The organism is Prevotella sp. AM23-5 (assembly GCF_003473645.1).
Classification (GTDB): Bacteria; Bacteroidota; Bacteroidia; order Bacteroidales; family Bacteroidaceae; genus Prevotella; species Prevotella copri_A.
Genome location: NZ_QUCG01000010.1, coordinates 810 through 56,170, shown reverse-complemented (window position 1 = coordinate 56,170; position 55,361 = coordinate 810). Strand labels below are relative to the sequence as shown.

Genomic DNA, 55,361 nt, shown 5'->3' with positions numbered 1-55,361 from the left:
GATATTTTCGAGCATTTTGGCATCAACACCGACGTACTCCGCTCCACGCTTTACGATTCGCAGGAACAGGCGATAGACAAAATCTCTGCTGAGGAAATTGCGGAAACAGAAGAAGGACGAGCCTTGAAGTACGACAAGGAGACCAGCGAAGTGATCAGCGAAGCCATTATCGAAGCTCGTCTCTGTGAGGGAAAGGCTGCTTTGGTACAACCGGAGCACCTGCTGCTCGCCATCCTGAAGAAGGATGAGTGCGACCCTGCCAAACTGCTCATCACACAAGGTCTGACCTATAAGAAACTGTTCGACTATATCAATGGTATCAACCTGGACATTGACAACAAACTCAATAAGTTGAACCAAGAAGTAGAGAACTATAAGCGCAACCAGATTGACGGAGATTCAGAACAGGAAGCTGTTGATGAAAAGCCAGAAACGGAGACTGCGCCAGAGCAGGAACAAGAATCTGCCGAAGGCGACATCAACATGATTGACCTGCGAGATAAGCAACAGCTTCCCGAAAATCAGGAAGAAGCCGATACTTCTACCCTTCCTGACGGTGCAGCTTCAGCCCAGGACAACCAGGGTGATCTGCTGGATCCAGAGGAGGAACCTCTTGACTTCAGTGAAAATCAAAATTCCAACAACGGAAAGCAGGATGGTAACAACGGCAAGCGTACACGCAATGTAGTGGGCGCCAAGCCAACCAAGTCGAATACTCCATTTCTGGACAAATTCAGCTACGATCTGACCAGGGCTGCCAAGAGCGGAATGCTGGATCCTGTAGTAGGAAGAGACAAGGAGATTACCCGTCTGATGGAAATTCTGGGAAGAAGAAAGAAAAACAACCCAGTATTAATAGGTGAACCTGGAGTGGGCAAAAGTGCGATCGTAGAAGGATTGGCACAGATGATTGCCAAGGGCGACCAGAGTTCCCTCTTCTTCAACAAGCGAGTATTGAGCCTCGACATAACAGGCATTGTTGCCGGCACCAAGTATAGAGGTCAGTTTGAGGAGCGCATCAAGGGCGTTATCACGGAACTTGAAAGAAACCCGAACATCATCGTCTTCATCGATGAAATCCACACTCTGATTGGTGCGGGTGGCGCAGAAGGAAGCATGGATGCTGCTAACATCATGAAACCAGCTCTGGCACGTGGCCTCATCCAGTGCATCGGAGCCACCACCCTCAACGAATATCGCAAGAGTATAGAAAAGGATGGTGCTTTGGAACGTAGATTCCAGAAGATCATCGTAGAACCTACAACCGCCGAAGAGACGCTGGAGATCCTGCATAACATCAAGGAGCAATACGAAATGCATCATAATGTGAGTTACACAGACGAAGCACTGAAAGCATGTGTAAAGCTTGCAGATAGATACATGCACGACCGTTCCTTCCCAGACAAGGCCATTGACGTGATGGACGAGGCTGGTGCTCACATTCACATCAACAGCGCAACCGTCCCTGACGAACTCATAGAGGCAGAAAAGAAACTCAATGCAACCATCGCCAAAAAACAGGCTGCCGTGGCAAGCCAGAACTTCGAGATGGCTGCAACATTGAGAGACTACCAGACAAAGCAGGAACGCGACATTGAGATGATGCGCAAGCAATGGGAACATGGCGATCCGAACCACCGTGTCACCCTAGACGAAACGGAAATCGCCAAGGTAGTAAGCAACATGACAGGCATCCCTGTCCAGCAAATGGCAGAGAGTGAGAATATCCGTCTGAGAAATATGGGCAAGGTACTCAAGGAAAAAGTGATTGCCCAGGACGCTGCCATCGACAAGGTTGTGAAATCCATCCAGCGCAATCGCATGGGACTGAAAGACCCTAACCACCCTATCGGCGTGTTTATGTTCCTAGGTCCTACAGGTGTCGGAAAGACCTACCTCGCCAAGAAACTGGCAGAAGAGATGTTCGGTTCGGCAGATGCACTCTTCCGCATCGATATGAGCGAGTATGCTGAAGGATTCAACACTTCACGACTCATCGGTTCGCCTCCAGGATACGTTGGCTATGATGAAGGTGGACAGTTGACAGAGAAGGTACGCCGCAAGCCTTACAGCATCGTTTTGCTGGATGAGATAGAGAAGGCAAACACCCAGGTGTTCAATCTTCTGCTGCAGGTAATGGATGAAGGAAGACTGACTGATGGAAACGGCCGCTTGATTGACTTCCGTAACACCATCATCATCATGACCTCCAACGCCGGCACCCGACAGCTCAAGGAATTCGGCAGAGGCGTAGGTTTCAATGCAGGCGGAATCGGCAGCAACGGAATGCCTATCGACGAAAAGGATAAGGAGTATGCTCGCAGCGTCATTCAGAAGCATCTGTCCAAGCAGTTTGCTCCGGAATTCCTCAACCGTCTCGATGAGATTATCACCTTCGACCAGCTCGATTTGCCTGCTATCACCAGCATCGTAGATCTGGAGCTGAAATCTCTCGTAAAGCGAATTGAAAATCTGGGCTATCATTTCCAGATGACCGACAAGGCAAAGGAATTTGTAGCCAGCAAGGGATACGATGTGCAGTTTGGTGCCCGCCCACTGAAGCGAGCTATTCAGAACTACGTGGAGGACGGACTCTGCGAGCTGCTGATGGAAGGTAACCTGAAGCCAGGAGCCACCATCAGCATCGGAAAGAATCCGAAGAAAGACGAATTGACTTTCAAAAATATGATAAAAGATTAATTTGGTATATAAAATCTTACATCGGGGAGTTTGCCTGTGAAGGTAGGCTCCCTCCCATTTTGTTAATGATAGTTAACGCAAAGAAAACTCTTCACAAATTATTTTCTCAATTAGAAAATTTTGGTTACCTTTGCATTCACGTAAAGAGAAAAGCCATGATGGCTCAGTTGGTAGAGCAACGCATTCGTAATGCGTGGGTCGCGGGTTCGAGTCCCGCTCGTGGCTCTCTTTTCTTTCGCAAGCCGTGCTTGCATCTCCCTCCAAAAGTTTTTTGTCTGCGAGATTAGCACATCGGTAGTGCACGGGCTTCCCAAGCCTGTGAGGCGGGTTCGACTCCCGTATCTCGCTCAAATACTGATAATCAGCCACTTACATCGTTTTTCACTATAAAAACATAATCAAAAACCATCATTTTCACCCACAAAATAGGTACAAAAACGTGCATAATGTACGCCAATGTGAGTAGTTTTGTGAGTAGTATGTGAGTAAAATTGAGTTGTGAGTAAAATTGTGAGTAAAATCTGTGAGTAAGTATGAATAGCATCAAGACATACGTTGAAGGAAAGTCACTGAAGGTTTTCTTCATCATAAGTTACAACGGAAAGAGATTCCAGGTCTATACCGGAATCACGAGTACGGTCAAGTTCAGCGGGATGATCTTCCCGAAGAGTGTTCCGAACGCAAGAGCCAAGACGGCAATGCTTGCAAGGCTATTTGCGTCCGTGGAGGAATATATCTATATGAACGGCGAGCTTCCGGCAGCAAGGATGAAGGACGAGATCAAGGCTATCATCAACGGAAGGGCAGCATCGGCAGAGAAGAATATCCTCTACTACATCGATGAGTTCATCAAGACCAAGGCTAAGGATAGTACCAAGGAGATATTTCTAAGAACGAGGAAGAGAATTGAAGTTTTCGATGAGCATGCGGATTTCGACAACATCGACAGGGACTGGCTCGAAAGATTCCAGGCACACGAGCTTCTGAAAGGCCGAATGAGCGGAGGAATAGCCATCGACCTCAGAAATATACGCACAGTATTCAACTGGGCCATAGATAACGAGATTACCACCAAATATCCTTTCCGTAAGTTTTCCATCAAGACAGAGCGTCAGCAGTACCTTTATCTGAGCGCCGAGGAGTTGAGGGAGTATCGTGACTTCCCGGTAGAGCCTTTCATGGAGAAGTACCGTGACTTGTTTATGCTTGGATTTTACCTGATCGGCATCAACCTCTCTGACCTGCTCGAACTTCCTGCTGACTGCATCAAGAGAGGGCGCATCCAGTACAAGCGCAACAAGACCGGCAGGCTCTACGACATCAAGGTTGAGCCGGAAGCGATGGAGATCATCAGGAAGTATAAGGGAAAGAAGCACCTTCTGTGTATCCTGGATGATGGAACGATAGAATCAAGCTTCCGAAGAACGTTAGGCGATTACCTGAAGAGAATCGGACCTACCGAGATGAAGAAGAACAAGCGTGGCGCATTGGTCAAGAAGGAAATCAAGCCGCTTCACAAGGATATAATATGGTATACGGCCAGAAGAAGCTGGGCTACCATAGCGGCGAGCATTGATATTCCGAAGGAAGTTATCGGCAAGGCTCTGGGCCATAGTGAGTGGGATAGCGACACGACTTCGCTCTATATTCAGTTCGACAATAAGAAGATAGACGAGGCGAACCGAAAAGTCATCGACTATCTGAACGGGTAACAAGGAAAATCCCCACGCCATCGGGAAATGACGTGGGGATGCGGTGATTTACTTGGTTGTCATCATCATCTGAGGAACGTTCCCGTAAACCGGGAGCTTGCCATCCCATTTCTCAATCCACATCTTTTTCAAGATAGCAGGAGTAAGGGAAGCTGTCTTGAGCTCATTGGCCTCACGTTCTGCACGTGCCTGCACGAGCATCTTTTCCGCCTCTGCCTTCTTGACCGCAACCTCGTTGAGTGCTCTCTGTGCCTCCTGGATAGCCTTGTTTTTCTGATTGACGGCCTCCACGATGGAACTCGGATACTTCAAGCCTGACGTCAACTGCTCTAGATGAAAGTGCTCCCTGGCGAGAGCCTTGCTGAGCTGCGCCTCGATGGCACGTTCAACCAAATCTCTGTTGCTGACAATCTGATCAGTTGTGTACTTGTTGAGCTGAATACGGAACGCATCCTTGACGTAGTTGAAGAGCGTACCTTCAATGATGTCATTCAGCCCCTTGCGGTACTTCTTGAACACTCTCGGCGCATTGCCGTCAACCATCTTCAGTGACACGGTAGGGTCCACGGTGAACTCTGAGCCGTCCTTGGCGTTGATGGTGAACGCAGGGTAGTCGATGGTCTGGACGAATGTCGGGTACTCATAGACCTCCTCAGTGAATGGATTGTACCACACGCGGCCGGTAACGAGGCTAACGTCATCAACGCCCTTGTCAGAGCCATAGAGGTTCACCAGGATACCCTCAGAACCTGCGTCGATACGCTCGCTGCAAGAAGTTAAACACAACGCTGAAAGAATCAGCGACAACATGAACACGAATTTAATCTTTTTCATCTTTTTTATTTTTGAATGTTAAACAATCCGTTGCGATGGAAGCGAGAATCCATAACAGGAGGATGGCCACGCTTACAATATTCGTTGTCGTGTCTGCCTTGCTCACTCCTCTGAGTCCGACATCTACGACCATGAGGGTTATTACAACCCACGCCACGAATGCGGCGATTTTCCATTTGATTTTCTTCATTGTATCTATTTTTTAATTATAGTCTAGAACAACTCTTTGATTCTTCGGAAGTCCTCACCCTCTGGAACCGGACAATCCTTCACCCACTCCATGTCCTTCACCTTCCACATAGACAGGTCGATGTCCTTAGGGAGAAGAGCCTTCATGTCTGCGAAGAGGTTGAGACGGAGTGAACAGTCGGGATCGAAATTCCAGTCGACACAATGGTTTCTCTTCAAGTCAAGCATCTTGGCGTTGATGCTGATAAACTCCTCGATATCCACCTTTTTGTGAGGGGTCAGGCAGATTCCGTCGAACTCGTAGCTGCAATCTCTGAGAATATCGAAATCGAAGAACGCAGTATAGAGGTAGAATTTCGATTTCGGAAAGCCCATGGCGTATTGCGCAGCCTCGATACCTTCAACAAGCCATATTGTCTTCTGACTGCTACCAGGCAGAAGAGGCTCTCCACCAGTGATACTAATCTCATCATAGTCCAGTCTGTCAACTACCGGAATCTTCTCGAAGTCGAACTGGTTGTTGCAGCACATAGGGCACTTGTTGTGACACTTTGCAGTCACCAGCAATCTTAGTTTCTTGTTCATAATCTCAATATTTTATTTATGTATATAACACCTCTATACCCATAAGATATATGGGATAACCAAGCGAGCCGAACCTTAATTTTTATCAACCACAATATATATAATATACCATAGTAGTTCGTACTCCTTGTAAAGCCAGCATAAGTCTTCTGATACCCACAGAGCTTTGCTCGTTATGGTTGGCTTTCTCATTTCTGATATGGGCACCCGTCGTGAGGTGACACGTTGCGGGATTTACACAACCATAATGTAACTTACCTGACAGAGCAGTTTTATATATCGGTCGATAACTCCGAAGAGGACTGCACGGATTGAACCTCGTATGTCTTTGCTTGAAACTTTGAGATAGGGTAAAGAAAAACCCTATCCGCCGTCTGGGTCACGCTCCAAACTTTGGATAGGGTATATCATTGTAGTTGAACTAATCAACTTCTAGATAAAACTTATTTATTTGCTAGCGCGTGACTTCTAACAAGCACTGCAAAGATACGACTATTATCCTTACCTTCCAAATGCCTGTTTTGTTTCAAAAATTCGCTCATTCAAGTAAAAAGTAAAAACAAAGCTCTCGAAAGTGCTGATTTGGCTAAATGTTTCAATTAGAATAAAAACAATATTTTGTGCTTTTCATTAAAGTACTGAATATTTACATTAACCCTTTTTAAGAAAAAAGAGCGTTTTTTGGTGTGTTTTTAGTGGTGACTTTTAATAAAATAGCCGCCTATCTGTAAGTTGATAAGCGGCTATTTGCGGTCTAGAACTTCCATTCTGTTACCTTGTATTGTATATCGGATGGAACTTTCGCCTTAGCGAAATATCTCGGCTTATTGCAAACTCCATTTGATTTTACTTTCCTTATCAGTTCCTTGGCTTCCTCTTTGTTGCCAAACAAATCCGCATCAATTCTTAGCCTTGCATAGAACAAACCACTACCGAACAGGTTGCTACCGATAACCGCTACCCTTTCATTGTTCTCGTTGTAGACGGACACATAATATACCTTTCTTCTGCCGGGAATAATTTTCGAAAATTTCGATTTCAGATTCCCAAATACTTTTTCTTGATCAGAAACGTTATCTGGAAAACAGAGAGAAATCGATTCCTTTAATTGCTCATCCGTTGTACAATCTATGTAGTCCGCAAGAATCGCCTCTATATAATTATCGCACTTGCTAAAGTCGTATAGCATGGTCTTGCCGTCATCAAGAAGTGTAATATGTTTTGTTTTTCTTTCCATACGTTAAAGACTTAACCGTGTTGTCGAGGGCTGAATTTTTGTTATGGGTATTGTATGGCTAGAAATGCCAATGTTGGAGTAAGACTTGCGTATCAGATGAAACCGTCATTTTTGCGAAATCTGGTATCGTGTTACAGATTCCGTTTAATTCCGCTTTCTTCATCAATTCCTGCGCCTCCTCTTTTGTATCAAACAAAGCTGCATCAGTTCTTTCCGAAACATAATGCAAACCACTACCTAAGAATGCAACAATCATGTGTCTGCTATTATAGATAGTTACGTAATACACCTTTCTTCTATCTATTATTTTTCCTGTAGAGTCTTGTAATTTCATATCTAATGCCTTATCCGTGATGGCGAGGGCTGATTCTGTTAGTTGATTTCAATCTCGCTATTGAAGTAGCTATCTTCTCCAACTGCGAATGGTAGCTGAACGTTGTTAATACGTACTTCATAGTCTGAATATACTCGTTCTTTCTTTCCGTCTTCGTAGTGAACATCACCAATCAATACTCCATTTGGAGTAGATGGCTTTACTATCTGTGCAGGAACTTTGATGTATTGAGCAACATCAGATAATCTTACTTCGTTGTACTTTGATGTCTTAATCTTCATAACTTATTGACTTAACCGTGCTGTCGAGGGCTAAGAAATATTACAAATCAAATAAAACTCTTGGAAGACCATTGAATATTATAGGAGATGGCTTCCAATCTATTGTGACCCAATTTCTGTAGTCGCAAATCTCATCTTCACTGGCTGGGTAGCTTCCCTGCCAATCCTCAAGGAAATAAGCTGTACCATCTTCGTAACAAACAAAAGATGTCTTGCTAAACTCTGATGATGCTATAACGAGATAAGCACCTTCTTCACGAAGTTGTAATATGTTGTCTATATTATACTTCACTAATTCGCCTGAGCAATTAAATTCAGCTTGCTCTATAAGCTTTTTTGCTAATTCTTCCGTAATCATATTGATTCCGCTTAACCGTGATGCGTAGGGCTTGGTTATTAATTGCAGGAGCCGAAGCTCCATATTTTTGGCTAATCGGGGCCGTTTTAAAAATCCCCTCCTACCCTCACGGACAAGAGAGGATGAAACACTTTTCTTAACGCGCCCGTATGGCCGATAGCGCAGCCCCATTTAATATGGAAAGTATCTTTGGCAGGGAGTATTGCTACTCCCCGGTTTTGGCTAGTTGTTGTTAAAGATTACCTGGAATGGAATCGCAAGCTTTTCGGTATCAAGTGGAACCTCGCATTTGATTCCATAGATAGAATCAAGATGGCCCAGGGCATATACCTGCAAGCTCATCTTCTCCTTGAACTTCTCGATGCTGTCATACTCGCTCTCCAAAACGATGTCTGAAGGGAACTCCTCAAAGTCTTCCATCTCATCAACATAACGCTCGTTGAGCATTCGAAGCTCGTTAGCGAAATCGTCGTACGTCTTGATTTTGTACTCAGCCGCATCCTTCCAAACATCAAGAAGCTCCTGCTTGAATTTCTCCTCACACTGCTTCTTTCCTTCTTCCATCAAATTCTCTGAAATTCCTGTTAACATAATTCTATAATTTATTGGTTAATACTATCTATCAGTAAATTTGTGAGCTGGTTTGCTGAAAAGCAAGGTTCGAAGCGCACCTTTCTTCTAATGAGCTCCTTCTTGATGATTTCAGATACGCAAGAAACTTCTTTTTCAAGTTTTTCTGCCTTGCGTTCTGCCTGCCCCTGCTCTATCATCGCTCTGTACGTATCTTCTACGTCGCAGATGCCAGAGAGCTTGTCGAGTCGCTTTTTAAGTTTAACGTTCTCTCCAACCAGCTGACCTCTGCTCATATTTTCGAGTCTTTCTCTGTATGCTCGTTCTTCTTCTCTTTTCATTATTCCTCATATTAGTTAATAATAGCAGGAGATGGCTATTGGCCACCTCCAGTTTGGCTTAGTTCCTCATCGGGCTCGTCGTCTTTGTCATAGACCCCAAAGAGCCTGAGGGTATTGCTGTCGATTTCCGTCTTTCCGACAATGTAGCGCATCGTCATCTGAATGTTAGGTTTGCCGTTTGATAGATGACCCATCATGACGGCAATTTGTTCTAGCGGTACGCCTTTTTTGGAGAGATTCGTGGCGAACGAACGCCTGCCGGTGTGTGAGGAGATGAAGCGGTACTTCTTTCCGGTCTCCTCCTTTCCGGCCTTGAATACCTTCGTGTTCGCATCTATTCCGCATTCACGGCAGATGTCACGAAGAGTTCGGTTGAAGGTCATCTCGCTGATTTCTCCAGGAAGTGGTTCAACGCCAGTGCCGCATACCAGGAACGGACGGAGCTTCTTGTGAAGAGGAACCCTTACCTCTGTCTTGGTCTTCTGTGCTACATACACCAGGAAGTGTCCGGTGTCATCAATGTTTTCAGGAGTTATCCTCTGACAATCACTGTATCGTGCTCCACAGAGGCATTCCATGAGGAACATGCGCTGAACATATCTCTTCGTCTGTCCTCTTGGATTGTAATTGATGATTCTGTTTATCTCCTCATCCGAGAGATAGACGGACTGGACAGGAACAGCCTTCGTTCTGAGTATCTTTCCGAACGTCGGGCTGTTTATCTCCTTCGTAGCATCGTTCTCACGTATCACAGCCTTGATGGTGGCGCATACGGTCTTTGCGGAGTTGGGAGCGTAGTTCTCCTTGATCTTCTCAAAGAGGTCACGGAGGTTGTCGTCAGTGATGTCTTCCCACAATGGCTTGTGACCCAACAGCTCATCGAACATTCTCACGACCTTGATGAACTTCGGATACTTCCATATGTAAGCTCCGTAGAAGGTGTTGTGCCTCCATGCGTTGCTGTGATAGTCAGAGAACCAGCCCTGCTTGATAGCGAGCTTGTACTTCTCCTGCTGAACAGGGCTTAACAGTCGTTCCCAGTCTCTTGTCTTGATTCTTAATTCTTCTGTCATAATTCTAATATTTTGGTTACTAGTGGCAAAGATACTAAAAGTTTATAATATAAACCATCATCTTTGCCGTTTTTAACGCTAAATTAACTTTCGAGCTCATCGTTTAGCTCGTAGGCAATGCTGGCGAGCGACTCGAAATCCATCTCAAAATCCATAGGGGATACTCTCTTCACCACTCTTTTGTAGCTCATCATACGTAGCGTGATAGTCGGGATAGCGGTATCCTTGCCGTTAGTTTCAATGAGGACAGCTTCGAAAAGCCCGTCGCTGCACTTAACCGGGTTCTTAAGTTCCTTGCTTAGGATTCCGTGTTCTCTCATTATCTCACGGATGGTGCATGCAAGCTCCATCTTTGCTGTTGAACGCAACTCGTCAATCTCGTCTTTCAATTCTTTTCTATCCATAATCTTAATATTTTGGTTTATAGAAACCGCTACGATATGTAACGGTTTGGTTTGGCTAAACCCTGTTCGTGAATCCGCTCTCTAGCTTATCTCTGACAATATTCTTGAATCGACCAAGCATCTCATCCAACTCCCATCTGTTAGGATTGTTGTAGAGACCGGATGCGTAGGTCCTCGCATTCTCCAAAGATGCAAGGATGTTACGAATAGCCTGCATCTCATCGTCAGTGGAATCATAGCAGTCAAAGCTGCAAGTAAGTCCGTTGTCGTAGTTATCGAACTTCTTGCTCGGGTAGGCTTGGTTGTGGTATTTCGCGACCAACTCCCTTAGCATCTCCTTGCAGTCAACCATGTCGTTGATAATGTCTTGCAGGTCATATGGGGCGCCATTTGTTCCGTGTCCATCTGGCCCAACCCAATTAATAGCCTCCTCGCTTGGGTCAAAGCCTCTCCAGTACTCCTCTAGCTTGTCGGCGAAGTCGCACTCGTTGTCCTTCTCGAACCAGATAGAAACAATGAAATCTTGGTCTTGTGGGGAATACTTCTCTAACTCGACGCAAACCTCACCTCTTTCGTTAGGTGTATCGTCAACATTATAACTCCAGTCTAATTCCTCAGCTAATTTTAAAAAATCATTCATATCTTTAATTTTAATTGGTTAATACTAGTGCCCTCCAAAGAGGGCTTTTAGGCTACAATTCCGAAGTGGGTCGCAAGCGTGCTTTCTATCAATTCAATGATGTCTTTATCTTCTCCGATACCTTCGTAAACAAACATTGTGACATCAACACCATATAGCTCTTCCCCACAAGAAACCGCATCGGATGCTTGCCTTGGAAGGTCTTCGATAACGAAGCATAAATCGCTCATCGTCTCACAATAATCAACTATACTATCTGGTATATTCAGGAGGATTCTTCCATCCTCTCCCACCAAATGCCACTCATAGTAGCTAGGTTCAAATCTGATATTCTTCATAATTCCATTTAATTGGTTAATACTGGGAGCGTGAAACAATAATGTTCCACGCATTTTTCGGCTTTACACCGGCAGAGACACGATGTATTCTTTCTTTTTCTTTCGTGTTCTGCCCGTGACGGAATATCCGCAGATGTTTCTCAGAGAGAGTGCGGCTTCCGTAAGAAAAGGCTCGTTGACAAAGATTATCGGTCTCATCATCTTGTTCCGTACCATCAACTGATAGTCGATGAAGTCGAATGGGTCGTCGGGGTCTTCCGCCTTCTTCTCCCAGATGCTTACGTCCAGCATTTCAATGAAGTCTCCCTCTGGTGGATTCTCCATGTCGAGAAATCTCTTCGGAACAAGCAAAATTGTTTCCTTTGGTTCATGTGTCATAAAGAAATCTGATACAGCACTACAGAATATGTTCAGATTGAACACCTTTGGCTTCAAGCCCTTTGCTTTTAAGATATCATTAACGTTAACGATTCTTGCTACTGCCATAATTCACAAAATTTTAAATGGTTAGACATAGTACCCTCCGAAGAGGGATTTTAGCTAGTGTGCAAGGAATCCTATCGCCTGACCTTTCCCAATAGACCAGCATAGTCTGTCTTCCTTCAGACACTCTGTACAGTTGCCGGTACATAGAAGTGTTCCTTCCGGAGCAGACGTTCCGCTCTCGAAGATAGGATGCGCTTCCGGAAATCCGTGACGGTTGTCCATCTTGAGACCAAGCCATCCGCTGAAAAGGATATGCATGTTCTCAGGGATTACGTTGCCCTCATCAAGGTACTCGTTACACACATCGAACATCTTCGTGAACGCCAGGAACTTGGTATCCTTATGCTTGCGAGCAATCTCGCACATCTTGTCAAGATACCATTTGTCCTGTATGTCACCGCCGATATGGAATCTGAATGCTCTAGGATAGCGGTAGTTGAGATACCCGTCAATCTCCTTGAAGTATCGCTCTGGATCCTCGTGGTAGATTGCAGAGTTGATGGCTCTCGTCTTGATAACCTCTTTATAGATGAAGTCGTTGCGGAGGTCGTAGCAGCTCTTCGCACAGATTGCACAGTTACCGCAGTCCATGACCGGAATGAGCGACACGGACGGGATAGCTCCCAATTTTGTATTACCATCGCTGATCTTGACATGCAAGTCGCTGACGTTCTCTACTGCATCCTCATAAGCTGCCTGTGCCTTAGACAGGCGATTCTTCATACCTTCCTTGTTTAATGTCCAGTAATTTCTACTCATAATTCTAATTTAATTGGTTAATACTTGGGGAACAAAAAACCGGCGTGTCTCACGACAGACCGGCTTGAACCATTTAAACAAAATCTAGATATGATAAGGAGTCAGCCGCTGCTAACGACTGACCTGTTTGGCTATTTTACATCTATTTCCACATTATAGTTCAGTTTTACTGTGAGAAAGTCGTTCCCAAGGAAAAAGGTGTAGATTAAAGGGTTTGCCATAGTTTCTTCGAGATACTGCGTTGTATGACAAATATTTATGTTGTTTTCTGCATACCCAGTCAATCGTTTGACAATCTCCCTTCCCCATTCAACAGGGTTGTAACGATGCAGCTTTCTGATAAGCATGTAGTTTCCGTTGATTTCTATCATTGTAGGTACATCTCCAACAAAACCAAGATGGAATTTGTTGCTGATATACGGCTTGTCAAAGATTACATCGAGAATTGATTTCTCGACGATATCATTTCCTTCAATGATAGCCTTTACGTATCGTCTCGGATTTACGTTGATTTCTTTCATAATTCTTAATTTATTGGTTTGACATAGAATCGGTTACCGAATCAGTAACCGACTTTTGGCTAGAATGGCTCCCGGCTGGCGCCTTACTATAAAAGTTCGATCTAGAGAGCTTTAGCTCGAAGGATTACCTCCAGTGAATGCACTGGAGGAGATCCTTTCGTTGCAGAAGCTATCGTAAAACATCTTTGCCGGGCCACCATACTACAGGCGGCGAACCTTACTACTTACTGGCGATCACCTTCTCGACCTTAGCCTTATGCCACTCGTTAATCTTGCCCTGGATGTCGATATCGTTCTCTATAATGAGCTGCTTGAGAACACCGAGCATTCTCCATCCTTGCTCATCATACATCTTCGCTTTAGACTCAAGCTCCTTCAATGAGTTGGCTTCTGACATCTTCCGTCCGTTTTTCCAGAATCTGGCTCCGTGGAACATGATGAGGTTTCTCATCGTGTAGTAGGAACCAGAGCCCTTGTAGGCATTGATGAAGGCATCAGACTGCTTAGTATCCCATGCGAGATGCTTGCGCTTCTTGTTGAACTCGTGAACGGCATCGTACACTTCTGCGTAGGTATTGCTGTCGTACATCTTGCGCGCGAGGCTGCTAAGAGGGGCATATACCTTCTTCTCAAGATCGGCAACGAAGATATCTTCGTTCTGAAGACGTACGTAAGGGTTACCTTTGCAGGTATGCTTGAATGCCTTTGTCTTCTTTCCGTCCTCGTCTCTCTTCCAGATAAGGTTATCGTCCACGTACTTGCGGAGCTTCTCTATGTAGTCATCTGCCATATCGGCAGCGACGAAGCCTCCGAACCATCTGTTTCTCGCACAAGCATTCTCATGATCCCCGTGGGCTGCCATCTTCATCTGAGCATAGAGCTCATTTTCAAGCATGCGCCACTGGTACTCGTAGCCATTGTGCTGTAACACCTCGTTGAATGACTTGCCGTCCTTCTCCATGTCTCGCAACATGTGGAACATCTGCGACATCACCCAGCGGCGGAACAACTTCCAGTTGCTTACGTATCCACCCTCGACAATCTGCTTGCCTACCGCATCGATGGTTGCATCGTCCATGTCTACAGGAACCGCTGCACCATTCTCGATCTTGATAAGCTGGTCGTCGCCGAGAGGGAAGTACTTACTTACGTCAACGCCTGCTGCCTTTAGAGCTTCGAGACGCATCTGCGCCTTGGTCTTCTTGGTAGCTGCTGTAGCCTCTACATTGCTAGTTACGATGTTCAAGTTCTCACCAGTGATTACAATCTGCTTCATAATTCTATTATTTTAATTGGTTACTAAAAATTTATTTAACTCTAGTGGATGAGGCTTACGCCCCACCCTTGTTTGGCTCAATCCAGTCTCTGAGGATAATCAGGTCCTTGTCGTTCTTGGAACACCAGAACCATGTTCCCCATCTTCCGTCCCAGTAGAGGTTGCCTCTGAGAAGCTGGACCAGTACGTACAGCTCCAGCTTGCATCTCGCTATCTCACGTCGTTCTCCGTACATCATATCTTCGTCTGAGAGCTCTTTCTCAGGTAAAGCCCTGAAGTAGTAGCGGCGATGTGATTCAGAGCGCTCCGAAGGCACAGAGTGCTTGTACGCTGCATATCTCTGCTCGATGCCAACAAATACTACCTCGGGTGTAAGGTAAGGTGTGTCCTTCGGCTTGTCTTCCTCGAACATTACTACCTTGCCATTCACTCTACATGTTCTCTTCTGAAAGTTGATGGTGAACTTAGCACCATTCTCAACTTCATTGATAATTTCGTCGTATGTCATATTCTCAAAATATTTGGTTAATAGGGATAGTGCTTATTCTAGCACTATCAAATTGGCTTCTTCGAGTTCATCCTTACTCAGTACATCTTCGTCTTCTCCGATGTGGATATAGAATTTATCTCCGTTCGCCCACTCCATTGCACGCATATACAACCAGTGAGCCTCCTCGATAGAGAATCCGTCTGCGCTCACAGAGTCAAGCATCTCGCCCATGCAAACTTCGGATTCCCAGTACTCTTTCTTGATATCCTCAAGCTTCTTTAGTAATCTGCTATTCATAATTCTGAAATATTGGTTAATAGAAGTGCGCTCAGAGAATCTGTTGCGTAACTATATAGTTTTGATTGATACTGTATTTGAGTCCTGACGGATCCAGGTAATCACCTGGATGCTCAGGATGATTGAAACAGTATTATACAATCTATTCCCCTTGCGCACCATTCGGCTCGCAATAACCTAGTCTGGCTCAACCTGACACGTTGCATTGCTTTAAGCTTTCGATTAAGGGCATGTCATTGTTATGAAGCCAACATCCAGGAAGCGAATGCTTCCCCATCCTTGGCTTCAGAATCAATGAAACGCTAGATGAACTCTCAGAACTTGCCAGACATCGCTGCAATGCGCATGACTTATCTCATGTATTATGTTGCATGGATATATGTTCGTGATTCGACCCCGTGTTTGGATACGGCCGTCGATACATATCTGTACCGACGGCCGTATTCCACTCACGTGGTATTAAACCTCATACTCTTGATAAGTTCGTGATGCAATTCACTTTGGTTGTTTGTAGGTACACTCATAGGTCTGTTGCCTACCTCTATCTTGACGATTGAGGGATCTTGCAATACGCGAGATTGCTGGTATCACCAGCCTTATCGCGTTGATACAGAGATCGCGACATAAAGAATTCCTCCTCGTGTACCTCGTTTGGCAATAACGTTGTCTTCATCTGAGAGTGTGGCACGTAGCTGTAGCATCTTGATCTGAGGGATGTTTAACCGCCGGATGACGCTGTGGATTCACAGCATTAGCCGGCAGGTACAACATCACTCGTAAATTCACTCTCCTTTAAAGACTACCCTCGTGCTAGGGTAATTCCCTGACCGATGGCTCGGCACAATACTTTATGTTTCTGATTTGACACAGGATTCGCCAGAATAGATGATCCTGAGCGTCGTAGTAGTATACGAAGACGCTCAGGATCAACTACTCTGGTTAAGAGAACCTGTGGTATTAAACATTGCCATCCATCAGGGAGTGGTGGTGTGCGCCACCGGTGGAAGTCATACGGACTGGCACATTTCTGTACTTCGTTGATGAGCTACGCCTTGTGCGTCATACGAGGAGTCCCGAGGAGTCTCAAGTTGCAAACTTGGACTACTCGGTCCCCTCAGATGATGTTATAGAGGCGTTGCCTTAATCCGTCCGTCCTTCTTCCACGTCCGTATGCTCGGTTACAGAGTCTGCCGGTCAGAAGATACTGCGCATAGCTATATCAGCATGATAATATCCTGGTGGAGAGGATCGCAGGACCATCTCTGATTCGGAGATAGGCCCGCGATCTTCGAGACCGGATGTTTAAAACATTCTTCTTCATCCCGGCAGTTCCTTGCGCTAGGTGCTCATCTACAGGGTATTCACCAATGTGTTGTACGCAGCCCTGCTCGTTCGCAAGGCATTCTGAGCACAACCTATCGATAGATACCCCTTGATTTCGCTCTCTGTCTTACTCCTGTTGGCTTTCACGTTCCTGCCACGACCTCGGTCTATACAACCGATAGCCTGAGTCTTTACGTATCCGAGACCACCGACCTTTCTCTTGCCTGTCTTGACCGCACGGATGCAGTCCATAACGAAGGTGTTGAGTTTGTCGATGTCTTCTTTCACGTTAATGACCGGAAGAACCTGAGTAGCCCAGGAATAATCGCAGTACCCCTTGTAGAGATATCTGTTTACTGCATTGATAGCTTTCGTCATCGTAGTGTCACGCTTCTTTATAGTCCTTTTCTCAATCTCCTTCTGGAAGGTCTTGATACGTGTGGACGACAGAGAGATATTGTGACCCTTGATGGAATATCCGAGGAACTTGAACCAGTGATTAGCGTCAAGATACTCAACCTTCTTCGGATTGAGCGTCATCTGCATCATCTCCAGTTCGCTCTTCATAATATCCATGGCTTTCTCATAGTCTTCACCGACAAACAGCGTATCATCTGAATAGCGGACGTAATATCCGTTAAGCTTAGACAGCTTGTCGTCAAGATGGAAGAGAATAACATCAGCCAGCCATGCAGCAACAGAGCATCCCTGCTTGAGGGACTGATACTTCTCGCAGAGGTTATTGTCTTCATCGAAATATATGTCTGTATGATAGTAGTCACGAATGACATCTATCAGTGCAGACTTTCCGTACTTTTCCTCTACCTTGTCGAATGCCCAGTCGATGAATCGAATAGGCACGGAATCGAAGTACTTGGAGAAGTCGCCTTTCCACCCGATGATTTTACCATCTGCCGAGTATATTATCCGAGACACTTCTTGCACCACACGACCGCAGCCGATACCTTTCTGGTACGACGTGCAGCGTGGATGCACCATCTCTGGCATCAGCTCGAACAAGAGGTCGTTTGCTATGCTCAGTAGGATTCTGTCTACAGGTTCATTCACATAGACCGTACGGAAATCTCCGTTGTCTTTCGGAATCTTGGCTGTGTGTGGCGGCATTATCTTGTAATTACCGCTCTTGATCCTCTGATACATAGCCAGACGAGCCTCTGGTGTTGTAAGCTGATACATTACTGCTTTGTTCATGTCCTTGAACAAGCCTTTTTCGATAGCGTACTGCCATCTGGCTTTTTCGAAGAACATCTCTAGGATTCTGTCTTCATTCATAATTCTTCTTGTTTTGGTTATTGTGAGAGGGAGCTACCCTCTCTTTTTAGGCGTGCTTGTTGGCTGCAAAATCCTCACATACCTTTTTGAAGATTTCGTTATTGAGGAATAGGTCGAAATCAGACTTATCTCTAAACCAATGCTTTTCCTCGTAGTATGGAGGTATCGAGATACCAATGCTTTCGAGGAAGGATAAGTCGGCATCGTTCTTGTGTTGTATTCCAACCCATGCAAGCTTTCCGTTTATCACGTACATTTCCCCATTGTTACCAAGTCTGTAGTTCACGTGCCATACGATGGCATCTACAATTCTTTCTTTTTCTGTCATATTCGTAATGTTTTGGTTATTGTGCGCAGTCCTTAGCTGCGCTTTTTCGGCAATGTTACTTCATCGCAAGGGAAGCACTGGTCTATGGGCCACCAGTATTCATTATCAATCCCTGCGAATCCTCTTTTCTCTGAAACGTGAGTCACGATGTGCTCCTCTGACTGAGAATGTATATCACAGTACACTCTCATTCCTACCTCGATTTTCTTCATATCTCTAATATTTTTGGTTATTGGTAGGGAGATTACTCTCCCCGTTTGGCTAGTCGATGTGCTGATAATATCCGTCATACTCGTTGTCGGTAGATTTGTAATACTGGTCATCTTCTTCGATTTCTATCGTCTCGCCCGCAAAATTATCAGAGCCGAGAATAATATCGCTATTATCATAGGCCTCCTGAACTTTCTGCTTAGCTTCTTTCTCGCTCTCGGCATCAACACTCACTACCTTGTTTAAAGTCTCTGTGACTGATACGTAATATCTCTTCATAATTCTCCTTACTTAATTGGTTAATGGTGATAGCCCGGAGGCTATCTTTTAGGCTAATGCGCTCAATACTCTGTGGGCGTTGTATGCGACGGGATTCTGATATTTCATCTCTGCATAGATTCTGCGCTCACAAATCTCCATACATCTCTCGTGTGCGATATTCTCGGACAAGGCATCAAACTCGATATGGGTGCTGCCAGATGATGGCTTGCCCATACAATACTTGTGCCCGTCACGATAGCACACGATTCTTCTGTTCACTCTGTAGATTGTCCTACTTCCCTTCTGTGAAATTGTAATCTTTCCCATAATTCTTATTTGATTGGTTAATGGAAGAGGAGCATGCAAGCTCCCCTTGGTTAGGCTGCATCTTTCGGCTGTAAGCCGTGTTCTTTGATAACCTCTTCGATGAGGTCATCAGCGTCATCGTAGTACTCTCCGCTACAAGAATCAACCAGCTCCCACTCGTAGGAATCAGAAGATTTACCATCTTCGTACAATTTTGTATACGGGCGTTTCTTTTCTAGGACGTAACTTTTTACGTCACCCCACATCCACATACCAATATTCTTGACTTCGCTCTCAAACAGCTCGATGGCACGATTCTTCCAGTTCTTGGTATTTGTATCTACCATCTTTTCAAATCGCTCTTTGTCACAATATGCGACACCTTCGACGTAATCTCCCTGAGAATAACCAGAAGAAGCCCACTCGTAGAAAGCTATATCCTTGCAGTCTTCCAGGAGATTAATGAAATCATCCTTTTCAAGCTCTTCTGTAAGCTCATCCCTAACATCCTCGTTCTTCAGCTCGTAAGGAGTGAAATCTCTGATGTTGTACCACTCGTTCTTGCCGATGCTGAATCTTGATTTTCTTTCAAAACTCCACATGTGGCACGACTTGTCGTATTCGAGATACAGATAATCGCAATGAAACATACTATTGATATACTTGATAATCTTCTTTTGTGGAACATACTCGCATACCAGTACTCTCAGGGCTTCTTCCAGGCTATGGCTGCTTCTACCGAGAACTTTCTCCCAGTTACAAGCAGAACTCAATACGCCGGAATACTCCCAAAGATATACGCCTGCCAAATCCCATGCAGAGCAAGGGCATTCGGCATTCTCATCCTGATAAATGGTGATTCTGTAATCGCCGATTTCTTTCTTTGCAAATTCGTAACTCATATCTAATATCATTTAAATGGTTTAACATTGAATATCCCCATGCTAGGGGATATTGTTAGGCTTCCTCGTAAGCTTCCTCCATCATGTAGTGAATCTCTTCAAGCTCGTTGGAGAAATTGTACTTGATGTTGTACGTACCGAACGCTTTAAAATACCATTCTTCGAGGTACTCTCTGTCCTTGCTAGCCTGCTCGCTGTCCTCTGCGGCATCAAGACGGGCAACCATCTGAGGGTACAAATCGTAGTAATCGTCGCCATCGTAGTCCGTCGCCCAGAACGTACCTGTAACGTGTCTGGGATAATCGTTGTACAGATTGGCAAAATTTCCATCCATGCGCTGGTCGTCAAGATGGAGATATTTCTTCATCTCTCTGTTTACCTTGTGAGTAAACTCCCATGCAAGGGACTGGATATTCTCACTGAGCACATCTGCAATGTATTCTTCCAGATCTTCTGCGTCATCGAATTCCTCCAGACACTCACGATAGAGGCCCTCAATTACCTTGGCGAGGCTTTCAACACCGATATAATCGGCTACTTTCTCGATAACTTCACCCTTGTTGTTCATAACAACTTCTACAATATTCTTTTCCATAATTCATCTGTTTAATGGTTCATAATGGTTCCCTCCGAAGAGGGATTTTAGCTGATTAAACTCTCGTTGAGCGTGTACGTGTCAATGTCGTACTCGTAATCGGTTTCGTTGGTACACTGGGATTGATGGCGGTAACCGCGCAAATCCTCAATCTGCTCTTTTGTCGCTCCATCGTCCTTGGCTACCTTACAGCATCTCCTGATACTACCTGCTACAACAAGTAATTCGCGACTTACGTATGTATGCCATTTGTCTGTGCGATAGAGAGCATAAACTTTCTTTGCCATAATTCTGTTATTTAATTGGTTCGTAATGGTTCCCCACATTATCGTGGGGAGTTTTAGCTAATTATGGCGATATCGCCACATTTTCTGTAGAAATGCTTGTATGCTTCAAGCTCATCTGTCCCAGGAACATCTGTAACCTCTAGTTTGCCGGTATCCTTATTCACCTCAGCTACTGAGAATGTATTGTCATGCGTCCACTTAATAAGATCCACACGTCTTGCCTCGTTCTCTGCAGACTCAACGATTTCACACTTCAGCAAATCGTCATTCAGGATTTTCTCTAATTCACTCATAATTATAGATTAATTATAGTTACACATTATTTCTGTCTCACTGATAATTTCAGCACAATACTTGCAGCGATGGCACATTATGTAGCCTTTTGCCAGTAATTTGCTGAACCTCGGGTATGGGCATTTCTCGCCCATGCCAGTTCTCGTAATCTCAATTTTCTTCATATTTCAATCTTTTTGGTTAATAGAAATCCCCACCCGTGGGAGTGAGGATTGGTTTGGCTTAATACAGAAGTGCTCTGAAACAAAGCTTGTCGCTTATCACACCATCTTTCTGTAGCCCGTCCTTCCAGTCATTGAAAGTCATGTTCAAGTCAAGGTTGAACTTTGTCTTCTTACCTGTGTAGTCGATACCACACTCGTCGCAAAACTGCCAGAATGCTTCACGAAGCTGCTTCTGGTTTGTGATCTGATATTTATTCGCCATAATTCAAATAATTTATCTTGGTTAAACAATAGAAGGCACGCTCAGACATGGGCGCACCTTTTTAGGCAAATACTACTCTTCTTCATCTTCATCCTCTTCTTCATTGTCTTCTTCGTCTTCGTCAAGACAATAATAGCTGTCAAGCTCATCTGTGCCGGAGTAGCCTTCATCTTTACACTGCTCGTAACTTCGTAGTCCTGTCTTGGCATAAATAATGTCTGTCATCGTTTCCTCGTTCAAGCCATTTATATCCGTGACAAGTCTAACCTCGTCCTCTGTGGCGATATTGTTATCAATAATGAAATCCCACAGCATAGCCTCAATACTTTCTTTCATATCCTTTGAATATTTAGTTAATAATAGCTCCTACGTGTCTCCACGCAGGATTTTTGGCTTAACGCTCCTCTACTTTCACGCTCACGGCATAAGGCAAGTCATCTCTGTCAACCTCCTTCCATTCATACTCAACGACAGTGCTCATGTATCTGTTCTCCATCTTATAGATGACGCCATCTATAGTTCTCTTACTGATGGTGCATCTCGTTTTCTCGACCTTGAACTTGACGTGAGCCTTGTATCCGTCATTAGTGAACTCAACGAGTCCTTCTCTTCTCGCAACTGCCACACATCCGTGGAATGCGTTGATGAATACATACTTTTCTCCATCGAAATACACGTCAACGCGCGTATTGTTCTCTGTCCTCTTAATATACTCCATATCTATTGTATTTTTGGTTAAACATGGTTTCTGTGCAGATAGGCTGCACAGAATGTTGGCTAAAATCTTCTAGGACGCATGTACGCACGCTCAATCTCCTGAGCTTTCTTGTCCGCACGAGAGGCACGTCTGTAATACTCGCTCTTGTCGAGCTTCTTTCTCGCACACTCCTCGCTAATAACTGCCTTGTGGCTCGCTACGAGCCTGGCAAGGAACCTTCTGTCTCCGTCTGTCATAATTCTAATTTTAATTTGGTTAATAATTGGAGGCGTAGCAAATAACTACGCCGGGTCTGGTCTAAAGCTGTACGTTTGAAGCCACTCACAATTTAAGGCACTGTGGAAATCCCTTGCGGCTTTCTCTCCCCATTCTCGTGGTTTGTACGCGTCTTCTTTCAAATACTTCTCTACAAGCTTCTCTAGCTGAGTCTTTTCTTCTGCTGTCATAATATATTCTGTTTTGGTTAATAGCAGGCAGCACATTATCGTACTGCCCAATTCTGGCTCAGAGATTGTACACCGGACTTTCTGAAGCATTCAGGATAGAACTGCCGGTGAGAATGGAGAATGCACAGGGATCAAAATCATCGAAATTCTTCATCCTCTCGATTTTCTTCTGTATCGCAGCGCGTATGGACGGCATATTCCATCTGCCGTCGATACGCATGACAGAATCCATGCCCACCATCTCTACGGTTTCTTCTTCATCCGTAAATCTCATGTTCACAAGGTCAAACTTGTTAAGCTTGTGATAAAATTGTACCCATTTACTCATAATTCTAATATTTGGTTTGTAGGAGAGCGTGACAATCGCCACGCTCAATTTTCAGGCTTTGTACTTTTCTATAAACTCCGTGAGCTGTGCGTACTGAGAATCTATCTTCTCACGGCTATCGCAAAAACAGAAATGCTGATAAACGCTATTCAGTACCTTGGTGTCTTTCATGACAGAAATATGCGCTGAGACGTATTCTCCATTTCCGCCAACGCTAACTACCGGTGCTAGAAACTCGTCACCGAACAAATCACGCTGAATCTCTTGCAATCTAGGCAGGATCGTGTTGCGCAGATAATCTCTGCACTCTTCCCACTTGGGATTTTCTAACTTCTTCATAATCTAAAATATTGGTGAATAGTATGCGTGACAATCGCCACGCACATTTTTTAGCTCATGCACAATATAGCAATCTCAGAGAAACTATTGGAGATAGCCTCCTTGCTACGATAATCTCTGTAGCCTCTGGTATTGTTGTTGTGCCACTGGCGTGCAGCAATTTTAATTTTCTCCATCTCGTGGAGCAATGCACGTTCGAAGTTCTTTTGTGATTTTCTGTCTTGCATAATTCAATTTGTTTAATGGTTCTACATAGTATGCCCAGGGAAATGCCTGAGCACATTTTTGGCTACAATAAATCCAAGCAGATGAGGATAATACAGCCGCCGTTATCTCCGAATAAGTACTCAAAGTTCTCTTCTGTAAGAGTGTTATCTATCCAGTATGAGATGAGAGGTTCGTCTGTGCAGTCTGCTTCATTAAACCACAGAGCACAATATGTACCTGGCTGTATTTTCGTACGCCCGGTGGTTTTTCCGTACCATTTCTCTGCTATTACAGGAGATTTGAATTCGTCTACGCTGTACCTAGAATTATCTAATCCGGTCACCTGAATTTTGTTCAGCAGTTCTATTACATGCTGTTTACTAATTGCTTTCATAATTCTGTAATTTAATTGGTTATATTATCGTACTGCCTGGATCTCTCCAAGCAGAATTTAGCTAAATGTTTCCAAGCACAATTATCGTACTTTCTAGATTCCTCACACTCCAGGCAGGATGAAATTCTCCAAGCGGAGTGTAGATCTCCACAGCTCCCTGAAGAACCATCTGCCAATTATCGTACTTCTCCAGAATATTCCAAGCAGAATACCCCAAAATATTCCAAGCAGAATTACGATAATATTCGTACTTGCTAGCATGATTAATGCCGGCACACTCTGAATAAATCCAAGCACAATTATCGTACTTGAATAAATAATCTGTCTTGCTTTCATAATTCTAATTTTATTGGTAATTGTTCCGTAGCCACACACGACAATTATCGTACTGGCTACGGATTTTAGGCTAGAAACAGAGCTAGAGTATTATTGTGCCACGAGATAAACTCTACACGATTGTAGATGGTCTGTCTGTCTGCAATAATTCTCTCCATCATTCTCTGTCCTCTGCAATCAAAATTCTGTATCATAATCTATATGTTTAAATGGTTTGTAATTGTAGAGCGGAGATTTCTCCCCGCCCCGATTTAGCCAGGATGTGCATCTTTGCACCACGTTTTATCTTTATCGTCTTAACTACGTGGCTCACACCCTACAGATTTTATGCTTCTGCCAGCAGCTTGTTTATTTCTGAGGAGATAAATCTCGCACGGATGACAAGCAACCGCTTTCAGAAAGTGTGTTTTATATTCGCCAGCCCACACTTTTAAAACTCTGGGCGAATATGATGTGCAGGAAAATCCCTGCAACGGAAACCACTCCACGTGCCATCCAACACGCAGCCTTTCAGGATATCTCGTATCCCTTAACCCGCAGCCAACGGGATAGAATATGAATTATGATTTTTCATAGTTTCTCCCGGTACGCCTTATAATCACACTGCGCCCGTATCGCACAACTTTCGTTCTGTCTCCATCCGTACCCTTGCCGTCGGTTAGCCTTCAATCCTCGCAAGGTCGTTTAACCGCCTCGCTCCTGTGCCTGTGCTCCCTGTGTCCGCTCCGGTGATACGCTCCACAGAAATCTCAGTCTCTTATATTCTGTTTCACGTATCACGGAGAGACACCGCTCGCCGCCGGTAGTTGGTACGTCTGAGGATGACCACCCCAGTTGTGCCGCCTAAAAAATATTTCGTATGTTTCGTTAGATTTTCCGCTTGAAAATCTAGCTTACAAGTTACGTTTTCAATTTTAGCCACAATTAAAAATTGTGTTTATCCTACATACCACGAAAAGGTATTGAAAAATAATGTAGGGAAAATTTATATTGAAACAATTCTGAAAAATAAATCTAAAAAAAATATTCTAGAAAAATCTTTCTAGAATATAGGTACGAAAAAATAAGGTAGTGGAAAAATCCCACTACCTTATTTATTGTTACTTTGTTGCTGCTTTCTTTGCTTTTTCACGGTCTGCTCTCATTTTTGCGACCATTTTTTCAAACTCGCTATCAGAAAGTACACTGGTATCTGCATTTTCGAGTCTCGCCTTTGCTGCTGCTTTTGCTGCTTTTTTCTCGTTCGCTGCTTTTCTCGCTGCATTTTTGCCGCTGATATATACCGCATACGTATTGTTAAGAAAACTCATTAAACGGGTTTCTGTATCTGTGCAAATTTCAGAAACTAATTGTAGCTTATGATTTTTTGCGACCCATACGAGGAAATCGAAATCCTCTTTAAGCTCTGCAAATTCCCTAACCGCTCTTTGTAGGATATTTGTCTGTATATCTCCTAAATTGGTGCGCAAAAGGTACTCATTTTCAGCTGATTTATAAGCTGCTGCCGCTGCTGCTTTCTTAGCTGCTGCAATTGCCAAATCACTGTCAGAAACTGCCAACTGATTGTTAACGTGTTCCTCTTTAATTGCTGAAACACCTAAAACATCATCAGCAAACTTAGAAATAATTGCACTCTCGATTTGCTCATTTGTCTTCATAATAATTTCTAGCACTTATTTAAACCCCTTGCAATCGGGCATTAATTATATGAATTGTTTCAATATGTTGTGCCGACTCGCACGGCTACATATACCCCTATATGTAGTTTTAGGCTATCTTTCAATAGCTGCTGCAAAGGTACAAACAATCTTTTAAACCCTTGTAAATAATTCCGAAAATATTTGTTGGTTTATGCTTTTTTAACTCTTTTACAACCTACTTGTATTTAGGTGCGTTTGCGTTTTATAGTCTTCTAATATGGAATATAGCTAAAACGCCCTTTATTTGCCGTTTAAGGGCTTTTTAATAGTGTTCCTTACTAGAAATAAGGTATGCAGATTTAAGCCCTCTCAAAAAGCAAATTTGGCTATATATCATCAAAAACAAAAAATGTAATACGTATTGCAAAATATGGTCTTCTATCTTTGTACTCTTTTCTCATATTGTGTGTACAATATCGGTGCACTAACCAGTTTAATATTATATAATATTGTTTTTTATCTTATCTTTGTATTTATCTTTCTTTGGATTGTTTTCTGTTTTACTATTACAGAAACGTATTGCAAAATAATATATAACAAAATATATGTTTTATAACATATCAAAAATGATAAATACATACAACAAATAATATGTTATATAGCATTTATAAGGTAATAACATATAACAAAATATGGGTAAATTCTAGTAAATAGGCAAAATTACATAACAAGCTGATAGATAGTAAGTTAGTTAGTGTATATTGTACACTATAGTATTTTTATGTTAGTTTATGCTAGTAAAATAAGGGTGGAATAATATGCAAATGTATGAAAATAAAATACAAGTTAAATAGCTGATTATTAGGCGGTTACAAGAATTTTAGGATAATATAAACCAACAATTTTGAATTGTCAAAAAAAGCGATATTTTGATGTTTTATATAGTGTAAACTAACATATATTGTCCTATCTTTTCAAAACAGACCCCCACACCCCCTAAATAGCCATAAATCAGCGCGGTAGTCACCTCATCTAAAAATTTTTTCTTCCGATTTTTCAACCTACTTGTAAGGTTTAATTACTTTTGCTACCGAAAATATATTTATGCATATTCATTCATCTACCTATTTTTAACATTTGACAACATTAACTTCTATATTGGTGAGCAAAACCATAAATGTATATCTAATATTCATTTCATGTATATCTAAAATGTATATTTATACCCTTTATATACTAGTGTTTTAGCGTATATTCAGGATATTTTCCTTATCTTTGTATTGTCGATATTTTATAGTCGACATGTTGTAAGGACGAGCTGACACGTGTTATCCGTCAGAAAGTCCCTGTTTATCGGGGGTAATCCTACACAATAACGGAAAATTAATATTATTATTGTACATAAATGGAAAATGGTATTGCTATAGACACATTGCACGCTCAGCTGCTGGACCTTTCGAGGCATGACGAGTACGGATTCGAAGAGCTCCGTTGTCAGGACTGGGGTAAGGCGAACTCTGAGAAGTACAACAAGCTGAAGTCTAATTTCATCAGGTCAATGAGACGTCTGGCGAAGAAGGCTCCGGTGAAGTACTATGGCGGTTCGTACTACATGTTCAACGGCAAGATATACGAAGCTGTTCCGAAGATCGTACTGGAGCAGGCTTACCAGCTGTTGCTCCTCGACCTGGCCATGGCTCCGATGCTAGGCATAAGTACGGTGATGAACAAGTCGTTCATGGAGGTGATAGAGTGCTACAACATACTGAGACCGACCTTCGATATCGTTGCATTCGCCAACGGAGTTGTTGACTTCGGCAGCGGACTGAAGTATCCGAACGTGATGCCGTTCTCTCCCGACTACCATGTTACGTACTACCATCCCTACGACTACAATCCGAGGGCGAGGTGTGACAGGTGGATGAACTTCATACACGAGGTGCTCCCTGACAGGACGTCGAGGATGATCCTCCAGATGTTCCTCGGCCTCGGTCTCATACAGAGAGGTACTGCATACAATCCGTACGAGGGGAAGGAATCATCGAAGATTGAGCTGTGTCTCCTGCTCATCGGTACGGGAGCCAACGGAAAGAGTGTCATCTTCGACGTTGCCTGCAACATATTCGGAAAGGACAGGATAAGCAAGATGGACTACGCCGACCTCACTGCTGACGGTGACGAGGGAATGAGGGGAAGGTATCCTATAAGGAACGCCATCTTCAACTGGTCTTCCGATTCCGACCCGAAGAAGTTCGGAAGGAAAAATACCGGAATGTTCAAGAGGCTCGTGAGCGGAGAGCCCGTCCCGATGAGAAAGCTCGGCAGGGATATCCTGGAGGGGAACTCAATCCCCTACCTCATCTTCAACCTCAATGAACTTCCGTTCCCAGACGATGCTTCGCTCGGATTCATCAGGCGCTTGCAGTACGTGAGCTTCGACGTGACCGTTCCAAAGGAGAGGCAGGACCCGGAGCTGGCGAACAAGATCATCCGTGAGGAGCTGAGCGGAGTGTTCAACTGGATATTCCGTGGCGCGATGGAGCTGAGGAGCAGGAAGTACAGGTTCCCGGCAGCTGAGGGCAGCAGGAGGCAGCTGCTTATCTCTCTTCTAGGAAGCAATCCTATATATGCCTGGATAAGGGCGTATGATATGAGGTGCAGCCAAGAGGCGAGGGGCGAGATTTCGGAGTGCATGCTTGCCAAGGAGATGTACGAGAGGTTCGTCGAGTTCTGCAAGGCCAACGATGTCGAGGAGAAGGATATCCCTACGATTCAGAAGTTCGGGCGTGATATGAGCGACAAGTACGGCTTCTTCAAGAAGAGGTCGCAGGGCGGAATGACGTATCAGGTGTACGGCGCCCAGATGATTGACCTGAAGCAGGAGCTTCTCATCAATGACGTGAAGAATAAATTGCGTGGTGAGGAGGACATCAAGCAGCCGGAGAGCTTCATTCAGCCTGATGATTAACGGTTATAAAACAGATTTCTATGATAGACAAGGAATATATCAAGGAGATTATCTCCTGTATCACGAAGAAGAAGGCTGACGGGAATATCGTTCCGGCCACCGCTTCGATGAGCGAGATTATGACTGCTATTCGCGAGGATGCCCTGGAGTGCATGAGGACCATGTGTAACGAGAGTGAGATTGCGGTGAACAGGACGTTGAACAGTATTTCATTCAAATGTTTGTAGCTTATGGGAGAAGAACGTAATTTTGAGTTTTTTATAGGCGACTGTCAGTTTCCTGCTGTTGTTTCGCCAGAGTCAACAATATGGCTGCTACCTGCGGACTCCAACGAAGAAGAGGTATCTGGCTCTATTAAGAAGTATGTAGATAAGGCTGCTGAATCAGGCGATAGGATGTCTTCTTTCAGGTATGGAAATATCAGTGGTGAGTTCACCATTGATGTTGAATGCAGTAAAGGCTTAAACGAGCTGCTGCTCGAAATCCTCTACGGCGACAGAATAAGAAAAATTACAGAGCGCCTCAATAACGAGTGGCTGAAGAAGATGTGGAAGGTTTCTGAGGATGACCTAATGGTTTTCAGATTCGAGCAGATAGCCAAAAAGTTCGATTCTTCGCTTGAAAGACGGCTTTCTGCTCGTGAAAGGCTAGAAGATATACGTAGAACGAGATATACAGCTTTTTAATTATGAGAAGACATCACAATCCTAATAAAGTGCCGCCGTTCAAACCATGCCCAGAACATTGGACTAAGAAGGTTCATTCCTGGAAGGCGAAGGTCGCATACGAGACTGAGGATGACGCTTGGGAGTTCCTGAATCAGAATCCGAATCTGAAGGCACTCGGCTGGCATCCTTACTTGTGCAAGGTTTGCTCAAAGTGGCATATTGGTAGGTTACATAATTAATGATTATGAAAAAAGAAGATAGACTTAAAATATATCGCAAATACGATGGGCATTGTGCTTATTGCGGCAAGAGCATTGAGTATAAGGATATGCAGGTTGACCATCTCGTCCCGAAGAATCGAGGGTGTTACTCGCGTTGGAGCGACAAGGATGGCAAGTTTGTTGTTTCCCATGGCGATGACTGTATGGAGAACTATATGCCATCTTGCAGGTCTTGCAATCTTCGTAAGCGTGATATGAGTTTGGAACAATTTCGCTCAGAGATTACAAGACAGGCGAAAGGTCTGCTTAATGGCAAAGCTTCTTTTCAGGTAAAGATGTCGCTAGCTTATGGTTTAATTGAAGAGTACTTTGATAGACCTATTGAGTTCTATTTCGAGAAATTTAAATAGTTGAGATATGGAGATTAGAGTTAATATTTTAGGAAAGGTCGCTTACATACAAGGAGAAAGTAGGGATAATAAGGCGAAAGCCGAACTATACCCATCAGGAGAGGGTGTGTATGCAGTAATGGATGGAGACGATTTCGTGTGTCTAAGAGTTGTGTCTTCCAAGATTCATGATGATACGAAAGGAGATTATTATGCATGTGTAGAAGAAAACTGGACACATGTAAGAATCGCAAACTCTATAAACATTATAGAGCATGAAGAAAGGTTGAAGGATTATATCGACAAGTGTTTCGGTCGTCTTGAAGCTATTGTTAAAAAAAACAACGATTGTATCAGTAGTGTAAGTGAAGAACTTGATGGCTTTATAAGTAATTCTCAGGATGATTTTTGCTCTATTGAGAAATCTCTTGAAAGAATAGAGAAAGATGGTGTTGGTAGTGGAAAAGGTATCAGTGAGAAGACATTATTGTCTGCCATCGAGATTGTGTCAAAACAAAAATAGTTGAAAATATGAAGAAGAAAGGATATTACGAATACGACCCTGTTATCTATCCAAGAATGCTATGTGTCGCTATTGGAATGAACCAAGAAGACGCTAATAAGTGTTTTGAAGGTAGAAATGGCGAGGTTTTGAAAGTTGATTTTTCTAATTCTGACGCAATAACCTACGATATCGTTAGAGAAAAGTCGGATAAGAAGCTTTGTTCATTTATTAATTTTGCAAGCAAGGATTCTATGAAGATGGGGGTTTGTTGCCATGAAGCTTCTCATGCCTGCGATAACATCGAGGATGACATTGGTATGGAACACGGCGGCGAGCCTTCTGCCTACCTGATTGGTTGGATTGCATCTTGCATCAACAAGGCTCGTTTGGGCATTGGAGATTTCGTTGAACTAAAAGATAAGGAGGAATAGCTTATGGATAAAAATGAGAAATTAAAACTTGGTTACATTTACTTTGCGCCTAAAGAGTTTTTCCTAAATAATTCCGTCGGAAAGCTAAAGCAGCAAATAGAAAGTAATTCGGATGTCCGAGAGAACGGAATGGTTATGTGTGCGGTTATTGAGGATATGAATTCTGTTTTTCCACACAAATCGGAATATACAATAGCAGTTAAGCAAAAAGAGTTTGCACCTCCAATTAGGGCTTATGTAAATAAGGACTATGACTTTGAGTGCTTTAAGCAACTTTCGAAAGCAGAAATGAAAGTTTATGGTCTGCTTTGGTTTTGTTTTGGGGTTTAATATAGAAGGAAATAGCTTATGAGAAATTATTGCTATAAGGTTTCAAAGAATGGATGGAGAAGTCACGATAAGATAGATACCATTACTGGTATTCACGTGTACGAGCTTAACAAAACAAAGCACGACACAGAGCTTTGTGAAAAAGGTGTGATGTGCGAGGTGTACGAGGAAGGAACGTTTTATGATGAGCATGATGAATTCTATTTCCAAGCAAAGAATACTGCCAAGGCTTCAAAAATCGGATTCTCGCATTATATTAACCGAGACTTACAGAAGCTTGGTGAGAGGAACGTTAGATTGTTCTTGATGGATGAAAGTATTTCTTTTGATGATGCTATGGCATTGTCTGAATCGGAGGCTTACAAAAAGTGTAAGGAGTATTATGAACGTTTAGTTAAGAAATAGCTTATGATTAGAATAGAAGATATTAAGATAGGGTCTGTCTTGCAGATTACGAAGTGTAATTTGATAAAGATTGCAGGCTCGGTGTTTGCTGATAAAATAGACCCATTAGGCTCTATTGATAGGATTCAACATATCAAAGTTATCGATATAGCTATAACGGATAAAAAATGCGAAATCGTAGCATTCTTTAAACCCGATTTAGCAGCAGTTTGTGTGGATATAGTTGATTTGGCGATGTGTTCTATTTTCTCGGATTTTAAAGAAACACCAATAAAAAAAGAATCCGAGAAGAGTGATGCTGACCGCTTCGTGGATATCACCGACAAGATGATCGATACCTACAAGCGTAAGAATCACGATTATGGGAATGCTTTTTCCGAAATGTATGATGAGCTTGGTATTAACTACGGCTACGGAAAGATACGAGAGGAAGTGAATCGTATCAAGACGTTGAAGGATAATGAAGCGCAAGTTGCTAACGAGCCATTGGAAGATGCTCTCCTTGACTGCGCTAACTATTGTATCTTGACATTGATGGAATATCAAAAACGTAAGGAACATGGAGCAGACTGATTACACTTGCAAGGATTGTTTCTTCTTTAAGGATGGAACTTGTAATAACCCTAATGAGATTAGGTTTACTTCTGAGGAGAATCCATCTTGCACAGATTTCGAGTATAAGGAAATAAAAGTTGAACTTTAAAATATTGTTATCATGGCATTACCATTTGGAAAGACTATCAAGACAAGACACTTCACTGTACTGAAGTTCAGCAAGAGCTTGTCTAAGAAAGAAGTTGCTTCACTCAGAGAGGATATCCCTGCTGATATCAAGAAGCATTTACAGAGAGGCTCGCTGCCTTTCATCAAGATTGCTAACATTGCCGGCACATGGGGAATCGAGTACTCTATCGGTACATCAATGTACGCTGCACTCAATGAATGTGTTCCTGTGGCCGCCGTAGGAGACCATTACGAGTTCTCCAAGGACGATGGAAATATCATCGAGGCATTTGCCCAACTTATGTATGCGGATACATCGTTGCCTGGCGATGCAGAATACACGGCAGGTAAGTTGAAGCTTCGTGACGAGTACCTTGCCCGTGAGTCTGCGAGACTGAATGCTGCTGCCGATGAGGGTAAGACAGAAGAACAGCTTCGCAAGGAGAGCGATGAGGCCGTGCAGGAAGTCATCGACCGAGATAAGCACGCCGAGACTATTCTTGAGATGGCAGAGCAGATTAAGAAGGAAGGAGGCAAGGATGAGCGATAAGTTACTTGAGGTCGTTCAAGACCATACTTCCCTGGTACAGGCACTCCAGTTTATTTTGGAGGCCGCAGAGACGAAGAAACTGCCATCATACGGCGTTCTGCCTACGTTTAATGACGATATGCTTGAAGATCAGGTGCGAATTGCGCTTGAACTCATCACCGGAGAGAAGTATCACTGATTGAGTTTATATTTTTCTTCTACTTTCATAATATAAAAGTGAGGGGTGGTATCTGTGAAGACACCACCCCTCGTAACCAATTAAACAGAATTACGAACAGCAGAACGAATCTGTGAACGTATATCTGCCTGCAAAGGTACTTGGTTTTGCAGAAATTCTAGTAAAACAAAGTTACTTTAACACGAATTTAACTATTTCTTCTTCTTTTGGAATGTCGCCTGGCCATTTTTAAAGATAATGCAGTCCTCGCAGCATCGAGGCATTGACAGAGGAATGTAGTAATGGACCACATTGTTTTCCGTATCAATTTCATCCTGCTTAATCTTAGAATAGTCTGCTATCATGGCTGTCGTCTTTTGCCACTCTGGAGAGCCAAACTTCTGCTTGCGCTGAGCGATAACGAGGTTTCTCAGAATCTCTTCCTTCGAGGTAGCCTTAATAAGTTCCTCCTGGGTGAGCTCATCGGCGTTCTCGTTCTTCACTTTCTTTCCCTGCACCTCTGCGATTCTCTTCTGAACGGACTCCTGGGCTTCTAGCTTATTCATCTCGTTTTCGAGGAAAGATTTCTCCCACACACCTATTCCTTCTCCCTGAAATGCGATGGCCCAGCTGTCACGGACAGACATACCTGAACCACGGAGGCTGGCGTAGATATAATAGCGAGGGTCTTTCATCTTAAGAGCCTTCGCCTTCTTATATGTATCGACGGATAACGTGTATCCTTTTGTTTCTTCAATCATAATCTTATTTCTTTTTATTATCCTTGAATGCAAATACCGTAAAACATTGACACGAAACATGGAATGGTGGGTATGGATCTTTGAAAGAATGGAGTCCGGCATCGGCTTCGTTTTGACAAATCAAGCACGGGAAGTCGCTTCCTCTCTTGACATAGAACCCGATAGCCTTGTTCTCCTGCCCATACTCCTGCTCTGCCTGTCCCCACGCCAAAGCAATAACCTGAGAAGCGTTTCTTACGATAGTCTGATAGGCGTTCTTGTAGTAGCCCTTTCCGTAAGAAGGAACATCGATGTTGATGTCCTTTCTCTTCGCCTTGGTGATGACTGATGTGTGGTATGGGTCCTTGTAGCCGGTTCTGATGGAAGAAATGAGCTGCTGTTCTGAATATCCCATCAATGTTCCCGCCTTGATCATCCTTACAATATCTTCAGCAAAGTTTCCGAGATAGGCGGCATTTCTTTCGGATGTTGTCTTTCCGTAGATGTCGCTGACGAGAAACGATTCAATGTTTTCGCTATCAATCCCAAGTATCTTGCATGAAGCCTTTGAGTAGGCAGAGATGTAGCTATTAATGCTCTCCTCTGACTCGGCAGTAACATTCTTGGCGTAAGAGAGCAGGGCCGACTCGTTTGTGAGCCTGCCCATACCTCTGTATCGCTTACTTGCGGTAACTATCTTCCGTGTTGATTTCCAGAGAATATCTGCAATGTGGCCCTCACAGTTTCGGATTGCCTGCAAGCGCTTCCTGCTGTAATCGACAGAACGTTTTAACTCATCCATAAGCTTACTTCTTTACGGTCTTCCAGTTGTTACGGCCCGGCCAGTTGCCGTTCTCATCCCAGTCTGTGCCGCTTTTGTTCGGCCTGCCAGCGCCACGACCAGTACGTACGTTTCCGCTGCCTCCATTCTGAATCTTCGCCGTTGCTTTCTGCTCCTCGATGGCATTCTCTGTTTCGTTATCCGCACGTTGCATGTCCATAAGGAGGTCCTGCTGATCTTCTTCCTTCTTCTCTCGCATGATACGCTCATATTCAGCGGTCTTAGGGAAATCAGGACAGCGTTCAGAAGCCGTCTGCTTAGAGAGGAATCCGTTCTGAACCGCAGTGGCAATATTTGTAATTTGTTCGGTTTTGTTACTATGAACATACGGACTTATCCACGCGTTGATTGGAAGCCCAGACATTGTAGCGACGCAGTTTTCCTCTGTACCGATACCGAACTGACAGATGCGGAGAATCTTATCCAGGAATGCCTGTAACTCCTGTGCATCGTTCATTGCAACCTCCAGTGCAGGAGAATAGAGAAGCTTGATGGCTACACCCGGGAGGTCACCAGACTTCAGCTCAGGTGGCTTCACGGTGAACGACAGCTCATAGATGAGGTCGTACGACTTGTTGAGCTGCGTTGCGAAGGCATCAGAGGCATCCGTGCCATTCAAGAACTCAGCCTTGCCATTAGTGTCGGTAATCATGATGGTCTTCGCAGAGCCGGTCATATCATCTCCAGTTATAGAAATATCCTCGCCATCACCTGTGAGTGTAAGAATAGGGAAAGCGTATGCCTTGTTGTTCTCGCAGAGATATGAGAATGCCTCCTCGTAGTCCTCGATGTTCTTCTGAACCATAAACCAGCAAGGTCCGTTTTCGTTACGTGCATAGGCTACCGGTACGAACTGGAAGCCGTGGTCCTTCTCTTCAATGAGGGTGTAGTCGTCAATTCCGAAAATCCTAGCAATCTTCGTCATTACCTCTTTCACCTTTCCAGACTTGACAGCCTTCTTGAAGCGGTAGAACTTGCGGTTATCCCAAGCCTCGACATATTCGGTCTTCTCGTTGCCCTCATCGTCGTAGTCGTAGTACTTCCTGGCAAAGCACAGGAGATCGCCAGTGAGTGAATCGACGTGAGGGTACAGTATATCGCCTCGATCATAAGAGAGTGTTCGTGTGCAGAATTTCTTCTTTTCATCGAAGAAACCGACGATTGCACATTCTGCAACCTTCAGATACGCACTTACAGCTTCAAAGAAGCGAATCTCCATATCGTGCATAAGCCAGCCCTTCTTGAACACATCGAGGGTCTTCTGATTCTTCTCTACCTTCTTCTCGTTCTCGTAGTCATCACCATCAGCAAGCTCGAACTGAACATCGTTGCCAGTCAAGTGCAGCAAATGCTTCGTGTGGATGAGCTGCTGGAACGCAAAGGCTGTGCGCTGAATCTTCTGACAGTACCACCTGTTATTCTCAGGGTTCAGCTTCCAGATGTCCGGGTATTCCTTCTCATCCATAATCCTATGGGCGGATGGATAATACTCACGCAGGAAGTCTGCCTGCGTCTTGATGCGGCGATACATGGTGTCGTCTGGCATCGTTCCGTCGTAATAGTCAGGAACAACGTCGCTTACAGCCGAGTGCTTCATGTATCCCGCAGGAGTAAGCTCGTAGAATGGCTTCCTTACGAGCAGCTCCCTTACATTATTTACCTTGATAGCCTCCATAATCCTTTTACCTTTTTATTTTTCTTTTTTGTTAAACTGAATATCATTACGTAGAACCAAGATTCAAAGAAGTCAGGCGAGTGCCCGACATACTTCTTGGCAATCTTCTTAGGTAATAGCTTGAATCCCCTATCATCGCTATTCTCGTCACGTCTGAGCATCTTACGCTCCTTCTGAAGAATCTGTCTGAGAGGAACCTTGTCAAATCCGTTTCCTGAATACTTTCTTTCAAGCAGGGCCGAGTCGATGGAAATCTGCTTCTCCTTTATCATCTTATAGAATAACCACGCACACTGAGACTTCAAATCCTTATAGAGGTATTTGATTCCTTCTTCTTCCTGATGATTCCTAGCGATAGGTGCAGCCTGGTTGTTGAATGGAACAGCATCCTTGAAGAACCCCTTGAAGTACTGACCTATGCCCTGCATATCGTAAGTGAAGTTGCATTCCTCAACGCCCCACTCTCTCAGCTTAGCTTCAACTACCGAAACAAGAGTCTTAGGGTCCAGCCTCAGCACAACCAAGTCTTTACAATGCCATCCTTCCCAAAGCCACATCACGAAGTTGTCGCCGCCGGTGAAAGCAATATCGGCAGAAGCTCTGCGTTTTCCATCTCCTATCTGTTCTGCATTGTCGTAGATTTCATCAAGGTCTTCCATCTTGATCATGTCATCTCCGGCAGCTTTCCAGTTCCAGTTAGCTTCCAGATCTCGCATACGCTGTTCCTCGTCCTGTTGGGCAAGGTTGGCGAGATATGAGGCATCGGTAGAGATAAGCTTAATGTTCTCTGATACGTCAGCGCGAACGAATGTTGCCGACTTGATGAACATTTCGAGCTTTGTGTATCCAAGTTCCTCGTAGCTGTCCTTCCAGAGGCTATCGATGATGCCCTTGCACTGTTCGTATACCTCTTCTCTTGTGTTACCCCAGTAGATTGAGTCCGGAGTATCACCATCCATGAAGCAGTAACGGATAACTCCATCTCGCTCCGGTATAATGTATCCATTCTCGTCAACCCACCAGTCGATGAACTTTCTCACCCAAGATTCCGGGTCTGGGTTACAGGTAATCCAGAAGCGGTTTCGGATATGCGCTGCATTTCGGTTGTTGGTCAAGAGGTACTTGAACTTCTTGTATGGACACTGAGTACCCTCATCGATGCAAACATAGGCATACTGGCGCCCCTGGAATCGTGTCTTGAAGTCCTGATAGGCTCCAGCATAGTACGAGAATTTGAGCCATCCTCCGTTATCGAAGTTCCAGGTCATGTCATTTTGTGACTTATTGTAAGTTCCAAATTGGGAGAACAATTTATAAGAGTCTGTCACTAAGGACTGTAAGTCGTCTTTTTCGTTACGAAGAATTGTTGCATGAAAATCTGGATTTTTAATATCCTTCAGAACTTCCATTAGGGACGAGAACGATTTAGAGCCGCCTCGCGAGCCGCCAACTATCTTAATATCAGCGTCTATAGACAGCATGCGTTCCTGACCGCCACGCTGAGCTATAATTTTCAGCTTGTCGGGATGCTTCTTGTCGGCGTCTCTTAATGATTGGATATACTCTTGAGTATAAATAGGCTCTCCGTTATCCAATTTTAATCCTGAAAACACATCTTTCTGCATAAATACACAATTAATACTGCAAAAATATACAATGTTTCTTTGATAATTGCATATTTATTCATATATTTGCAAAATAAAAGGTATATTTATACGTTTTCGAGGTGGAGGGACCACTTTCGGGATAACATTTTAAATCAACAAACAACATGACAAGAGAGGAACTCTTAGCATTAGTGAACAAGGAGGTTGATACCACCAAGTTCAAAGAACTTAGCCAAAAGACCATCAATGAGGAACTTGATGATGTTTTGGAAGATTTCGGTGATGACGAGGAAGCAAATTCCAAGTTGGTTACCAAGTTAGCAAACCGTCTGAAGCGTATCAACGGCAACTTGCACAAGAATATCTCTGACGAGGTAAAGAAGAGCAAGGAGGAGGCTGAACGCAAGAAGAAGGAAGAGGAAGAGGAGCGCAAGCGTAAGGAGGCTGACAAGGATGACGATCCTGACGACAAATACAACGAGCTTCTCAAAGAAATCAAAGCCCTCAAAGAAGCTAACGCAGAAAGAGACAAGAAGGCTGCAAGGAAGGCAACCATCGAGTCAGTAAAGGCAGGTTTGAAGGATAAGTTCGACAAGGCAAACCTTGAAATGAAGAACTACTTCCTCAATGCTGCAATCGCAAAGCTGGAGATTCCGGACGAAGATGCCGACATCGACGACCTGGTTTCTAAGGCTGAGAAGATCTACACCGCAGAGTACAAGGAGGCTACCGGTGAAAACGGTATTCCTGCAAAAGGCAGTCGCACGTCTAGCGGAGGCACGTCCACAGATGATGACAAGTTTATGGAAGAAGTGGCCGAGCGTCGAAAGAAGAGATTCGGCGGTGGAGACAAGAAGTAATTTCAGGATAACAATTTTAAAAAGGTAAAAAGATTATGGACAACACTTCTATTTCCTACATGGAACAGATGGGTACTCGTGGTATGCTGAACCACGGTGCGACCATCGTTCAGACAGAAGGTAAGGTCGGCGGAACCCGATACGTGTTTGCCGGTCTTGAGGCTCTCATTAAGAATGCCTTCGTTCACCCACCTATTGGTGGTAAGCTCGTCAACCCATTCAAAGGTCAGGCTAAGATTTACGCCGGCGACTTGATCGAGCACGACCTTGGCTTTACAGCAGGCAACGAAGGTCCTGGTGCTACCATCAAGATTCTGAAGGCTTACGGCGTGGCAAAGGCTACCGCTGCGGCTACAGACACAGACATCTACATCGTTCGTAACGGCTTTGTTCACATCCCGTTCCCTGGCGACACCATCATGGTCGGTCAGAAGGACTTCAAGACTAAGGCAAAGGGTGTGACTGTGACCGCCGTGGAGGCAACCACCGACACATCGGTAGGCGACGTATGGAAGCTGACCCTCTCGGAGACGCTTGGAACATTGAGCGCTGGCGACGTGCTGGTGGAGGCAGAGAAGGCAGGCGCGAGCGTGCTGCCTATGGTAACCAACCCTAACTGCTTTGCTCCGAGCGACAACGACTTCCCTTATTTTGATGCCGGCGGCGACAAGTACCACAAGCCTCGTACAAACGTCAACTTCTGTATGTTGAATCCAGACTGCGTTATGTGGCTTGACCGCATGGGTCCTGTTCCTCCTGCCGTTAAGGCGATGAACAAGTCACTCTACCCAGAGTTCTGGCACATTTAACCTATTGTCTAACGTAAAAAGATTGATTCAGGATTATGGCAAAAATTGATATTGGTGTCGAGCAGCTCGCGAAGCTCTTCACTGGTAAGGGTAACAACACTTACCTTCAGAAGTTCGTCAATCGTGACGGCGTACTTCGCTGTAACAACGGCTGGTATCTGACACAGGGTGACATTGATCCAAATCTCACCCCTACATCTAACAATGGTGATGCAACCTTCAAGGTTCGCACACGTACATTGAACCCTGCAACCTTGATGAACCTCCGTGCTCCTCTCGGCGAGGGCTATCAGAACGACCACGAGGGTATTGAGTGGTACACCGCTTCAATTCCAGACTTCGCTGCTGACGGCTTCCGTGAGACTGCGACAGAGCGTTACCACAAGATGAAGCTTCTCCAGGATGAGTTCGGCAACGACGCTGACCTGGTTGATGCTTACCTCGACAAGGTACAGGTATTGTACGACTCACTCGACATGACTATGACCTACATGTCAGCCAAGTTGAGTTCGACCGGTTTCATCGACTACGACAAGATTGGTCGTGGTATCCAGGAGCCTCTGTATGACGCAAAGGTTCCAAAGGAGAACTTCAAAAAGGCGGGTGCGCTTGCGTGGAACGATGAAAATTGCGACTTGCTTGAGCAGATGCGTAAATTTGAGGAGGATTGGCGCAACAGCCATATTGAGTACCGCAGCGTACCTCTCGTATGGCAGATGACCAAGAACGACTACAATAACGTGTTCTTGAAGAACAAGCAGATTGCTGAGTTGTACAAGAGTTGGGCGAACGCTAACTTTGTGGCAGTTTTGCAGAACTACGGTCCAAACAACGCAATGTTCTTGAAGTCTGTTGTTGACCTCAACGGTCTTTCTCCTATCGAGATTGTTGATGAGGTTGAGCACAACAAGCGCTTCGATGGTACAGTTACCGAGATTCGTGGTTGGGCAGACGGAACAGTCGTTCTTCGCCCTGCTGGCAAGCCTTTGCGTTTCATGCGCAAGGAAATTCTCGATAAGCGAATTTTCGACACTCTCGGTAACAAGCTCGTGGATGTTGCTTGGGCACAGACCAACAACCGCCTCGGTTTGCTTCGTAACATGGTCACAGCGAACGGTATGTTCCAGGAGTTCAAGACAGACTTGTTCCTCGCTTCTGTTCCTGCCATGCTCGATTCTCCTTACCGTTGGATTATCGACATTACCAAGAAGGGTTAATTCTTTAACGTAACAAGATTGTATGACTATGGATTCGGAGATGAACATTTACACTGTGAACGACTACCTTATTAATAAGGTGAAGTTCGAGATGCCGATGAAGGCTCTGTTGGGCATCATGCACGACAGGGAGCTTGAAAACGGCATCGACCTCGAAGCCTGCGACAAGGACAAGGTGAGACTTGCCTATGCCGACATGCTGAAATGGTTTGTTCTTGGTCCGAGCAAGGTGAACAACACCTCCGATTCCGATAACGGATGGACTCATTCGGGAGGTGGATATGATATGTCGGACAACGACAGGAGCGAGATGAAGGCAGAGGCTAACGCTATATATGCGGAGCTGGAGCCTGATTCGATGCTCAAGAAGAAGTCCACCTTCCGTGTGACCTCCCACGGAGTAAAGAGGGCGAATTATTCTCCTTGGGGAGAACCTCTCCCTCACATCATAAAATAAGGCGTATGGAAAAGGAAAACATCAGAAACCCAAGATACCCTCACATCATCAAGATCGTGAGGAAGGTCGTCGGAAAAGCCGACCCTGATGACCCGTTCGCCGATGATGATGCTCCGGTTGGTGAGGACAAGGAAATTATTCTCTACTATGGCGAAGGCCGCAGTTACACCGATACCACAACTGAGGGAGACAAAAATGTCGATCAGAACAAGAGGAAGGCATCGATTCCTGTCAGATATGACGAATGGGATGCTGACAGGTGTCCTCTTGATGGCGACACCATCTACTCCACAGTCGGAAACAACACCGAGGTAGGTATGGTCAAGGACTGCGAACCGGATAATAACAGGACTGTCGTTTACTGGAATCTCACTAGGGTTTAGGTTATGGCAAAATACTTTAGCGGAAAGCGTCTGTCTCTTGGAGCGCAGTTCGAGCATCAGATTAAACCAAGAGTCGAAAAGCTGGCGTATGACAAGATGCTTGCGATTATGCAGGAACTTGCTCACAGAACCGTCAACTATTTCAAAGAGAACAGGACGTTCTACAATATCACCGGTAACGCATATACTTCGTTCTATGCAGCAGTGTATTACAAAGGAAAGCTCATTTACATGGTGCGTGCCTCGAAAGGTGAAAAAGCACCAACGCGAGTAACCCTGGCAGAAGGAGAGAAATACAATCTCCCGTTCTACTACGACGGAGGAGAGAACAAAGGCTACACCGGTTCAGTCGGTGGCGGTCACCAGTGGGGTCCAAACCTTCTATACGGACGTATCGGAAAGGTGAAATCTACCGGGAAAGACTGGGCACTCGTTGCGATATGTCCTGTTGAATATGCAGTATTCGATAAGGAAAACAGAATCTTCGAGACTGTTTACAATACATACGAGTCTCTTCCAGATATGTTCGATGCCTGCATAGTGTACGCCAATAGTTCAACTTTTAACAAACTGTAAGCTATGGTAGATATCAAGCAGATATATTTCGACTTAGGGAACGCCGTAAAGGGTATATGCGATAAGGTGTACCCCAGGAATCGTCCAAAGGCTGTGGATACCAAAATAGGCAGCTACATCGTCGTAAGTCTTCCGTACTCCATCAGGAATAACGAGATGAACTACGATGGTTCCTATAATGACTATACTACCACTATCCAGATAGAGGTGTATGTAAGAGATAAGGCCTCCTCGGCGAATCCGAATGGTTTCAGTCCTTCGGAAATGGATAAAAAAGTCAAGGCTGTCCTCGAAAGATTTCCAATTTCAACAGACAACATCATCGTTACCAGGCCGAACGTAGCTATCCAGGCTGACGACGGCGCAGGTTTTTCCGTAACGATCATACAGGGAAGGTTACGTACTAGATAAGTATTCAGGTATAACAATTTAAAATATTTTAGATTATGGCTATGACAACTATTGACAAGATGAAGGACATTTTCAATGGTCCTAAAACTCTGCTCTACTCAAAGGCTATTACCGATTTGAGCAAGACTACAGTTGACATCACCCCAGAGGTTGAGCTTCCGGTTACCGTTGACTCGCTGAAGGCGACTATGGATGACCCAACCATCAACCACTACAAGGTTATCGGTCTTGCAGGCGACTGGGCAACTACCGCAGAGCTCGGCGACTTCAACGTAGAGTTCGTTGTTCCTTCAAAGGCAAAGGACTTGCTGACAATTATGTTCGGCGAGGATTCTATCACCGAGCTGACCAAGGTTACCCTGAAGGGTACAGGTGACGCAACTCTCGACGCTACTACCGGCTTTACAGGTATCGCTGTTGAGCCTAAGAAGTTCAAGATCAAGGGCACTATCGTTATCGTTGACGACGAGAAGGAGAACCTCATGGTTATTACCAACATCGCTCTCTACGCTACCTTGCAGTGGGATAACTCTGGTACTGAGCCTGTTGCGTTTAAGTTCTCAGGTTCTATCGAGGGTGCAGGTAAGCGTAGCATCGCTTGGCTTACTAAGGCTCCAGCTTCCGGTATTGGCGGTTAATCAAGTATAGGCTTCTTTAGGTAATTAGATTCAGGATAACAAACCGTTGGGCGGCAGGCTAATCAACAGCCGTGCCGCCCTTCTTCATTTAATAGCATACAATCATGGCAGAAGAAAAGAAAATAGAGCAGCCTTCAGTGGACTTGCAGGAGTTGCTTGACAGCGTGCTGCACGACGAGCCTACCGAGTTCGTGTTCAGAGGGAAGAAGCACAAGCTCGGTTGGCTTCGCAAGGGAACCATGAGCAGGTGTTCTCATATCAGGGCTAAGGAGAAGAACGAGTGGAAGCGCAACGTCAAGATTTGCGTCTGCATCCTCCTCAACAATATCTGGAAGATTCGATTCCTGTATTGGATCTACTGGCGTTGGCTCTACTACATCAAGGATGTGGACGTGGCCGAGGTTCTGAGAGTCCTCGATGTTTCTAAAAAAAAAATTCCATCGAATGCATTCTCACTGGCTACCATATTAGCGACCGGGATGACGGACGTGATGATGACGATGACGAGGAGCGAAGCAAAAGCTATCCAAGCAGAACAAGCTGGGGAGCAGCCTTCTCACTAGCGGAGAAGTTCGGTTTCCTCTTTCAGCGTAAGTACTTCATCGCGGCCTACGACTACTGGTGGGGCTATTCATCGGCGCAGATTGACCTCATGGTTGCAGACCAGCCTCTTGTCGTCTATCCAAAGGCCAAGAAGGAAGGCGGTCCGAAGAAGCATACCAAGAAGGAGATGGATGACCTCTACGACAGGTGGATGGAGAAAAAGAAGAATGAGGGAAGCCTCATCGGCAAGAAGATAAGTCTTGCTGATTACTTAAACAATAAACTCTAATTTTAAAATATTCAGGATATGGCAGGTGGAAATTTAGGTGACTTGTGGTTCCAACTTGGTGTCAAGGATAAAACTTCCAAGGAGTTGCAGAAAATCATTGACAAGCTTAAGACCGGGGATGATGCTGCGAACGCGCTTCTTCGTGCCCTCCAGGGATTCGGAACGAAAAAGTCTGGATTTAAGGAGCAAGCAGAAAAAGCCAAAGAGTTTGCAGATGTTCTCAATGAGATAAACAGAAGGATTTCCCAACTCAAGAAAAACGATAAAAGCGCTGAGGCTAAAGATTTGCAGTTAGCGGTAAAAAACGCTCTCTCCTATCTCGATATGCTTCAAAGAATCAATATAGAGCGCAGCAAGATTTCAGAGCTGCGCTCACTGAATCCTAATGTTGATACCTCGAAACTTAGGGAAGCCGAGCTGATGCTTGAGAATATCAATAATCAGCTTTTCAGATTGCAGAATAAAGCACAAGGCGGCGGTGGTGGCGGCGTAGATAGCGCAAAGGTTTTGCAGGATTATGCCAAGGTTCTTCAAATGACATTCCGTGATGTAAAGCAGATTACTGATCAGTTCAAAAAGGAGAACCCTCTTTCTGCCTTTTCTGGTGGAGCAGCAAAGGTTGAAGCTGACATTGCAAGAGTAACCGAAAAGCTCGCTAGGATGCGAGACCTTATGGCAGAGGGATCCTTGAAGGGTTACAATACTAACATGCTTGGTGGAAGTATTACCGAGCTTGACAAGATACTTGCCAGATTACAGGCGGCATCTGGAAACAAATCAATCCTCACCGATGCTGCGCAGATGAAGAACCTTCTTTCCGATGTTGCTGTAGAAATGACGAAAGCCGCCGCCGCAACACAGGCATACGGACGAGAGAAGGGAAAAGTCATTGCACTCGAAAGGGAGCACGAGAGAGCAATCAATAAGATCAACGCAATCCAAACAGGTGAGAACCAGAAGAAGAAAGCTCTTGCAGACATAGAGATCCTGTTGAAGAATATAGATGCACTCTCCAGTAGAGGTATAGGCTTAGGACAGGATGTCTCTAAGCTAGAATCAGTACGCTCTGAGATAGAGAGAATCAAAGAGGATATTCGTAGCATCTCCGGAAAAGGACTGACCGGTCAGGAGTTTAAAAACGCTTTGGCAAATTTGTCTGAGTATAAGACTCGTGCGCACGACATAATGAAGGATCAAAGAGATATGAATAGTGCGGCTATCGGGCAGCAGAATTTCCGCAAGCAGATAGAAAGTACTATTCAAAATCTCAATAACCAGAGAGCTGCTTTTGAGAAAAATAGCTCTGTAGTTGCTAAATTCCGCAGTGATATTGATGCGCTGAATAAGTTTAATGAAACTGTTCTGTATAGCAAAGGGCTTGGTGGCGACAAGATTCTTTCCGACAAAATAGCATCTGAAACTAAAAAGCTGGAGGAATACAAGCAGACTTTAGAGGGTCTTAATAAGGAACTTGAAAAAAATCTTGCCATTCAAAGAGAGACTCAATCAAAATTACATTCCATTTCGCCTGGAGTTGACGGTAGGAATATGAATGGTAAGGCGCTTACTGGTCCGTTGCTCGAAGAGTATAACAGACTGTTATCGAAATTAGAGAGCGGAAAAGGCATTATTGAAACGTACAAAAATTGGTCGATTGATTCTCAGAAAGATCAAATTAGCGCACAAGAGGCATACGTAAATCGCCTGAAAGAACTTCAAAAAGAAGCTTCTAGGCTCGATTCTGTAAATCCGTCTGATTTGAAGGACAAACTCATTCAAAAGAACAAGGAGTTGTTGCAGTCAGAGAAAGAGTATTCCAAGCAGCTCAAGGATAATGCGAAGCAGAGGCAGAAAGAGATTGATGCCTCTCTGAATAGAATACAAGCCTTAAAATATGCTCTGCAAAACCTATGGGGAAAGAGGCAGGAAGCTAAGTCTCTTAATATTGACACTACGAAAGTTGATGCCAAGATACAGGAGACGATAGGTAAGATTAGATTCTTGGAAGAAAACCTTGCCAAACTTCGAGGCGACAAGTTTGCCGAATCCCTTGGAAAAATAGGCGGTATTGGTTCGGGGCGAGAAGTTCGATCAATAAGCCACCTTGCTTCAGAGCAAGCGAAGGTAAACCGTGAGGTTCAGAGAGGTGTTGAGCTTGAACAGAAGCGTCAGCAGGCAATCGTTGACTCAGGAGCTAAGATTCAATCTCAACTGGTTCGCGGCTTCGAGAAAGCTAACAGTCATGCAGGAAAGTTGAACTCAACCGTACAGGATTTGAAGTCACTTTTCTTGCAGGGAGGTCTTGTGTTCGGCGCACAGCAGTTCGCTATGAGCATCATCACTACTGGTGGTGAGATGGAGAAGCAGCATATTGCTCTCCAGTCAATCCTTGGTGATATGCAGAATGCGAATACAATGTTCAATCAGATTAAGGAACTCGCTCTTAATTCGCCATTTACGTTCTCTGAGTTGAACCGAGATGTTAAGCAGTTGGCTGCGTATGGAGTTGAGTACGACCAGCTCTATGACACAACCAAGAGGCTTGCGGATATGTCTTCCGGTCTTGGTGTTAGCTTTGACCGTATCGCATTGGCGTTTGGTCAGGTTCAGGCTCGTGGCTGGCTCGATGGTAAGGAACTCCGCCAGATTGCTTATGCAGGTATTCCTCTGCTTGAAAAGTTATCTGAGTTCTACTCTAAGCAAGAGGGGCGAAATGTCTCTACATCAGAGATTAAGACTCGCATATCAAGCAGAGATGTAAGTTTTGATGATGTGAAGTCTATCTTCTGGCAGATGACTGATGCAGGTGGTCAGTTCTATAATATGCAGCAGGTTCTGAGTGAGACTTTGCTCGGACGTTACAATAAACTGAAGGATGCCTGGGAAATCATGCTTGCCGACTTTGCTAACGGCAAGAATATTATAGGTGGAACTTTCAAGGGTATCCTTGATGTTGTTACCAATCTCGTGCAGCAAATTCACGTCTTAGGTCCTGCTATGGTTGCAGCATTCGCCGGACCTGCTCTTATGCGTGGAGTAAAGACCTTGGAGGGCGGAATCGGGAAAAGAATACTGAACTCAAAGGGAAATATTGCGAAAGAAGCTGAACTCAAGCTTTTGCGTGGAGAAAAAATAACTCCCGTGGAGAAACAGATTCTTCAGTATAAAAATCAGATTCGGATTCAGGATATCCAGGCACTCGCAAAGGCAAATGCGATAACAAAAGCTGAGCTAAGACGCTTGTATGTTACCGGACAGATAACCAAGGAGATGTACAAGCAAGGTATGGCTCTCACAAAGCAGGAGGGGCAGGTAAACAGAATCTCCCTTGGTGGAGTTCTGAAGGGATTGGCTAGCCCTAGCAAATGGGGAGCAGCAGGAGGTTTGCTTCTCGGAGGCTTGAAGTCCGGATTTAGTTCTATCATCGGTTTTCTTGGCGGTCTTCCTGGAATCGCTATCTCTGCCGGATCTGCAATCTTTGCATACTACTGGCAGAAGCATCAGCAGCTGAAGCAAGACATGGAGACTACTGCTGACGAACTGAAAGACAGATACACTAAGATTGGCGAGTTCCTTCGCGATAACGATGCGGATAAAGCCATTAAGGACGGCGATGAGAAAGAGATAGAAAACCTTATTGACGCATATAAGGAAAAGCTGAAGGAGATTGCTCCTGAAAAGGAAAATGCTTTCACAATGAGCCTTCTCGAAAAGAAATCGAATGAGGATAGACTTAAGTATCTCAAAGAACAGCTCATCCTTCTCAAACAGGTTGAGGAGAGCACTCAGAAATCTCTTTCTAACGAGGATACCTATAAGGGATTCGACGAGAAACTGTCTTCTGCAAAGGAGATAGCAGAAGCGTTCTCTTCAGCATCCGCAAAGGCGAATATGATTAATGCCACCCAATCCGACTTTGCTAGCTTCAACTCCTGGGAGGAAAAGTATAAGGATGAGGTGAAAGCCATGCGAGATTATCTCATTGATGAGCTTGGAGATATTAGCAACAGCCCAAAGTTACAGGGTAAGGCTAACCAGATTCTTTCGTCATTCTTTGCAAAGCAGGGATGGAACCAGGATGTTTCTGATCAGTTCCGTGCTGACGTTCTTAATGCGATGGGTGTTGAAACAGGCTTCTACGAGAATAAATTCAAGGATGCTCTCGATAACGCAGTAAACACTTCGTTCCCTTGGATTGGCGACAAGATTCGCAACAACCAGGAATTGACAGATGCAGAGAAGGTCCAGGTTTCAAACATGATGAAGGATGCTGCGGCTCAGGTTCAGAAAGACTATCCTTTTGCATCAGACGCATTGAAGCGAATGCTTGCGGCTGATAGATTCGAGGCTGTCATTCATCTCGTATTCAGGAACGATGACTCGGATCTAACTCAGCAGCTTGAGAAAAATCTTAAGGGTAGCGGTTATGACTATCACGAGAAGAATAAGTACGTCAAGAGTTGGGGAAAGGATGCTGGAGACGACTACGATAAAGCAAAGAGTAACGCGGAGTCGGACATTACTGCTGCCAAAAAGGAACTCAACACCAGAAAGAACATGCTCGCACGTGGCAAGCTTTCTCTTGATAAGTACACAGAGAAGCAGAAGGAGTACGAACTCAAGATGCAGGCTTATCATGATAACTGGGGCGAATGGTTTAGTGGTGACGACAAGAAGAAAAACAAGAAAACCGGTGGCCGTAGGTCAACAGGCGCGCAGACAGATAAGGCTCTTGAAGATTTGAGGAAGCGCATCGACTTATACAAGAAGATGTATGCTGAAATCAAGAAGTTTAAGGAGCTTTATGGAGAAGGTGCTCTTGGTCAGCTTGCTAATGACGGAGAGTTTGAGTCCATCTTTGGTGACAAGAAGAGGTTCCCTATCTCTGACTACACCAACTACGAGACTTCCATCAAGGAGCTCTTGAAGACTCTCCCTGCGTCAACGAAGGACAGATTGGACTACGCTGCAAATGAGAAGGCAGGTATTCAGACTGAAAACCGAAAACTTCTTGAAGACCAGCGAAGAGACGAGCTGAATGTGCTTAACAAGCAGCTTGATACTATATCCGAACAGTACGAGACGTATAAGAAAATATACGAGCTGACCGGAAACAAGAAAGGTGCTCAGAATATAGCTTTCGGTGGAATTGTTCAGTTTGACACTTACAAAAAGTTCCTGGAGGAGCAGCTCGATATTGCGGTAAGGCACGATAACATTCAGTCCGGTCTTAACTTGACTACGGATGAGGTTAAGGATATGAGTCTTGAAAATGTCAAGGATAAGTATGGCGAAGAGACCCGTGTTTATGACATTCGCAAGAAGCTGGAAGATGAGAACAACAAGATCAAGAAGGAGACCATCGACCTGATGGCTAGCCTGATTGAAAAAAATGCAACCATTGCTCAGCAGATTGAGGATGAGAACCTCAAATACGAGAGACTGCTTGAACTCATCAAAGGTATCGAAGACCCACAGATGAGGGAGAGAGCCAGAGAGGGCGCAACGAAGGCTCACAACGAGAAAGTTGCGAAGCTTCAGTTCGAGCAGTTCAAGCAGGAGTCGGACTGGGTTGCCATCTTCGATGACCTTGACAGGGTATCTTCGGCAACAATCAACTCTATGATCGAGAAGATAGACCAGTTTTCTATGACTACCGGTTTATCTGTAGAATCCATCAAACAACTCAGAGATGCCCTAGATAAGCTCAGAAATGAGCAAATCAGCAGAAACCCGTTCGGCTTCATCTTCGGAGGAGTGAATCGCGGTAAGGCTATCGGGAAGTTCATAAATGAGCGCCTTGGCGGTATGGATGATACTGCGAAGATATTCGTTAGCAAGGAGGAGGCTTCGAGACTTGGTATCGCAGGCGGCGTAAGAACAAAGGCGAGTCTGAAGAATGATCAGCAGTCAGCGTACGCCGACTCATCTAAAGCAATCTCTGAACTTGCGACGAAGATGCAGGCGCTCAACACGGTTCTTGACCCGGTAATCAATCTGTTTAAGGCTATGGGTGAAGAAGATTCCATTCTCGGCCAGATTACAGGTGGTGCTTCAGGCGCATTATCTTCGGCAGCAAGTACAGCCGGAGCTTTTGATACCCTCGGTAAAATGAAGGGTCTCGGGTTTCTTAAAGGTGCTGGTCCATACGCAGCAGCCGCTTCCGCAGCGTTGAGTATTGGCGGTTCACTCATCAAAGCATTCGGCGCAGACTACAGCAGTTACGAAAAGGCGAAGGCTGAGTACGATAACCTTACCTCAATTTGGGATTCTCTCATCTCCAAGAAGACTGAGTACATGAATATCCATTGGGGTACTGAGGCTACAGAGGCATCCAAGGAGGCTCAGGAAATGCTTAAAGCCGAAATCGAGCAGACTAAGGTAATTGCGCAGAATAGGCTTAATTCAGGTGCGTCAGTCGGCTCCCACTCTATCAAATATAGAATGTGGAAGGGTTCATATAAGTACAATGGCCAGAATTGGCGTGACGTAGCGGGCGAAATCTCTTCGAAGTACGGGGTTCAGTTCAATGGTATGGAAGACATGCTCAATATGGATGCTGATACTCTTTCAAAGATAAAGAAGGATTATACCGGCCTTTGGGCTAGCATGGACTCAGATTTCAGAGATTACCTGGAAAAGCTCATTCAGTACGGAGAGAAGGCTGATGATATGATCGAGGCTTTGACCGAAAAGCTTACCGGCAATAAGTTCTCTGACCTGGTATCTTCCTGGGGTGATGCAATGTCAACTATGGCTAACACGTCAGACAGTCTCGTTGATCATTTCGAGGAGAATCTGAAGAAGACCATCTTGAACTCCATGATTGAGAATATATATGGAGACAAGATTAAGGCTCTTTTGAAGAAGGCTCAGGGGTACGCAGAGAATGGTGACAAGATTAAGAATTCCAACGGAAATGTCATTTCAGAATACACAGGAGCCGAGTATGCCGACGTAAAGAACAGCACAGATGAGCTCTCAAAGCAGATAGAAGCTACTCGTGACTATCTTAAGAAAGTATATGGATGGTCCGACAACAGCAGTTCTTCTTCTAGGAATTCCATTAAGAGCATTACTGAGGAAACAGGAGACTTGATTGCCTCCTACCTCAACGCAATTAGGCTCGATTGCTCAGTTATCCGCGCAGAGCAGGCTAAGTACTATCCAGAGATGAGCGAGATTGCAAAATCTCAGCTGACGCAGCTTAATGCGATTGCTCGAAATACGTTACGCAATGCGGATGCTGCCGAGAGAATCGAAAGTATCTTTACGGAGTACAATGACAACTTCAACAGAGTTCTCAACGGAACGAAGTCTTTGAAGATGAAATAACGACTAAGGGTATGGGGTAACTCTCATACCCTTTTTATTCTAGCCTATGAAAGTACGTGTTAATTTATGTATTTTTATACATACTTACTTGCATATTTATGTATTATTTTGTATATTTGCATTTATAAATAGTTGATTTAGGTATGAAAGATTATTTCAGGATATACATGAAGAAGGAAGGCGATGGGAACGAGGTGAAGGACTCCATCGCCGACTTCGGTATGTATGTTAGCGAGAGTCCGTTCAAGCCTTGCGATTCAGTCAAGGAACCTGTGAAAAGGGAATGGCACGACGAGCATGGTGACGACGAGTATATTGGCAAGGATGGTCTCTATATGGCGGCATACGAGAACAAGGTCAAGTTTCTGTTCAAGGGTAATGCCTTCGGCGCAAACGAGAAGTGTAAGGCTTTCATCGACTATCTCCGCAAGTCTGGCATGATGAAGATGTACTGCGACTTCAACAAGATAGGAAGGCAGCATGTGAGACTGAAGAGCATTGATCCAGACCTGTACAGATACCCGGGCAACGAGGACTTGCTAGTCCTCTCTATTACTTTCAAAATTAACGACCCTGTTACTGACATCAAGCCAATTATGGATGCGCAGGGCAGGATTTCAAATTTAGGATAACACAGACACATGAGTACTTGGAATATTTATCATAAGGATGGCTCGAAGCTGACAGACGTTAACGGAGAGCAGATAACCGTTCATGGATTGGAATACTCCGATTCTTGGATGGGTGAGTGCTTCGTGACTATCAATTTCAAGCATGAAGTGCCTATCAACTTTCAGATAGGCGACTATATTGTCTATCGTGGCGAGCGTTTTGAGCTCAACTACGAGCCGGGCAAGGATAAGCAGGCCAGACCCGACACATACGGAGAGGGCTTCGTATATGACAGCGTGAAGTTCAACGCATTGCAGGATGAGCTTGCTAGAGCTGAATTCCTCGATGTGGTATTGAACGACAACGAACTTCACTACACTTCCCTACCGAAATTTCCATTCTTCGTACAGACTTTGGACGATTTGCTCGACAGGATCCAGGCGAACCTCGACGAGCAGATTGGTGCGGGTCTTTGGAAGATTTACTCCCGAAACAAGGACCGTTCCGTTCAGCGTGGAGCCCTTGAAAGTGAGTGGTTGTCGGTTTATGGAGAGAAAACCGAAGATAACGTCATCGAATCGATGTCTATTACAGTGGACTCACAGACCTGTTGGCAGGCCCTTGCGCTTGTGAACGAGAAGTGGGACATAAACTTCATAGTCAGAGGAAGAAACATCTATGTCGGTACTACAGGAATTGAAGCCGGACACATCTTCTCCTATGGTCTCGGCAAGGGACTCTACGAGATTGTGCAGAACGCTGATTCTGAACAGAGCGTCATTACAAGACTGAGGGCTTACGGTTCCGAAAAGAATCTTCCTTCTCATTACTATGCGGACCTTGGTGTCAAGTACGTTGCGAATATTACAAAAGTCATCGGGGCAAGCACGAATGTTGAACTCGAATTGGACATCGATTATATAGAGACGTATTTCAAGAATAAGAGAAAATACGTCGTTTCCGGCGAATCTCAGGAGCAGTCTAACGGATGGGTTCTTCAGGTAACGTTCGATTTTCAGACTACAATTACCGGTTATGTAACACAGTCTGGCAGCTCTGGCAAATGCAGGTTCTACTCCGAGTTAAAGGGAGGACAGGTAGATAGCGGAGACGAGGAATCGAAGGAGAAACTCGACGCATTCATCGCTCAGGTCAATGCCGGAAACACGAAGATGTATATCACGTCCGGTCTCAACAAGAAGGTGGTTCCTTCATCGATGAAGGAGTATGCGGAGAATCTTCCGAACAATATGGCGGTAAACAGGCTTATGCTGCCAGGATTTCCTCACGTATCTCTGAGTGATTTCTACGACTCTCTTACTGAACAGGAAAAGAAGTATGTGAATCCAACCGGGAAACTGCATAAATTCTCTACTGATCCATATAGGCCATACATCGATTCTCTCAATATAGAGGAGATTGGACTCCGTTCGGCATCGCAGTTCTTTGATACAGATGATAAGACGAATGGAGTTATTGAAATCTACCCTACTATCGAGGAAATGGAAATCGGTGGTGTGCGTGTTGATGAGATTGACGAAGGTGTCGCTCCTGATGACGACGGAAGGTTTGGCGACAACGAAACAGTAAAGAATATTGATATACACCTCAATAAGGCTATCGATTTCGACATCAACGACCTTAAGGATGATGACTTCTCTATCTCTATGAAGGATGGTATGTGCGGCGGACGAACATTCAAAGTGGCATCCTCAACCAAGGTTGATGGTAGATGGAGACTTACTATTGAGAGGAGCAAGGATGATGCTCTTGAGCTGCGGTTCCCATACAAGGACTACCCGATCAAGAGTGGAGACCATTTCGTTCTTACCGGCATCACTCTTCCTGATTCGTATGTAAAAGCCGCATCACTGAAGCTCCTTAAGTATGCCATTGCGCTCCTTGATAAGAATGACTACACAAGATATGTCTATCAGCCTAAGGTTGATGAGTTTTTCATGGCAAGACAGCACGATCTGGCGCAGGCAGACGAAACCGGAACTATCAAGAGTCTGCACGATACACTGAAGGCCGGCGACCTGATGAACTTCAATGATACAGACCTCAATATCGAAGGAATCATCTCTATCGACCAGCTCACGATCAAGGAAGGAGATGGCAAGATTCCGACATACGACATAACACTTCGCGAGGACAAGGAGGTTGGAACCATCCAGAAGATTCAGCAGCAGATTTCATCACTCCAAAGCGGAAATGGTGGAGCCGGAGCCGGTCTGACAGTCACACAAGTCAAAAATCAGGTTGCAATAGAGGGAGGTAAGTACTTTATCTCCAAGCTCACCGATGACACCGCCAAAGGTACTATCACTTGGAAGAAGATTCAGAAGCTTTTAAGTGGATTGCTTGTCGGTAACTTCAATAATGAGAACGGTGGTTCGTGGACTCCCGATGCAGAAGGTCGTTCGCATCTCATCACAGATTATCTTGAGGTGAGAATGAAGGCTATCTTCGAGGAGCTTGTCGTCAAGAAGACATCTACAATCGGCGGTAAGGAGATTATCTCTCCTGCTGGAGGTGTTGTGGCTCATAAGGTGGAAGAGGTTACTGTGACATATAATAATGTGTCACAGAAGGCTTATCGTTGCTATTTCTTAGCAGAGCAGGAAGGTGATGCCGTAGATAATGATTTCTCCGTTAACGACCAAGTGCGCTCGGAATCATTCAATGTTCGCAAGGGCACTTACCATAAGGTGGGTAATCACTTCTATTGGCGATTGGTAATCGGTCGCGATGAAGACCCTGTAGAGCTGGAAGGAAAGAAGTATCATTATATCGACCTTTCCGATACCGATTGCGCTACGGCAAGCGACGTACCTGCTAAAGGTGATGTGTTGTCGCAGTGCGGTAATAGAACCGATGTAGAACGTCAAAACTGCCTTATCTTCTCGGCGGTAGATACCTATTCGCCATCCGTCAGCCTCTATCACGGCATCAACAGCTAT

71 protein-coding genes and 2 tRNA genes (1 of these 73 only partly in view) are annotated in these 55,361 nt (G+C 44.6%); 29 read left to right on the top strand and 44 right to left on the bottom strand.

Annotation, left to right across the window (positions count from 1 at the left end; genetic code table 11):
• From DW657_RS04215 to DW657_RS04195, 4 genes are all read left to right on the top strand, one after another.
• Positions 1-2,700, top strand: partial view of an ATP-dependent Clp protease ATP-binding subunit gene (locus tag DW657_RS04215; protein WP_118311540.1) — the 3' portion only. It extends 135 nt beyond the left edge of the window; the window shows 2,700 of its 2,835 coding nt (coding positions 136-2,835); the start codon falls outside the window, past its left edge; the stop codon is at positions 2,698-2,700.
• A 152-nt stretch (positions 2,701-2,852) separates the two neighbouring features.
• Positions 2,853-2,925, top strand: a tRNA-Thr gene (locus tag DW657_RS04210).
• A 52-nt stretch (positions 2,926-2,977) separates the two neighbouring features.
• A tRNA-Gly gene (locus DW657_RS04205) sits at positions 2,978-3,048 on the top strand.
• Positions 3,049-3,233: 185 nt separating this feature from the next.
• Positions 3,234-4,412 (top strand): site-specific integrase, encoded by a 1,179-nt coding sequence (locus DW657_RS04195; protein WP_118311538.1) that lies wholly within the window; start codon positions 3,234-3,236, stop codon positions 4,410-4,412.
• A 48-nt stretch (positions 4,413-4,460) separates the two neighbouring features.
• Here the strand turns inward: DW657_RS04195 and DW657_RS04190 are convergent, their stop codons facing one another.
• The 40 genes from DW657_RS04190 to DW657_RS04020 all read right to left on the bottom strand — a co-directional run bounded on the left by DW657_RS04190 (position 4,461) and on the right by DW657_RS04020 (position 26,076).
• Positions 4,461-5,246 (bottom strand): SPFH domain-containing protein, encoded by a 786-nt coding sequence (locus DW657_RS04190; protein ID WP_118311537.1) that lies wholly within the window; start codon positions 5,244-5,246, stop codon positions 4,461-4,463.
• Positions 5,233-5,436: a hypothetical protein gene (locus tag DW657_RS04185; RefSeq protein ID WP_118311536.1), complete on the bottom strand. Its 204-nt coding sequence runs from the start codon at positions 5,434-5,436 to the stop codon at positions 5,233-5,235. The genes DW657_RS04190 and DW657_RS04185 overlap by 14 nt, the downstream gene beginning before the upstream one ends.
• A 23-nt stretch (positions 5,437-5,459) precedes the next feature.
• The gene (locus DW657_RS04180) at positions 5,460-6,020 is read right to left on the bottom strand and encodes a hypothetical protein (protein WP_118311535.1); all 561 of its coding nucleotides are present in this window, start codon (positions 6,018-6,020) and stop codon (positions 5,460-5,462) included.
• A gap of 754 nt (positions 6,021-6,774) precedes the next feature.
• Positions 6,775-7,257 carry a hypothetical protein gene (locus tag DW657_RS04175; RefSeq protein ID WP_118311534.1) on the bottom strand — a complete coding sequence of 161 codons (483 nt, stop codon included), beginning with the start codon at positions 7,255-7,257 and terminating at the stop codon, positions 6,775-6,777.
• 58 nt (positions 7,258-7,315) lie between these two features.
• Positions 7,316-7,591, bottom strand: a complete 276-nt coding sequence (locus DW657_RS04170; RefSeq protein WP_118311533.1) for a hypothetical protein — start codon at positions 7,589-7,591, stop codon at positions 7,316-7,318.
• A gap of 38 nt (positions 7,592-7,629) precedes the next feature.
• Complete coding sequence (locus DW657_RS04165; RefSeq protein ID WP_118311532.1) at positions 7,630-7,872, bottom strand: hypothetical protein; 243 nt, start codon at positions 7,870-7,872, stop codon at positions 7,630-7,632.
• Positions 7,873-7,912: 40 nt separating this feature from the next.
• Entirely contained in the window at positions 7,913-8,230 is a 318-nt protein-coding gene (locus DW657_RS04160) for a hypothetical protein (protein ID WP_147381882.1), read from the bottom strand.
• A gap of 222 nt (positions 8,231-8,452) precedes the next feature.
• Complete coding sequence (locus tag DW657_RS04155) at positions 8,453-8,821, bottom strand: hypothetical protein (protein WP_147381881.1); 369 nt, start codon at positions 8,819-8,821, stop codon at positions 8,453-8,455.
• Positions 8,822-8,832: 11 nt separating this feature from the next.
• Entirely contained in the window at positions 8,833-9,141 is a 309-nt protein-coding gene (locus DW657_RS04150) for a hypothetical protein (RefSeq protein WP_118311529.1), read from the bottom strand.
• Positions 9,142-9,176: 35 nt separating this feature from the next.
• Positions 9,177-10,214: a site-specific integrase gene (locus tag DW657_RS04145; protein ID WP_118311528.1), complete on the bottom strand. Its 1,038-nt coding sequence runs from the start codon at positions 10,212-10,214 to the stop codon at positions 9,177-9,179.
• A gap of 83 nt (positions 10,215-10,297) precedes the next feature.
• Positions 10,298-10,618, bottom strand: coding sequence for a hypothetical protein (locus DW657_RS04140; protein ID WP_118311527.1), 321 nt, complete (start codon positions 10,616-10,618; stop codon positions 10,298-10,300).
• Positions 10,619-10,673: 55 nt separating this feature from the next.
• Entirely contained in the window at positions 10,674-11,258 is a 585-nt protein-coding gene (locus DW657_RS04135; protein WP_118311526.1) for a hypothetical protein, read from the bottom strand.
• Between the two features lie 47 nt (positions 11,259-11,305).
• Positions 11,306-11,596, bottom strand: a complete 291-nt coding sequence (locus DW657_RS04130) for a hypothetical protein (protein WP_118311525.1) — start codon at positions 11,594-11,596, stop codon at positions 11,306-11,308.
• Positions 11,597-11,659: 63 nt separating this feature from the next.
• Entirely contained in the window at positions 11,660-12,082 is a 423-nt protein-coding gene (locus DW657_RS04125; RefSeq protein ID WP_118311524.1) for a hypothetical protein, read from the bottom strand.
• Between the two features lie 54 nt (positions 12,083-12,136).
• Positions 12,137-12,841 carry a hypothetical protein gene (locus tag DW657_RS04120; protein WP_147381880.1) on the bottom strand — a complete coding sequence of 235 codons (705 nt, stop codon included), beginning with the start codon at positions 12,839-12,841 and terminating at the stop codon, positions 12,137-12,139.
• A gap of 131 nt (positions 12,842-12,972) precedes the next feature.
• A complete protein-coding gene (locus DW657_RS04115; protein ID WP_118311522.1) occupies positions 12,973-13,362 on the bottom strand; it encodes a hypothetical protein in 390 nt (129 codons plus the stop codon).
• A gap of 220 nt (positions 13,363-13,582) precedes the next feature.
• Entirely contained in the window at positions 13,583-14,638 is a 1,056-nt protein-coding gene (locus DW657_RS04110; protein ID WP_118311521.1) for a ubiquitin carboxyl-hydrolase, read from the bottom strand.
• A 55-nt stretch (positions 14,639-14,693) separates the two neighbouring features.
• On the bottom strand, positions 14,694-15,146 hold the full coding sequence (locus tag DW657_RS04105) for a hypothetical protein (protein WP_118311520.1): 453 nt from the start codon (positions 15,144-15,146) through the stop codon (positions 14,694-14,696).
• Positions 15,147-15,179: 33 nt separating this feature from the next.
• Complete coding sequence (locus DW657_RS04100) at positions 15,180-15,425, bottom strand: hypothetical protein (RefSeq protein ID WP_118311519.1); 246 nt, start codon at positions 15,423-15,425, stop codon at positions 15,180-15,182.
• A gap of 1,350 nt (positions 15,426-16,775) precedes the next feature.
• On the bottom strand, positions 16,776-18,041 hold the full coding sequence (locus DW657_RS04095; protein ID WP_118311518.1) for an RNA-directed DNA polymerase: 1,266 nt from the start codon (positions 18,039-18,041) through the stop codon (positions 16,776-16,778).
• Between the two features lie 46 nt (positions 18,042-18,087).
• On the bottom strand, positions 18,088-18,369 hold the full coding sequence (locus tag DW657_RS04090; protein WP_118311517.1) for a hypothetical protein: 282 nt from the start codon (positions 18,367-18,369) through the stop codon (positions 18,088-18,090).
• Positions 18,370-18,401: 32 nt separating this feature from the next.
• A complete protein-coding gene (locus tag DW657_RS17560) occupies positions 18,402-18,581 on the bottom strand; it encodes a hypothetical protein (protein ID WP_147381879.1) in 180 nt (59 codons plus the stop codon).
• Positions 18,582-18,630: 49 nt separating this feature from the next.
• Complete coding sequence (locus DW657_RS04085) at positions 18,631-18,858, bottom strand: DpnD/PcfM family protein (RefSeq protein WP_118311516.1); 228 nt, start codon at positions 18,856-18,858, stop codon at positions 18,631-18,633.
• 48 nt (positions 18,859-18,906) lie between these two features.
• Positions 18,907-19,167, bottom strand: coding sequence for a hypothetical protein (locus tag DW657_RS04080; RefSeq protein ID WP_118311515.1), 261 nt, complete (start codon positions 19,165-19,167; stop codon positions 18,907-18,909).
• Positions 19,168-19,217: 50 nt separating this feature from the next.
• The gene (locus tag DW657_RS04075) at positions 19,218-20,048 is read right to left on the bottom strand and encodes a hypothetical protein (protein WP_118311514.1); all 831 of its coding nucleotides are present in this window, start codon (positions 20,046-20,048) and stop codon (positions 19,218-19,220) included.
• Between the two features lie 55 nt (positions 20,049-20,103).
• A complete protein-coding gene (locus DW657_RS04070; protein ID WP_118311513.1) occupies positions 20,104-20,643 on the bottom strand; it encodes a hypothetical protein in 540 nt (179 codons plus the stop codon).
• Between the two features lie 47 nt (positions 20,644-20,690).
• Entirely contained in the window at positions 20,691-20,930 is a 240-nt protein-coding gene (locus DW657_RS04065; protein WP_147381878.1) for a hypothetical protein, read from the bottom strand.
• A 53-nt stretch (positions 20,931-20,983) separates the two neighbouring features.
• Positions 20,984-21,223 carry a hypothetical protein gene (locus tag DW657_RS04060; protein WP_118311511.1) on the bottom strand — a complete coding sequence of 80 codons (240 nt, stop codon included), beginning with the start codon at positions 21,221-21,223 and terminating at the stop codon, positions 20,984-20,986.
• A 223-nt stretch (positions 21,224-21,446) separates the two neighbouring features.
• Positions 21,447-21,650, bottom strand: a complete 204-nt coding sequence (locus tag DW657_RS04055) for a hypothetical protein (RefSeq protein WP_118311510.1) — start codon at positions 21,648-21,650, stop codon at positions 21,447-21,449.
• A gap of 72 nt (positions 21,651-21,722) precedes the next feature.
• Positions 21,723-21,986: a hypothetical protein gene (locus DW657_RS04050; RefSeq protein ID WP_118311509.1), complete on the bottom strand. Its 264-nt coding sequence runs from the start codon at positions 21,984-21,986 to the stop codon at positions 21,723-21,725.
• Positions 21,987-22,044: 58 nt separating this feature from the next.
• Positions 22,045-22,368 carry a hypothetical protein gene (locus tag DW657_RS04045; protein WP_118311508.1) on the bottom strand — a complete coding sequence of 108 codons (324 nt, stop codon included), beginning with the start codon at positions 22,366-22,368 and terminating at the stop codon, positions 22,045-22,047.
• A gap of 59 nt (positions 22,369-22,427) precedes the next feature.
• Positions 22,428-22,604, bottom strand: coding sequence for a hypothetical protein (locus DW657_RS17665; RefSeq protein WP_158577312.1), 177 nt, complete (start codon positions 22,602-22,604; stop codon positions 22,428-22,430).
• Between the two features lie 45 nt (positions 22,605-22,649).
• Entirely contained in the window at positions 22,650-22,814 is a 165-nt protein-coding gene (locus DW657_RS17660; RefSeq protein ID WP_158577311.1) for a hypothetical protein, read from the bottom strand.
• A 58-nt stretch (positions 22,815-22,872) separates the two neighbouring features.
• Positions 22,873-23,142: a hypothetical protein gene (locus tag DW657_RS04040; protein WP_118311507.1), complete on the bottom strand. Its 270-nt coding sequence runs from the start codon at positions 23,140-23,142 to the stop codon at positions 22,873-22,875.
• A 51-nt stretch (positions 23,143-23,193) separates the two neighbouring features.
• Positions 23,194-23,481 carry a hypothetical protein gene (locus DW657_RS04035; protein ID WP_118311506.1) on the bottom strand — a complete coding sequence of 96 codons (288 nt, stop codon included), beginning with the start codon at positions 23,479-23,481 and terminating at the stop codon, positions 23,194-23,196.
• 50 nt (positions 23,482-23,531) lie between these two features.
• Entirely contained in the window at positions 23,532-23,708 is a 177-nt protein-coding gene (locus tag DW657_RS17655) for a hypothetical protein (RefSeq protein ID WP_158577310.1), read from the bottom strand.
• A gap of 62 nt (positions 23,709-23,770) precedes the next feature.
• Entirely contained in the window at positions 23,771-24,082 is a 312-nt protein-coding gene (locus tag DW657_RS04030) for a hypothetical protein (protein WP_118311505.1), read from the bottom strand.
• Positions 24,083-24,184: 102 nt separating this feature from the next.
• Positions 24,185-24,418: a hypothetical protein gene (locus DW657_RS04025; protein ID WP_118311504.1), complete on the bottom strand. Its 234-nt coding sequence runs from the start codon at positions 24,416-24,418 to the stop codon at positions 24,185-24,187.
• Between the two features lie 65 nt (positions 24,419-24,483).
• A complete protein-coding gene (locus DW657_RS18570; protein ID WP_255415895.1) occupies positions 24,484-24,612 on the bottom strand; it encodes a hypothetical protein in 129 nt (42 codons plus the stop codon).
• Positions 24,613-25,518: 906 nt separating this feature from the next.
• A complete protein-coding gene (locus tag DW657_RS04020) occupies positions 25,519-26,076 on the bottom strand; it encodes a hypothetical protein (protein ID WP_118311503.1) in 558 nt (185 codons plus the stop codon).
• Between the two features lie 1,387 nt (positions 26,077-27,463).
• Between DW657_RS04020 and DW657_RS04015 the strand changes: the two genes are divergently transcribed.
• From DW657_RS04015 to DW657_RS03960, 12 genes are all read left to right on the top strand, one after another.
• Positions 27,464-29,026: a DUF5906 domain-containing protein gene (locus DW657_RS04015; RefSeq protein ID WP_118311502.1), complete on the top strand. Its 1,563-nt coding sequence runs from the start codon at positions 27,464-27,466 to the stop codon at positions 29,024-29,026.
• A gap of 20 nt (positions 29,027-29,046) precedes the next feature.
• Positions 29,047-29,253 carry a hypothetical protein gene (locus DW657_RS04010; RefSeq protein WP_118311501.1) on the top strand — a complete coding sequence of 69 codons (207 nt, stop codon included), beginning with the start codon at positions 29,047-29,049 and terminating at the stop codon, positions 29,251-29,253.
• A gap of 3 nt (positions 29,254-29,256) precedes the next feature.
• The gene (locus DW657_RS04005; protein WP_118311500.1) at positions 29,257-29,712 is read left to right on the top strand and encodes a hypothetical protein; all 456 of its coding nucleotides are present in this window, start codon (positions 29,257-29,259) and stop codon (positions 29,710-29,712) included.
• 2 nt (positions 29,713-29,714) lie between these two features.
• Entirely contained in the window at positions 29,715-29,933 is a 219-nt protein-coding gene (locus DW657_RS04000) for a hypothetical protein (protein WP_118311499.1), read from the top strand.
• Positions 29,934-29,938: 5 nt separating this feature from the next.
• Positions 29,939-30,325 (top strand): HNH endonuclease, encoded by a 387-nt coding sequence (locus DW657_RS03995; protein ID WP_158577309.1) that lies wholly within the window; start codon positions 29,939-29,941, stop codon positions 30,323-30,325.
• A gap of 7 nt (positions 30,326-30,332) precedes the next feature.
• Positions 30,333-30,827 (top strand): hypothetical protein, encoded by a 495-nt coding sequence (locus DW657_RS03990; protein WP_118311497.1) that lies wholly within the window; start codon positions 30,333-30,335, stop codon positions 30,825-30,827.
• An 8-nt stretch (positions 30,828-30,835) separates the two neighbouring features.
• On the top strand, positions 30,836-31,240 hold the full coding sequence (locus tag DW657_RS03985; RefSeq protein ID WP_118311496.1) for a hypothetical protein: 405 nt from the start codon (positions 30,836-30,838) through the stop codon (positions 31,238-31,240).
• A gap of 3 nt (positions 31,241-31,243) precedes the next feature.
• Positions 31,244-31,570 (top strand): hypothetical protein, encoded by a 327-nt coding sequence (locus DW657_RS03980; RefSeq protein ID WP_118311495.1) that lies wholly within the window; start codon positions 31,244-31,246, stop codon positions 31,568-31,570.
• 18 nt (positions 31,571-31,588) lie between these two features.
• A complete protein-coding gene (locus DW657_RS03975; RefSeq protein WP_118311494.1) occupies positions 31,589-31,975 on the top strand; it encodes a hypothetical protein in 387 nt (128 codons plus the stop codon).
• Positions 31,976-31,978: 3 nt separating this feature from the next.
• Positions 31,979-32,548 (top strand): nucleotide modification associated domain-containing protein, encoded by a 570-nt coding sequence (locus DW657_RS18145; RefSeq protein WP_199658299.1) that lies wholly within the window; start codon positions 31,979-31,981, stop codon positions 32,546-32,548.
• Positions 32,549-32,690: 142 nt separating this feature from the next.
• Complete coding sequence (locus tag DW657_RS03965; protein ID WP_118311493.1) at positions 32,691-33,248, top strand: hypothetical protein; 558 nt, start codon at positions 32,691-32,693, stop codon at positions 33,246-33,248.
• A complete protein-coding gene (locus DW657_RS03960) occupies positions 33,238-33,426 on the top strand; it encodes a hypothetical protein (protein ID WP_118311492.1) in 189 nt (62 codons plus the stop codon). Before DW657_RS03965 ends, DW657_RS03960 begins: the two co-directional genes overlap by 11 nt.
• A 191-nt stretch (positions 33,427-33,617) precedes the next feature.
• Here DW657_RS03960 and DW657_RS03955 read toward each other — a convergent pair whose 3' ends face one another.
• The 4 genes from DW657_RS03955 to DW657_RS03940 are packed head-to-tail and all read right to left on the bottom strand — an operon-like array spanning position 33,618 to position 38,274.
• Complete coding sequence (locus DW657_RS03955; RefSeq protein ID WP_118311491.1) at positions 33,618-34,166, bottom strand: hypothetical protein; 549 nt, start codon at positions 34,164-34,166, stop codon at positions 33,618-33,620.
• A gap of 4 nt (positions 34,167-34,170) precedes the next feature.
• The gene (locus DW657_RS03950) at positions 34,171-34,947 is read right to left on the bottom strand and encodes a hypothetical protein (protein ID WP_118311490.1); all 777 of its coding nucleotides are present in this window, start codon (positions 34,945-34,947) and stop codon (positions 34,171-34,173) included.
• A gap of 4 nt (positions 34,948-34,951) precedes the next feature.
• On the bottom strand, positions 34,952-36,661 hold the full coding sequence (locus DW657_RS03945; protein WP_118311489.1) for a phage portal protein: 1,710 nt from the start codon (positions 36,659-36,661) through the stop codon (positions 34,952-34,954).
• A complete protein-coding gene (locus tag DW657_RS03940) occupies positions 36,643-38,274 on the bottom strand; it encodes a terminase large subunit domain-containing protein (RefSeq protein ID WP_233546604.1) in 1,632 nt (543 codons plus the stop codon). Before DW657_RS03940 ends, DW657_RS03945 begins: the two co-directional genes overlap by 19 nt.
• A gap of 158 nt (positions 38,275-38,432) precedes the next feature.
• Between DW657_RS03940 and DW657_RS03935 the strand changes: the two genes are divergently transcribed.
• From DW657_RS03935 to DW657_RS03875, 13 genes are all read left to right on the top strand, one after another.
• Complete coding sequence (locus tag DW657_RS03935; protein ID WP_118311487.1) at positions 38,433-39,128, top strand: hypothetical protein; 696 nt, start codon at positions 38,433-38,435, stop codon at positions 39,126-39,128.
• Between the two features lie 35 nt (positions 39,129-39,163).
• Positions 39,164-39,937, top strand: coding sequence for a hypothetical protein (locus DW657_RS03930; protein ID WP_118311486.1), 774 nt, complete (start codon positions 39,164-39,166; stop codon positions 39,935-39,937).
• Positions 39,938-39,972: 35 nt separating this feature from the next.
• On the top strand, positions 39,973-41,154 hold the full coding sequence (locus DW657_RS03925; RefSeq protein WP_118311485.1) for a major capsid protein: 1,182 nt from the start codon (positions 39,973-39,975) through the stop codon (positions 41,152-41,154).
• Between the two features lie 22 nt (positions 41,155-41,176).
• Positions 41,177-41,611, top strand: coding sequence for a hypothetical protein (locus tag DW657_RS03920; protein WP_118311484.1), 435 nt, complete (start codon positions 41,177-41,179; stop codon positions 41,609-41,611).
• A gap of 5 nt (positions 41,612-41,616) precedes the next feature.
• Positions 41,617-41,994 (top strand): hypothetical protein, encoded by a 378-nt coding sequence (locus DW657_RS03915; protein WP_118311483.1) that lies wholly within the window; start codon positions 41,617-41,619, stop codon positions 41,992-41,994.
• Between the two features lie 3 nt (positions 41,995-41,997).
• A complete protein-coding gene (locus tag DW657_RS03910; RefSeq protein ID WP_118311482.1) occupies positions 41,998-42,570 on the top strand; it encodes a hypothetical protein in 573 nt (190 codons plus the stop codon).
• Positions 42,571-42,573: 3 nt separating this feature from the next.
• Positions 42,574-42,981 (top strand): hypothetical protein, encoded by a 408-nt coding sequence (locus tag DW657_RS03905; protein WP_118311481.1) that lies wholly within the window; start codon positions 42,574-42,576, stop codon positions 42,979-42,981.
• 35 nt (positions 42,982-43,016) lie between these two features.
• Complete coding sequence (locus tag DW657_RS03900; protein ID WP_118311480.1) at positions 43,017-43,619, top strand: hypothetical protein; 603 nt, start codon at positions 43,017-43,019, stop codon at positions 43,617-43,619.
• Positions 43,620-43,723: 104 nt separating this feature from the next.
• On the top strand, positions 43,724-44,182 hold the full coding sequence (locus DW657_RS03895; protein WP_118311479.1) for a hypothetical protein: 459 nt from the start codon (positions 43,724-43,726) through the stop codon (positions 44,180-44,182).
• Positions 44,183-44,271: 89 nt separating this feature from the next.
• Positions 44,272-44,451 (top strand): hypothetical protein, encoded by a 180-nt coding sequence (locus DW657_RS03890; RefSeq protein WP_118311478.1) that lies wholly within the window; start codon positions 44,272-44,274, stop codon positions 44,449-44,451.
• Between the two features lie 18 nt (positions 44,452-44,469).
• Positions 44,470-51,786 (top strand): tape measure protein, encoded by a 7,317-nt coding sequence (locus DW657_RS03885; protein ID WP_118311477.1) that lies wholly within the window; start codon positions 44,470-44,472, stop codon positions 51,784-51,786.
• Between the two features lie 143 nt (positions 51,787-51,929).
• Entirely contained in the window at positions 51,930-52,418 is a 489-nt protein-coding gene (locus DW657_RS03880; RefSeq protein ID WP_118311476.1) for a hypothetical protein, read from the top strand.
• 9 nt (positions 52,419-52,427) lie between these two features.
• The coding region (locus DW657_RS03875; protein ID WP_199658298.1) for a hypothetical protein at positions 52,428-55,361 on the top strand (2,934 nt) is incomplete at its 3' end.

Bases quoted from the DNA above. Each gene is read 5' to 3' on its own strand.
- DW657_RS03885 (WP_118311477.1), top strand. From the start codon at position 44,470: ATGGCAGGTGGAAATTTAGGTGACTTGTGGTTCCAACTTGGTGTCAAG.
- DW657_RS04170 (WP_118311533.1), bottom strand. From the start codon at position 7,591: ATGAAATTACAAGACTCTACAGGAAAAATAATAGATAGAAGAAAGGTG.
- DW657_RS04100 (WP_118311519.1), bottom strand. From the start codon at position 15,425: ATGAATAGCAGATTACTAAAGAAGCTTGAGGATATCAAGAAAGAGTAC.
- DW657_RS04030 (WP_118311505.1), bottom strand. From the start codon at position 24,082: ATGAAAGCAATTAGTAAACAGCATGTAATAGAACTGCTGAACAAAATT.
- DW657_RS04070 (WP_118311513.1), bottom strand. From the start codon at position 20,643: ATGGAAAAGAATATTGTAGAAGTTGTTATGAACAACAAGGGTGAAGTT.
- DW657_RS04045 (WP_118311508.1), bottom strand. From the start codon at position 22,368: ATGGAGTATATTAAGAGGACAGAGAACAATACGCGCGTTGACGTGTAT.
- DW657_RS03880 (WP_118311476.1), top strand. From the start codon at position 51,930: ATGAAAGATTATTTCAGGATATACATGAAGAAGGAAGGCGATGGGAAC.
- DW657_RS04000 (WP_118311499.1), top strand. From the start codon at position 29,715: ATGAGAAGACATCACAATCCTAATAAAGTGCCGCCGTTCAAACCATGC.
- DW657_RS04115 (WP_118311522.1), bottom strand. From the start codon at position 13,362: ATGAAAGAAATCAACGTAAATCCGAGACGATACGTAAAGGCTATCATT.
- DW657_RS17655 (WP_158577310.1), bottom strand. From the start codon at position 23,708: ATGCAAGACAGAAAATCACAAAAGAACTTCGAACGTGCATTGCTCCAC.
- DW657_RS04020 (WP_118311503.1), bottom strand. From the start codon at position 26,076: ATGAAGACAAATGAGCAAATCGAGAGTGCAATTATTTCTAAGTTTGCT.
- DW657_RS03965 (WP_118311493.1), top strand. From the start codon at position 32,691: ATGGCATTACCATTTGGAAAGACTATCAAGACAAGACACTTCACTGTA.
- DW657_RS04185 (WP_118311536.1), bottom strand. From the start codon at position 5,436: ATGAAGAAAATCAAATGGAAAATCGCCGCATTCGTGGCGTGGGTTGTA.
- DW657_RS04150 (WP_118311529.1), bottom strand. From the start codon at position 9,141: ATGAAAAGAGAAGAAGAACGAGCATACAGAGAAAGACTCGAAAATATG.
- DW657_RS04090 (WP_118311517.1), bottom strand. From the start codon at position 18,369: ATGACAGAAAAAGAAAGAATTGTAGATGCCATCGTATGGCACGTGAAC.
- DW657_RS03980 (WP_118311495.1), top strand. From the start codon at position 31,244: ATGGATAAAAATGAGAAATTAAAACTTGGTTACATTTACTTTGCGCCT.
- DW657_RS17660 (WP_158577311.1), bottom strand. From the start codon at position 22,814: ATGACAGCAGAAGAAAAGACTCAGCTAGAGAAGCTTGTAGAGAAGTAT.
- DW657_RS04125 (WP_118311524.1), bottom strand. From the start codon at position 12,082: ATGGCAGTAGCAAGAATCGTTAACGTTAATGATATCTTAAAAGCAAAG.
- DW657_RS03950 (WP_118311490.1), bottom strand. From the start codon at position 34,947: ATGGATGAGTTAAAACGTTCTGTCGATTACAGCAGGAAGCGCTTGCAG.
- DW657_RS04065 (WP_147381878.1), bottom strand. From the start codon at position 20,930: ATGGCAAAGAAAGTTTATGCTCTCTATCGCACAGACAAATGGCATACA.
- DW657_RS03920 (WP_118311484.1), top strand. From the start codon at position 41,177: ATGACTATGGATTCGGAGATGAACATTTACACTGTGAACGACTACCTT.
- DW657_RS04175 (WP_118311534.1), bottom strand. From the start codon at position 7,257: ATGGAAAGAAAAACAAAACATATTACACTTCTTGATGACGGCAAGACC.
- DW657_RS04060 (WP_118311511.1), bottom strand. From the start codon at position 21,223: ATGAGTGAATTAGAGAAAATCCTGAATGACGATTTGCTGAAGTGTGAA.
- DW657_RS03990 (WP_118311497.1), top strand. From the start codon at position 30,333: ATGGAGATTAGAGTTAATATTTTAGGAAAGGTCGCTTACATACAAGGA.
- DW657_RS03945 (WP_118311489.1), bottom strand. From the start codon at position 36,661: ATGGAGGCTATCAAGGTAAATAATGTAAGGGAGCTGCTCGTAAGGAAG.
- DW657_RS03930 (WP_118311486.1), top strand. From the start codon at position 39,164: ATGGACAACACTTCTATTTCCTACATGGAACAGATGGGTACTCGTGGT.
- DW657_RS03935 (WP_118311487.1), top strand. From the start codon at position 38,433: ATGACAAGAGAGGAACTCTTAGCATTAGTGAACAAGGAGGTTGATACC.
- DW657_RS03890 (WP_118311478.1), top strand. From the start codon at position 44,272: ATGGTTGCAGACCAGCCTCTTGTCGTCTATCCAAAGGCCAAGAAGGAA.
- DW657_RS18145 (WP_199658299.1), top strand. From the start codon at position 31,979: ATGATTAGAATAGAAGATATTAAGATAGGGTCTGTCTTGCAGATTACG.
- DW657_RS03995 (WP_158577309.1), top strand. From the start codon at position 29,939: ATGAAAAAAGAAGATAGACTTAAAATATATCGCAAATACGATGGGCAT.
- DW657_RS04120 (WP_147381880.1), bottom strand. From the start codon at position 12,841: ATGAGTAGAAATTACTGGACATTAAACAAGGAAGGTATGAAGAATCGC.
- DW657_RS04095 (WP_118311518.1), bottom strand. From the start codon at position 18,041: ATGAATGAAGACAGAATCCTAGAGATGTTCTTCGAAAAAGCCAGATGG.
- DW657_RS04190 (WP_118311537.1), bottom strand. From the start codon at position 5,246: ATGAAAAAGATTAAATTCGTGTTCATGTTGTCGCTGATTCTTTCAGCG.
- DW657_RS04145 (WP_118311528.1), bottom strand. From the start codon at position 10,214: ATGACAGAAGAATTAAGAATCAAGACAAGAGACTGGGAACGACTGTTA.
- DW657_RS17665 (WP_158577312.1), bottom strand. From the start codon at position 22,604: ATGACAGACGGAGACAGAAGGTTCCTTGCCAGGCTCGTAGCGAGCCAC.
- DW657_RS04165 (WP_118311532.1), bottom strand. From the start codon at position 7,872: ATGAAGATTAAGACATCAAAGTACAACGAAGTAAGATTATCTGATGTT.
- DW657_RS04035 (WP_118311506.1), bottom strand. From the start codon at position 23,481: ATGAAGAAGTTAGAAAATCCCAAGTGGGAAGAGTGCAGAGATTATCTG.
- DW657_RS03955 (WP_118311491.1), bottom strand. From the start codon at position 34,166: ATGATTGAAGAAACAAAAGGATACACGTTATCCGTCGATACATATAAG.
- DW657_RS04140 (WP_118311527.1), bottom strand. From the start codon at position 10,618: ATGGATAGAAAAGAATTGAAAGACGAGATTGACGAGTTGCGTTCAACA.
- DW657_RS03915 (WP_118311483.1), top strand. From the start codon at position 41,617: ATGGAAAAGGAAAACATCAGAAACCCAAGATACCCTCACATCATCAAG.
- DW657_RS04085 (WP_118311516.1), bottom strand. From the start codon at position 18,858: ATGAAGAGATATTACGTATCAGTCACAGAGACTTTAAACAAGGTAGTG.
- DW657_RS04135 (WP_118311526.1), bottom strand. From the start codon at position 11,258: ATGAATGATTTTTTAAAATTAGCTGAGGAATTAGACTGGAGTTATAAT.
- DW657_RS04025 (WP_118311504.1), bottom strand. From the start codon at position 24,418: ATGAAAGCAAGACAGATTATTTATTCAAGTACGATAATTGTGCTTGGA.
- DW657_RS03895 (WP_118311479.1), top strand. From the start codon at position 43,724: ATGGCAGAAGAAAAGAAAATAGAGCAGCCTTCAGTGGACTTGCAGGAG.
- DW657_RS04160 (WP_147381882.1), bottom strand. From the start codon at position 8,230: ATGATTACGGAAGAATTAGCAAAAAAGCTTATAGAGCAAGCTGAATTT.
- DW657_RS03925 (WP_118311485.1), top strand. From the start codon at position 39,973: ATGGCAAAAATTGATATTGGTGTCGAGCAGCTCGCGAAGCTCTTCACT.
- DW657_RS03905 (WP_118311481.1), top strand. From the start codon at position 42,574: ATGGTAGATATCAAGCAGATATATTTCGACTTAGGGAACGCCGTAAAG.
- DW657_RS04155 (WP_147381881.1), bottom strand. From the start codon at position 8,821: ATGTTAACAGGAATTTCAGAGAATTTGATGGAAGAAGGAAAGAAGCAG.
- DW657_RS04130 (WP_118311525.1), bottom strand. From the start codon at position 11,596: ATGAAGAATATCAGATTTGAACCTAGCTACTATGAGTGGCATTTGGTG.
- DW657_RS04005 (WP_118311500.1), top strand. From the start codon at position 29,257: ATGGGAGAAGAACGTAATTTTGAGTTTTTTATAGGCGACTGTCAGTTT.
- DW657_RS17560 (WP_147381879.1), bottom strand. From the start codon at position 18,581: ATGAAGAAAATCGAGGTAGGAATGAGAGTGTACTGTGATATACATTCT.
- DW657_RS03960 (WP_118311492.1), top strand. From the start codon at position 33,238: ATGAGCGATAAGTTACTTGAGGTCGTTCAAGACCATACTTCCCTGGTA.
- DW657_RS04040 (WP_118311507.1), bottom strand. From the start codon at position 23,142: ATGAGTAAATGGGTACAATTTTATCACAAGCTTAACAAGTTTGACCTT.
- DW657_RS04110 (WP_118311521.1), bottom strand. From the start codon at position 14,638: ATGAAGCAGATTGTAATCACTGGTGAGAACTTGAACATCGTAACTAGC.
- DW657_RS04180 (WP_118311535.1), bottom strand. From the start codon at position 6,020: ATGAACAAGAAACTAAGATTGCTGGTGACTGCAAAGTGTCACAACAAG.
- DW657_RS04055 (WP_118311510.1), bottom strand. From the start codon at position 21,650: ATGGCGAATAAATATCAGATCACAAACCAGAAGCAGCTTCGTGAAGCA.
- DW657_RS03910 (WP_118311482.1), top strand. From the start codon at position 41,998: ATGGCAAAATACTTTAGCGGAAAGCGTCTGTCTCTTGGAGCGCAGTTC.
- DW657_RS04105 (WP_118311520.1), bottom strand. From the start codon at position 15,146: ATGACATACGACGAAATTATCAATGAAGTTGAGAATGGTGCTAAGTTC.
- DW657_RS04015 (WP_118311502.1), top strand. From the start codon at position 27,464: ATGGAAAATGGTATTGCTATAGACACATTGCACGCTCAGCTGCTGGAC.
- DW657_RS18570 (WP_255415895.1), bottom strand. From the start codon at position 24,612: ATGATACAGAATTTTGATTGCAGAGGACAGAGAATGATGGAGAGAATT.
- DW657_RS04010 (WP_118311501.1), top strand. From the start codon at position 29,047: ATGATAGACAAGGAATATATCAAGGAGATTATCTCCTGTATCACGAAG.
- DW657_RS03985 (WP_118311496.1), top strand. From the start codon at position 30,836: ATGAAGAAGAAAGGATATTACGAATACGACCCTGTTATCTATCCAAGA.
- DW657_RS04195 (WP_118311538.1), top strand. From the start codon at position 3,234: ATGAATAGCATCAAGACATACGTTGAAGGAAAGTCACTGAAGGTTTTC.
- DW657_RS03975 (WP_118311494.1), top strand. From the start codon at position 31,589: ATGAGAAATTATTGCTATAAGGTTTCAAAGAATGGATGGAGAAGTCAC.
- DW657_RS04050 (WP_118311509.1), bottom strand. From the start codon at position 21,986: ATGAAAGAAAGTATTGAGGCTATGCTGTGGGATTTCATTATTGATAAC.
- DW657_RS03900 (WP_118311480.1), top strand. From the start codon at position 43,017: ATGGCTATGACAACTATTGACAAGATGAAGGACATTTTCAATGGTCCT.
- DW657_RS04075 (WP_118311514.1), bottom strand. From the start codon at position 20,048: ATGAGTTACGAATTTGCAAAGAAAGAAATCGGCGATTACAGAATCACC.
- DW657_RS04080 (WP_118311515.1), bottom strand. From the start codon at position 19,167: ATGGGAAAGATTACAATTTCACAGAAGGGAAGTAGGACAATCTACAGA.